Here is a 57,671-nt window from a genome sequence, read left to right as displayed (position 1 = left end):
GGCCTTTGCGCTTCAGATGCGGCACCGTGTAGTGCAGCGTCAGATAGGTGCCGCGCAGATTGGTGTCAAGCGTGTTGTCCCATTCGTCGGGCTGAAGCTCGTCGATGGGCGCCCACACACCGTTGATCCCCGCGTTCGCGACGACGACATCGAGCGCGCCGAAATGGCCGATACCCTTTTCGAGCGCTGCCTGATAGCCCTTGTCGTCGCGCAGATCGGCCGTGATGCCGAATGCGACGCCGCCGCCACGGCCGATTTCATCGACCGTCGCCTTCGTTTCCTGTTCCTTGTGCGCGTGCGCGATCACGCGCGCGCCTTCGGCCGCCATCTTGAGCGCGCACGCCTTGCCGATGCCTGAGCCAGCGCCCGTCACGAGCGCGACCCTGTCTTTCAGGTCCATCCGTTTCTCCCGTCCCAGAGGTCTCGTCTTGTCTAGCCGCCGCCGATTCCCTGGAGCACCTTTCCCGTGCCGTTGCAAACACTACAGCGCTGCCCTTCGACGGTGCCTGTTCCGCGGCATGCGATGCATATGTCTTCTCCAACACCGGGCGCGTCGGGCGGTCCTTCGTCTCCGGGGTTCAAGGGTGTATCGCCTGGTTGCATGTCGGCCTCCGTTTTCCGTGACCACAGCAGAGAGCGCAAGCGCTATGCCTGTCTCGCATCATTCGCGCATTGACGTACATTTCCGACGTGCATTCATGCTCGCTCTTGCGTCACGAACGGTTCCGTTTGCGAATGAGGCTGACCTCGCCGTTGCGTTCGAGAATGGCGGCCTGCACGTCGTCGAGATCGCGCGAGTGAAACGACTGGCGCGCGGCCTCGAAGATATCCGTCTTCGTGATGAGAGCCGCCGACATCTGGCGCGCGTCGAAGCGGCCTTCGCGATAGATCTCGCGTTCGCTTCCGACCGCGAGCGATTCGAGCCATCGCGACCGCACGCAAACCCATGCAAGCGCGCGATGGATCAGAACGATCACGAGCGACGCGGTCAGAGTCGGAACGACGGGCGACGCGCCGACGATCACGCGGCTCAACGTCGCGCCAAGCAGGATGGCCACGACATAGTCGAACGGAGAGCGCTGGCCGAACGAGCGTCGGCCGGAAATGCGGATAAAGAGCAGCGCTGCGAAGAATACGACTATCGCCCGCATCGCGGTCTGAAGCGCGTTCAGGTCTTTGCCCTCGCCGAATACTGCAATCAGCACATCCATTTTTCTTTCCCTTCCTGCATTGCGGCCGGACGATCGCCATCGCCAACGAGCGGCCACGTCGACGGCCAGCCAGCCTATGCGTGCCGTCCGATATATCCCGGCAGTCCCATAGCGGCTGTCGATCGCCAGATCGACGGCCTTTTCGACCAGCGCGTCGAATGCCTTATCGCTATCGGGATGAGGAAGCGCACCTCGAAACAGGTTGGCCCATCTGAATTCTTCGAGCGGTACGGATGTTTTTTCATAGCCGCCCGTATCGCGCACAGCAGCCGCGAGGCCGCGGAATTCGCCGTCCGTGGCTTCCCATACATGCACAGGCATTTCAGCGAAGGCGAACCGCCGGCCGTCCGGGTCATGGGGATAAGTCCACGCGTTGTTTTCCAGCGTCAGCCAGAACTCCGCTTGCGTCAGCGACGACAGATCACTGACGAGGACGAACGGAACCATGCGGATACCGGCGCGCCACAATGCAGCGGCGACATGATGGTGATCGATTGCGTACGGCGCGCTGCCTGGACCGTACACGACGGGTATGGGCTTTTCGGCGACCGCCATGTCCAGATCGTGACCGTTCAATGATTCATACATGGTGGATTTCTGGTTGATCTGCCGCTCGCCGTGCGTCATCTGCGTCGGACGCGGGCACTCGATTTCCAGTTTCTCCATGCTGTCCATCCCTCCCACCTTCGCGGCGCAGGATTTGTGCCCGTGCCGATGCTCTTTCGACGCGCGCGGCCCCGATGGGAACAACGAACCCTCGAAGAACAGCCGCGACGATTGACGGCTGACTGAAGGACCGATGGCCGACTGAGGGCCTGATTGAAGCGGGCTACCGCCGCAACCTGTCTGGAATCGTTTTTGCTGATTCAAACGCCAGGGTAGCAATCAGGGCGTGCGGAAACATACACCGCGATGAACAGCAGAATCGACGATCACCGTCACGCGAAAAAAGCTGCGCGTGCCGGGTCACACGGTCCGATGCATTGGATCAACGGACTTGCGGTCGCGCGCGGCCACGAGGCACGCTGGCTGCCGCACGACGTCGTGGCGGGCGTCACGCTGAGCGCGGTGCTCGTTCCCGCAGGAATGGCCTACGCCGAAGCCGCGGGATTGCCGGCCGCGAATGGACTGTATGCATCGTTTGCGGCGTCGCTCGCCTATGCGGTGTTCGGGCACAGACGCATCCTCGTGCTCGGTCCCGACTTGCGGGACTGCTCGGCATGCCGCGCCGCATCTATACGTACGCGCCGGATATGGGCTGGAGCACGGTGAACCTGATTACGTCGGTGGCCTCGCTCGTGCTCGCGCCCGGCATTCTGATCTTCCTGTGCAATCTGCTCTACAGCTTGCGGCGCGGCGCGGTTGCAGGCGACAACCCGTGGAACGCGGGCACGCTCGAATGGTCGACGACTTCGCCACCGCCGCCGTACAACTTCGCCGTCGCGCCGACGGTCGCGAGCCGGCATCCGCTATGGGAAGGACGCGTCGAAGAGGAGGAGCAGAACGGTTCGCGTTCGTCGCTTGAAGAGGGCTTCATTCTCGATCGCGGCCGCGAAGCGCGGCCGGACGTGATCCCCAAGTATCCACGGCTCGCGAGCAACCCTGCTGTATTGAGCGGGCACACGGATTCGCTCGTGCGCTCGCTGGTGGAAGGCGGCGAGGCGCCGCATACGCAATTGGGAGCCGACCCGAAGAAAATGCCGTCGTTCGCGGGCAAGCTGACCGATACCGAAATGGCGCGTGTGCTGCCCTTCGTACGCAATACATGGGGCAACGATGCCGCCCCTGTGACGACACGCGAGGTAGCGCCGCATCCGTCAAACATTAGGCAAGTAGCGCTGAAGCCCGAGGTCGAATGGTTGCATCGCGAGCTTCGAGCTGAAGCTGCGTAGGCTGTACGAAAGAGTCGATCTTCGGACATGACGACGGTCTTAATAAAGTAATCCGTAGCGACTAGTCTTTGGTAACGAGACGTGCGAGATGGCGAATGCCATACCGCGCGTCGATGCGGTCTGCTGGAGGCGACCATGCTTGACACCGCCGTTTTTCGCAACGGTTTTCGGTCCGCCTCCGCGCATACGACACAGCGTTCGTCGCGTGTGGCGCGCTCGCATTCCGGCGTCGTACCCTATGCGCTCGTGTACGTCGACACGGACAGTGTTGGCAGTCCCAACAGCACGAGCGTCGATCCGTTCGCCTATCTCCAACAGTCCATCACGCTCAACCGGAGCTTGCTCGCTGCCGGCTTGCCGCGATTGACCGTCGCGACCAACGTGGCGGACAGGGTCGAGCGCTATCTTGCGGATGTCGCCGGGGACTGGCGTCCCGATGTGTTGCAGCTAAAACCATCGACACTCGAGTTGCCGAAGGTCACGCGGTTCTATGGCACGCATTTCAAACTCGACTTGCTGGAGCAGGCAGCCGTTACGCTGCACGAAGGCCAGCTGCTGATGCTGCTCGATACCGACATGCTCGCGCTTCGGAGCGTGAGCGCGGAGCTGCTGCTGCGCTGCCGGGCGACGGGCGTCGGCGCGTACGACATCACCGATCAGGAGTTCTCCGCTTATGGCGAGAGCCGCGTCATCGCCGATCTGGAGATGGTCGCGGGCAAGCGGCTTGTCAATCCGCGATGGTTCGGCGGCGAGGCGCTGCTGGCATCGGCGGCGTTCATCGACAAGCTCGTGCCTCGCGCGCGCATATGTTTCGAACGGTACAGGTCCTCGATCGACCAGTTGAACCACCACGGCGACGAAGCGTTCGTCTCGGCGGCACTGAACTTGCTTGCTGAAGAAGGGCAACAGATCGTCGATATCGGCGCGCATCGACTGGTGGGACGACACTGGTCCGGCAATACGCATCGCGATCTGCGCTGGTTCAAGGGATGTGCGTTAGTGCATCTGCCCGGCAGCAAGCGGCTACTCGAACGTCAGGCACGCCGCGCGACGTTCAGCGCGGCGCGTATCTGGCGCAGGCTCGTGCTGGCGCACGCGTTCAACCGGATGCTATGGCCGCTCAGGCAGTGGCGTCGCGCACGCGCGCGTCTGCGCCGGATGCCAGCCAGTCGCGTTGCAAGGGTCGACGTGCTGATTCTCGATGCCGATGCGGGCCGGTTGTCGGCGCTGGCTTCCCGGCTGACCTCGCGTGGTGTCGTCGTCATGCCGACGCTCACGATGGAAGAAGCACGCGATGCCGTGCGGCGGCTCGATCCGCGCGTCATCGTCACGTCGAGTCCTTTTGTTGCCGTCAATGACGGCGATGTGTCGGACGCCGTCTTGCGCAGCACAGCCGGCGCGGGCCGTCCCGTGATGATCGCCTTTTCGGCCGACGATGCGCGCCTCGACTGGACACAGTGGGACGGGTGGTTTCCGCGCTCCGCCGATCCCGGCGAAGTGGTCGAAGCGGTGATGGAAGCACTCGGCCGACGGTAGCGTGCAGCGGCGCGCATCGTTGCCGGGCGTACGCAGAATTGCGAAAACGTCTGAAGAAGTTCGTCTTGTCTGTCGATACATGCCGACGCATGTCTCGGTGAATCATGCGGAGGAATCATGTTTGTGGCAGAGAACGGGCGTCAACGCGCCGATGGATACAGAGGCAGTGTTTCGAGCCTGCAACGGATCGCGTTCGTGCTGACGGATGCGTGCGACCTGTTAGGCGTAGCCGTCGTCGCCGAAGCGCTCGATTGCGCGAGCGAACTGGCGGGCGTTCAGCATGCGTGCAAGTACGGGATGCAGTTTCTGTCGGCGAATGGTGGCCCCGTGAAGTGCCATCGCTCGTTCGTCGTGTCGACGGGCAAACTCGCCGATACGATCGGGGCGCGATTCGCGTGCGTGTTCGTCGCCGCAGGGCCGAACGCAGACGAGGTGTGCAACGGGCTGTCGCATGCAGCGTGGCTGCAACGGATCAGAGCAGCCGGCACGCCCGTGCGGTTTCTTGCGGCCGATACTGTGAACGGATTCGCGCACGATGCCGCGCACCCATCGGAGCGCGATCGCATCGTGCAAGGGGCGCAGGCCAACGCGCGATTATCCGGCGCGATCAGAGCGGCCTTCGAAATCATCCGCGACGATATGGGCGAGCCGATTGCGCGCGAGGCCTTGCATCGCACGGTCAGCGGACACGTCGATACGATCCTGTCATCGATCGACACGGGCATGAGCACGGCCGACAAGGTGCACGCAGCGGGGCGGTGGCTCAAGAACAATTGCCACCGTCCCGTCAGCGTCGCCGATGCCGCGCATGCGTGCGCAATGAGCCAGCGTACGTTGCTGCGCTACTTTCAGGCATGCCTGGGGACTTCGCCATCGGAATACCTGCAACGCGCGAGGCTCGATCTGGCGTGCGCGCTGCTGGCCGAAACCTCGCTGCCCGCCGACAAGATCGCGCGACGCGTTGGTCTGACCGACGGCGGCCGGCTCGGCAAGCTGTTTCGCCGCTGCATCGGGAAGTCGCCGACCGAATATCGCGCGTGGCAGCGTGCCAGGACGGACGGTCTGCAGACTATCCATGCGAACGAGCAGCCGTGCGACGTTCAGGCGGACATGGAGGCAACGCAGTGCGCCGCCGCGTGATCTTCTTTCGTTCATCGACATACGATACGTAGCGTTGCGCACCCGATAATCGTCAGCGGAAAGCCTGTGCGGCTCGTCGAGCTTGCAATCCTTGCGCCGTAACATATGCTGGCGTTGAGGTTCGTTCGGCCAGGGCGCGGATCGCGCCCTGTATCGACGAACGGGCGCGACACCGTCATGCCTTTGACGCGGCGAATCGGGAGGAAGCATCGTGACCACCAATCCGGCATCAGGCGTAACCCCGAGCGCCGGATCGGCGCGCACCGGACTCGACGTCGATGCGCTGCGGCGCGGCGTGCTCGACAATCTGATCTGCCTGCAGGCCCGTCCTCCCAGCATCGCTACGCCGTACGACTGGTACATGGCGCTGTCGTACAGCGTGCGCGACCGCATGCTGGCACGCTGGGCCGCGACGATCCAGACCTACGTCGCGCGCGAGCTGCGGGTCGCGTGCTATCTCTCCGCTGAATTCCTGATCGGCCCGCAGCTCGGCAACAATCTCCTGAACCTCGGCATCGAGGACAACGCCCGCGCCGTCATGGAGTCGCTCGGCCAGGACCTCGATACGCTGCTCGCGCTGGAGGAAGAGCCGGGACTCGGCAACGGTGGGCTCGGCAGGCTCGCTGCCTGTTATCTGGACTCGCTGGCGACACTCGAAATACCGTCCGTGGGCTACGGCATCCGCTACGAGTTCGGCATCTTCGATCAGGAGATACGCGACGGCTGCCAGGTGGAAGTCACCGACAAGTGGCTGCAAAAGGGCAACCCGTGGGAGATCGTGCGCCCGAGCGTGTGTTACTACGCTGCCTTTGGCGGGCATACGGAACAGTGGACCGATGAGCAAGGCCACTTTCGCGTGCGCTGGATGCCGGCACGCATGGTCAAGGGCGTGGCCTGCGACACGCCGGTGCTCGGCTTTCGCGCGAACATGTGCAACACGCTGCGCCTGTGGAAAAGCGAGGCCATCGAGTCATTCGACCTGGAGGACTTCAACGCAGGCGATTACTACCAGGCCGTGCAGGAAAAGGTGATTTCGGAGACGCTGTCGAAGGTGCTCTATCCGAATGACGAGCCCGAAGCCGGCAAGCGGCTGCGTCTTGCGCAGCAGTACTTCTTCGTCTCCTGTTCGCTGCAGGATATGTTGCGCATTCTCGATCTGAAGGGCGTGCACGTCTCGCGTTTCGCCGACATGTTCGCGGTTCAGCTGAACGATACGCATCCGTCCATCGCCGTCGCCGAGCTGATGCGCCTGCTCGTCGACGTGCGGCTCCTTCACTGGGACGAAGCGTGGGACATCACATGCCGCACGCTTGCCTATACCAACCACACGCTGTTGCCCGAAGCACTCGAAACGTGGGGCTTGCGGCTCTTCGGCGGGTTGCTGCCGCGTCCGCTCGAAATCATCTACGAGATCAACCGCCGCTTCCTCGACGACCTGCGGCGTAAGTATCCGGGCGACGAGGCGCGCGTCGCGCGCATGTCGCTGATCGACGAGAGCGGCGAGAAGAAGATCCGCATGGCGTACCTGTCGACGATCGGCAGCCATGCAGTCAACGGCGTCGCGGCGCTGCATTCGACGCTGCTCAGGCAGACCGTGCTGCACGACTTCGCGGAGTTGTGGCCCGAGCGTTTTGACAACGTCACCAATGGCGTCACGCCGCGCCGCTTTCTGCTGCTGAGCAACCCGGGTCTTGCGCGGCTGCTCGACGCGACAGTCGGCGATGGCTGGGTCACTGATCTCACACGTCTTCGCAAGCTCGAAGCGTATGCCGACGATCACGCATTCCAGGAAAAATGGCGTGCCGTCAAGCATGCGAACAAGCAGATTCTCGCGGGACAGATTCGCCATGTGACGAATATCGACGTGGACCCCGATGCGTTGTTCGACATTCAGGTCAAGCGCATTCACGAGTACAAGCGACAGCATCTGAACGCGCTTTACATCGTCACGCTTTACCAGCGTCTGCGGCGCAACGTGGAGCAGGGCGCCGTGCCGCGCTGCTTCGTGTTCGGCGGAAAAGCGGCACCGGGTTATGCGATGGCGAAGCTGATGATCCGGCTGATTACGGGCATCGCCGAAGTCGTGAACAACGATCCCGCGATGCACGGCAAGTTGAAGGTCGTGTTCTTTCCGGATTTCAACGTGAAGAATGCGCAGTTCATCTATCCAGCCGCCGACCTGTCCGAGCAGATTTCGACGGCGGGCAAGGAAGCGTCGGGCACCGGCAACATGAAGTTCATGATGAACGGCGCGATCACGATAGGCACGCTGGACGGCGCGAATGTCGAGATCCGCGAAGAAGCTGGCGACGAGAACTTCTTCCTCTTCGGGCTGACTGCCACGCAAGTGGAGCGCGTCAGGCGCGAAGGCTATCGTCCTTCCGCGCATGTCGAAAGCAATGCGGAGTTGCGCGAGGTGCTGGACCTGATCGCGGGCGGACACTTCTCGCGCGGCGACCCGCAGGTATTCCGCCCGCTCGTCGACAACCTGCTTCACGCGGACCCGTTCCTCGTGCTCGCCGATTACACCGATTACGTCGCGTGCCAGGAGCGCGTGAGCGCCGCGTGGCTGGACCCGGCACGCTGGACTCGCATGTCGATACTCAACACGGCGCGCTCGGGGAAGTTCTCATCGGATCGCGCGATCGCCGAGTATTGCGAGCGGATCTGGAAGATTGCTCCCGTGAAGATTTCGCTGGATTGACTGTTGAACGCGGGTCATCGCGATTGCGAAGTTGCAATCGCAACACCTACCACTGCAATACCCATTGCCCACCACGCGGACGGCGGCAGCGTTTCGCCGAGGAACGCGTAGCTCATCAGCGCCGCAGCGGGCGGGACGAAGAAGAACAGCGCAGCCACCTTCGACACCTTGCCCGCGCGTGTCATCGCGAGCAGCAGACTGATGGCGATCAGTGAATTACAGAGCACGAGATACGCCATGACAGCCGTGAAGGTTCCCGTCCATTGCACGTGGCCATGCTCGAACAGCATGGCCATCGGCGCGCAACACACGAGGCCGACCGCGTACTGAACGAGATTCGCCATCAACGGATCGTTCGATGCGGCCGTGCGCTTTTCATAGAGCATCGCGCCCGTGATGCCGAGCAGCGCGCCGATTGCCAGCAGCACGGGGCCCAGCGAATCCACCTGGACGCGGCTGCGCGCAACGATGACGCCCGCCGCGCCCGCGAGACCGAGTATCAGCCCCGTCCAGCGGCGTGCGCCGACGCGCTCGCCGACCAGCTTCGGCGCCAGCACGCCGACGAGGATCGGCTGCAGTGAGACGATCAGCGCGAGCACCGACGTCTCGATGCCCGCCGTCATCGACAGATAGCTCAGCCCGAAGTACAGCACCTGCACGAGAAAGCCGACGACGATCAGATGCTTCCACGCATGCAGCCCACGAGGCCATGCAGGCCGGCGGACCGCGCATAGTACAACCAGCACGCTGACGCTCAACGCGAAGCGGATCGCAAGAAAGGTGAGGGGTGACGCGTAGCGCAGGCCGATCTTCGCAATCGGAAAACCGGCCGACCACAGCAGCAGAAAAATCACGGGACCCGCGACCGTCAACCAGCGTTGTCCGTCGGCTGATACCGCGTTCGACGCCTGTTCCATTTCCGTCCTTATTGGTTGCGATGTCACGGTGGGTGATTGCAACGCACAATCGCCGCGTTGACAAGCGCTGTTTCAGGCGACGACCCGAGCCGCACCAGGTATTACCCGTAAGCCATGTGAACGTTCGCATAAAGAGGTTTACTTCCGGAGATCGTCGCCTATAGTCAGGTCGTGTGAACGATCACATGGCAGTCGAAAATGAAATCGGACGAAAACGATCGCGCGCCGACGCTCAAGGATGTCGGCAAGCAGGCAGGCGTGTCGTATCAGACCGTGTCCCGCGTGATGAACGGCTCGGAACGAGTGAGCCCCGAAACGCGCGAACTGGTGATGGCGGCAGCGCAGCAACTCGGGTTTCGCGTGAATCGCGTGGCGGGTAGTTTGCGCACGAACCGTTCGCGCACCATCGGTCTCGTGATGTCGGACGTCGCGAATCTGTTCTTTGCCGAAGTGGTCGGCGGCGTCGAGGCGGAGGCCGCGCTCAACAACTATTCCGTGATTCTCGCGAACAGCAACGAAGATCTGGCGCGCGAACGCGAGGCCGTGATCGGGCTGATGGAACGGCGCGTGGATGGACTGATCGTCGCGCCCACTGAAGGCTACCACGGCTATCTGAGCCGCGATCTGCCCGAGCATTTTCCGCTCGTCGCGATCAACCGGAAGATCGATGAAATGCCTTGCGGCGCGGTGCTGAGCGACAACGAAGGCGGTGCGCGGATTGCCGTTCAATATCTGCTCGAGCGTGGACATACGCGCATTGGCGCGCTATCCGGCTCGGGCGGACTGATGACTTCGCGCGAGCGCATTGCCGGGTTCAAGGCGGCGCTCAAGGAAGCACGCGTGCCACTGAGGCGCGACTGGATACGCTATGCAGGCCTCAAATCGGACACCGCATGCGAATGCGCGCTCGAACTGCTCGCGAGCAAGGACCGGCCAACGGCACTGTTCGCGACGAGCAACACGATTGCCGAGGGCGTCCTGCTGGCGATGCGCGAACTTCGTTTGCGGCGCAACGAAGATGTCGAAGTCATCTGCTTCGACGACGTGCCCTGGGCGCGGCTCGTCGATCCGCCGATGCCCGTCGTTGCGCAGGATACCCATCAGATTGGACGGCTCGCGGTGCGCATGATGCTCGGCCTGATCGACAGAAGCGGCGCGGCATCCGATGTGGTGCGCCTGCCGACGCGCCTGCTGACGAACCAGATCGTCGTGCCGAGACGCCCCGCGCAACATCGCGCGCCGGCGAAGCGCGCGCGTGCGACGGCAAAAGAATCAGGGGCGGTGTGATGAGTACGCAATCCCATCAGCGTCGCTTCGCGTTGAGTCCCGTGACGATCGCGCAATGTTCGTTTGATGAAGCCTTCGAGCAGACCGCGCGTGCCGGATTTACGGGCATCGGCTTGCGCTACGACCAGTTCGAGCGCTATCTGGAGCAAGGCGGTTCGGTGGACGACGTGAAGCGCCTGCTCGCCGCAAACGGACTGCGCTTTGCCGAGGCGGCCTTTCTTGCCGAGTGGCAGTACCATGGCGGCTTGCCGCTCGTGAGCCGTCGTCGACGCAGCGGCGCCGATGACGAAACGTCTGCGCGTCTGACGAAGCGGCTGCACGCGTTTCTCGCGCATTGCGAGCAGTTCGAATGCGCGAACGTCACGGCGGTTCCCGCGCTCAGGGAAACGGGCGATCTCGACGTGGCGGCGGAAGAGTTCGCCACGCTGTGCGATATCGCGCAACCGTATGGCGTGCGCCTGTGCGTCGAATTCATGGGCACCGCGCCGCAGATCTGCGACCTGCAAAGCGGTGCCGATCTCGTGACGCGTGCCGGCCGCAAGAACGGTGGCTTGCTGATCGACACGTTTCTGTTTCATCAGGGCCATTCGCGCATCGAACACATCGCGCGGGTTCCCGTCGAGAAGATTTTCAACGTGCAACTGGCCGACGCGAAGTCCAGGCCGCGCGATCAGCTGGACATGCTCGCTGATCGCGTGTTTCCGGGCGAAGGCGCGGCCAATGTTCGGGCTGTCGTCGATGCGCTGGTTCAGCATGGCTATGACGGCTGGTGGACGGTCGAGCTGTTCAATCCCGAGTATGCAAAGACAGACGCGAAGTCGATTGCGTCGCATGCGTTCGCATCTGCCGTGGCGCTGTTCGATCGATCGTCGTTGCGTGTCGACACGGCAGGAGCAGCCGCATGAAGTTCACTCTGCAACAGGTGATGGTGACGGGCGCGGCGGGCGGCCTGGGACGCGCAGTCGCGCTAGGGCTGGCGTCGCACGGCGTGCCGACCGTATGCGTCGATGCGAAGCGCGACGGCCTCGCCGAGACGCAAGCCGAAGCGCGACGTCTGGGCGCATCGTGCATGTCGATCGTGGCCGATCTTGCGTCGGAAACGTCGATGAGCGAAACGTTCGCGCGGCTCGACAGCGATGCGATACGGCTCGATGGCGTCGTCACGTGCGGCGGAATCACCAGCAAGACGCGCGTGCTCGATATGACCATCGACGAATGGGACCGCGTGATGAACGTGAATCTGCGCGGCACGTTCCTGTGCGTGCAGCACGCATTGCGTTCGATGGTGCCGCGACGCAGCGGGCGCATCGTGACCATCGCGTCTGATACGGCGAAGCGTGGCGCGGGGCGTTTGTCGACATCGGCGTACGGCGCGTCGAAGGGCGGCGTCGTATCGCTCACGCGTTCGCTTGCGCGCGAGCTGGCGAGCTTTCGCGGCGCGATTCGCGTGAACTGCCTGTGTCCCGGTCCGATCTGGACGGAGATGCACAACGGCATGACGCCCGAAGAGCGCGCGACCGTCGAAAACTCGGTGCTCATGGGGCGCTTCGCGAAACCCGAAGAAATTGCAGCAGGCGTGCTCTTCCTGCTGTCGGACGAGGCCTCGTTCGTCTATGGCGAAACGTTGATGGTGGACGGCGGCGTCGTGCTCGACTAATGGCAGTGGTACACAGTGCACTCATCAAGTCAGGTTCAACAGGAGACACAGCAGATGGACACGTTTAGCGGAAAGGTCGCGGTGATCACAGGGGCGGGCCGCGGAATCGGCTCCGTCATTGCAAGCTATCTGATCGCTGAGGGCGCAATCGTCTATCTGCCGGACCTGGACGGAGAAAGATCGGCGCACACGGCCGAGCGCCTGGGCGCCGCGGCGAGGCACGCGACGCTCGACGTGACGTCGTCGAAGGAGGTGTCGGCGTTCTTCGCGCGCGTCGACGAAGAAGCGGGCGGCACCGATGTTCTCGTCAACTGTGCGGGCGGCTATGCGCCGCTCGTGCCGACGCTGAAGATCACCGAAGACGAATACGACATGGTGATGGACTCGAATCTGAAGGGCACGTTTCTGTGTTGTCAGGCCGCGATTCCGTCGATGCTGCGCAAGCAGTCCGGCGCGATTCTCAACTTCAGTTCGCTGGCTGGCCGGCAGACGAGTCCCGCGCTCGGTTCGCCCTATACGGCCGCGAAGGCGGGCGTGCTCGGATTGACGCGGCATCTCGCGAAGGAGTTCGGCTCGGGCGGCGTGCGCGTCAATGCGGTCGCGCCCGGGACGACGGAAGGCGAACGCGTCGCGGGGCTGCTCACGCCCGAAGACCGCGAGCGCCAGCTCGCGGGCATTCCGCTCGGCCGCTTCACGACAGCCGAAGATCTTGCCGACGTCGCGCTGTTTCTGCTGTCGGACCGCGCGCGTTACATCACGGGCGCGACCATCGACGTCAACGGTGGCGTGCTGACGATCTAGCATCCGCCCGTTCCGTTGTTCGACTGCGAGGACATCATGCAAACCGTGTATGTCGTCGGAACATGTGACACGAAAGGCGCCGAACTCGGCTTCGTGCGCCAGTGCCTGCGCGATCTCGGCATGCCCGCCTGTCTGGTCGACGTGGGCACAACGAGCGCGCCGCGCGATGGCGTGCAGCCCGACGTCAGCGCGGATACCGTCGCGGCCTGTCATCCCGATGGCGGCGCTGCGATCGGCGAACGGAGCGAACAAGGCGAGCGAGGCGCGGCCATAGCCGCGATGGAAGAAGCGCTCGCCGCGTTCATCGCGACGCGCGACGACGTCGGCGGCATGATCGGGCTCGGCGGTTCCGGCAACACGGCGCTCGTCACACATGCGATGCGCGCATTGCCCGTCGGCGTGCCGAAGCTGATGGTGTCCACCGTCGCGTCGGGCAATGTCGCGCCGTATGTCGGCGCGAGCGATATCGCGCTGATGTACTCCGTCGTCGATATTGCCGGGCTCAATCGCATCAGCCGCGTGGTGCTCTCAAATGCCGCGCATGCGATGGCGGGCATGGTCAAGGACGTGGACGCGTCACTGATCGGCGCACGTACGGAAGCGGAGAAGCCGACCGTCGGCATCACGATGTTCGGCGTGACGACGAAATGCGTCGACATGCTGCGTCAACGGCTCGATGCGCAATACGAGTGCCTCGTGTTTCATGCGACGGGTACGGGCGGGCAGTCGATGGAGAAGCTCGTCGACAGCAAGATGATCGACGCCGTGATCGACCTCACGACCACGGAAGTCGCGGATTTCATCGCGGGCGGCGTGTTTCCCTGCACGGAAGACCGCTTCGGCGCGATTGCGCGCACGAAGGTTCCGTATGTCGGATCGTGTGGCGCGCTCGACATGGTGAATTTCGGCGCGCGCGAAACCGTGCCGCCGAAATACGCGAACCGGCTGCTCTATTGCCACAATCCGCAAGTCACTCTGATGCGCACGACCGCGGACGAATGCCGTGCAATCGGCGCATGGATCGCTGGGCGCCTCAACCGTTGCGACGGGCCGGTGCGCTTTCTGATCCCCGAGCGCGGCGTGTCGGCGATCGACGCCGAAGGCTTGCCGTTCGACGATCCCGAAGCGGACCGCGTGCTCTTCGACACGATCGAAGCGACCCTTGTGCACACGCGCAATCGCCGGCTGCTGCGCGTGCCGCTTCATATCAACGATGCCGCGTTTGCCGATGCAGTCGTCGATGCGTACCGCGACGCGCTCGGCACGCACGCGAACGGGAGGTGACTGCGCGATGCCGCGATTCGATAGAACCGAACTGCTGGCCCGCTACCGGGACATGATCGCGCGGCGCGAACCGATCGTCGGCGGGGGCGCGGGGACGGGGCTGTCCGCGAAATGCGAAGAGGCGGGCGGCATCGATCTGATCGTCATCTACAACTCCGGGCGTTACCGGATGGCGGGGCGCGGCTCGCTCGCGGGATTGCTCGCGTATGGCAACGCCAATGAGATCGTCAAGGACATGGCGCGCGAAGTGTTGCCCGTCGTGCGGCATACGCCCGTGCTGGCGGGCGTGAACGGCACCGATCCGTTCGCCGATATGGACGTGCTGCTCGACGACCTGTCGCGCATCGGCTTTTCCGGCGTGCAGAACTTCCCGACGGTCGGGCTGATCGACGGCGTGTTCCGGCAGAACCTCGAAGAAACGGGGATGAGCTACGCGCTCGAAGTCGACATGATCCGGCTCGCGCATCGCAAGAACCTGCTGACCACGCCGTACGTGTTCAACGCGGACGAAGCGGTCGCTATGACGGAAGCGGGCGCGGACATCATCGTCGCGCACATGGGATTGACGACGGGCGGCGCAATCGGCGCGCAAACAGCGCTGACGCTCGCCGACTGTCCGGCGCGGATCGAAGCATTTGCGCAAGCGGCGATGCGCGTGCGCGGCGACGTGATCGTGCTGTGCCACGGCGGCCCGATTGCGACGCCCGAAGATGCTGCGTACGTGCTGCGAAATGCGCCGTCGTGCCACGGCTTTTACGGCGCAAGCTCGATGGAGCGGCTGCCGACGGAAATCGCATTGACGAATCAGACGCGCGCGTTCAAGGCGATCACGCGCTAGGCCCATTGCATTCCACATCGACCAGGGAGACTCGCATGGCGCACTCACACGACGGACACGGGCGGTCAGGCATCGCGATCATCGGCTGTGGGCGCATTTCGCGCTCGCATCTGGCGGCCGTCGCGGCGCAGCCGGATCTGGCGACGCTGGTGGCGACCGTCGACAGCGACCTGACGCTCGCGACGCAAGCCGCGCAGCGCTACGGCGCGCGTCATGCATTCGACGATATCGACGAAGCGCTGTCGCGTGATGATATCGACGCCGTCGTGCTGTGCCTGCCGAATCATCTGCATGCGAGCGTCGCGATCAAGGCGGCACAGGCTGGCAAGCATGTGCTGGTCGAAAAGCCGATGGCCGACACGGCGGCCGACGCGATCGCAATGGCCGAAGCCGCCGAAGCGAATCGTATCGTGCTGGCGATTGCGCAATGCCGCCGGCATTTTCGCGCGATCCGTTATCTCGCGGATCATCAGGCGGATTTCGGCAAGCTGATTTCCGTGCAAGTGAGCCTGGGTGTCTATTGGCCCGATGCACAGGCGCCGTGGTGGCGCGAAGCGGACAAGGCGAGCGGACTGGTCGTCGCGCTCAACGGTCCGCATGTGCTCGATTTCGTGCAGATGGTGATGCAGGCCGATCCCGTGCGCGTGCATGCTGAAGCCGTGCGTCGCAATCACTTCTGGGCCGGCGAGGACGAAGCGATGATGCTGCTCGCTTACCCCGGGCGGCGGCTCGCGTCGGTGCATCTGTCGTTCAACCAGCAGCCCGTCGAGAACCGCAAGGTGCTCGTCTACGAACGCGGCACGGCCGTCGTCGAGCACGACACGCATCTGACGTTCAATGGCGAGACGCTGGTCGCGCGAAGCGACGACGAGCATCGCCATTATCTCGACGAAGCGGTCGAGTTCCAGCGCCAGTTCCGCGAGTTCGCGCTCGCGATCGACGGGCAGCCGAACCGCTCTGTCAGCGCGCAAGAAGGCATTCGTTTGATGCGCACGCTCGATGCCGTCCACCGGTCGTTCCGAAGCGGCGATACGGTCGTGCTCGACGATGTGACGCATCGAACGGACACAGTCGACGCGACGCCGTAACGTCGAACTCGTACACCAACGGCGAATCGACAGCAGCACACAGCGATACAACGACAAGATAGTGGAGACAGGCAGTAACACCGGCGATGCCGGTATCGAGGAGGAGACGGATCATGGAAAAGCCAGCTCGTCGTCTGGTACTGAAAAGCGGTGCGGCGCTGCTCGCGGCGCCGTTCGTCGCGCGCTTTGCGCATGCAGCGGAGTATCGGATCAAGATCGGCAGCGATACACCGCCTGCCTATGCAATGAACGTCCGCATCAAGGAGGCCACCGAGCGGATCAAGACGCGCACGAACGGGCGCGTCGAGATCAGCGTGTTTCCGAACAGCCAGTTGGGCAGCGACATGCTGAACCAGGTGCACAGCGGCTCGCTCGATTTCTTTCTGTCGTCGTCGCAACTGGCCGTGCCGCTCGTGCCCGCCTGCGCGCTTCCGGGGCTCGCCTACGGGCTGAAGGACACGCCTGCTGCATTCAAGGCGATGGACGGGGACGTGGGCGCGTATCTGCGCGGGCAGATGGAGAAAGTGGGGCTGTTCGCGATTCCGACGATGATGCAGGGCGGCTGGCGGCAGATCATCAGCAACAAGCCGATCAGGTCGCCGGACGATCTCGTCGGCTTCAAGATCCGCGTGCCGATCAGCCCGATGTGGGTCTCGCAGTTCAATGCGCTCGGCGCGAGCCCGACACCGATCAGCATCAACGAGCTCTATACCGCGTTGCAGACCAAAGTGGTGGACGGCGCCGAGAACTATCCGTCGCTGCTCTACGCGATGCGGCTCTATGAGATCGAGAAGTACATGAGCACGACCAACCACATGTGGGACGGCTACTGGATTCTCGGCAACACGCGCATGTGGGGCGCGATTCCGAAGGACCTGCAACAGGTGATCGCTGAAGAGTTCACGAAGTCGGCCCTTCAGCAACGCGACGACATGGTGAAAGTGGATGCCCAGGTCCCCGATCAGATGACGAAGGCGGGCATCACGTTCATCAACCCTGACCGCGAGCAGTTTCGCAACAAGCTGAAGCAGGCCGGCTACTACAACGAATGGCGCGGGAAGTTCGGACCGCAGGCGTGGGCGCTGCTCGAAAAGTACACGGGTTCGCTGGGGTAAATCATGCGCATCGCTCTTGTCGAAAATCATCCGCGAATCCAGTCTGTATTTGCCGGACTCGAACGGGCGCTGGTGCTGCTGACAGAAGCGGTCGCGGGCCTGCTGGTCGCCGCGGAAATCGTGCTGCTGCTGATCGGCGTGATTTCGCGCTACGTGTTCCGGCATTCGCTAGTGTGGTCGGATTCGCTCGCGTCGCTGCTGTTCCTGTGGCTCGCGATGATGGGCGCCGTGATCGCGTTCCAGCGCAACGAGCACATGCGCATGGGCACGTTCGTGCGCGCCGCGTCCGCGCGCTGGCAGCCGTACTGGCAGGCGCTGTCGATCGTGGCTCCGCTCGCTTTCCTGCTGCTCGTGTGCGGCGCGACGATCGACTATATCGTCGACGAGTCGAATCTCACCGATCCCGCACTCAACATTTCGAACGCGTGGCGTGCCGCGGCGATGCCGGCGGGCGTGTGCCTGATGATCGCGAGTTCGCTGTTTCAGCTCGCGCGTCTCGAACATTGGCGGCCGCTGCTGGCCGCGCTGGTGCTGACGTTCGCGGTCGGGGTCGGCCTGTATGCGCTGCAGCCGGTGCTCGGCGAGATCGGGCACTGGAACCTCGTGGTGTTCTTCGTCGGCGTGGTTGCGCTATGCGTGTTCTCCGGCGTGCCGATCGCGTTTTCGTTCGCGCTCGCGTCGTTCGGCTATCTGTCCATCGCGACGAAGTTGCCGTTGCTCGTGATGGCGAGCCGGATGGACCAGGGCATGTCGCAGATCGTGCTGCTGGCCGTGCCCCTCTTCGTGATTCTCGGCATGCTGATGGAGATGACGGGCATGGCGAAGGCGCTCGTCGCGTTTCTTGCAAATGTGCTCGGCCACGTGCCGGGCGGACTCTCGTATGTGCTGGTGGGCGCGATGTACCTCGTGTCGGGTATCTCCGGCTCCAAGTCCGCCGATATGGCGGCGCTCGCTCCCGTGCTGTATCCCGAGATGAGGGCGCGTGGCACGAAGCCCGGCGAGTTCGTCGCGCTGCTGTCGGCGACGGCCGCGCAGACGGAGACGATACCGCCGAGTCTCGTGCTGATCATTCTCGGCTCCGTGACGAGCGTATCGATTGGCGCGCTGTTTACGGGCGGGTTGCTGCCGGGGCTCGTCGTCGGGCTGATGCTGTGCGTGCTGGTGTGGTGGCGGCATCGGCATATTGACGACAGCGCAGCCGAAGCGCGCCCTCGCGCGCGCGAAGTGCTGCGCAGTTTCTGGATCGCGTTGCCCGCGCTCGCGTTGCCGTTCGTCATCCGGCTTGCCGTTGTCGAAGGCGTCGCGACGGCGACCGAGGTATCGACGATCGGCATCGTCTACGCGATCCTTGCGGGGCTGGTGATTTATCGCCGCTTCGACGTGCGGCGTATCTGGCCGATTCTGGTCGGGACGGCGGCGTTGTCGGGCGCGATCCTGCTGATCATCGGCGCGGCGACCAGCATGGCGTGGTGCCTCACGCAGTCCGGTTTCTCGGATGCGCTGGCCGACATCTTCGCGCAACTGCCGGGCGGCAAGATCACGTTCGTCGTCGCGTCGATCGTGCTGTTCGTCGTGCTCGGCAGTCTGCTCGAAGGCATTCCCGCCATCGTCCTGTTTGGGCCGTTGCTGTTTCCGATCGCGGAGACGGTGGGCGTGCATCCCGTGCATTACGCGATGATCGCGATCCTCGCGATGGGCATGGGGCTGTTCGCGCCGCCATTCGGCGTCGGGTACTACACAGCTTGCGCAATCAACCGCATCAACCCCGAAGAGGGGATGCGGCCGATCGTGGCGTATATGGTCGCGCTCGGCGTTGGGCTGGTGCTCGTTGCCGCGATCCCCTGGATCTCGATCGGCTTTCTGTAGGCGCTGCGTCTTCATCTGGCGCGAGTTCGGCACCGCTTCGACTATCGGCGCAAAGGCCTCGGGCCATTGCGTCGTAAGGTCCCCCAGGCGACGCTTGCCGATGAATCAAGCCCGGTTCGTTCACGAGCCGCCTCATCAAAGCATCCCTCCACAAGCACCTTTTAGGTGCGTAGCGCGACGGCGCCCGTGCGTTCATCTGCAACGGGGCGACCGTCCGTGTACTTCCCGTGACACAGGGACGTGCAGCACATCCCGCCTCTCATCGATCTGACCGCCAGTGTCGGACAGTCACGCCGCCTGCTTGAAAAGGCGGCTTTTTTGTGTTCGAGCGGGTGCTGTCTGATGAAAAGTGCCACCATCGCATCAGAGTCGGCTTCGATTCTGACAGCACGCGCTACACCCACTATCCAGGTGGATGCCAGTCCCCGTCGTACTGCGAAGTGAATTTGAAGGACCGCCTCTTGGCTGCCGCTGTCGTTCTGGACCCGCTCCGGACATATGGAACGCCAGCGGATGTCTGTTCTACGACCAATAAAAGGGATGAAAAATGGAAATTCTCGAGCTCAACCACGAAGTGATTCGTACGGCACGCGACAGCGAAGCAAACCAGAAAGTTGCGAACATCGGCCTTCAGGAGCCGGAACGTCTGCCGTTTACTGTACGTATAGCCGTCACCCGCGAGGACATCGCGAAAGCCGTGGCCGTCAGGCGCAGCGCCTATGGGCGTCATCTGCCCGAGTTTGCGCGAACGATGACCATCGAGGACATCGATCTTGCGCCGGGCACGACGATCCTGCTCGCGGAATCGAGGCTCGATCGCGCGCCAATTGGCACAATGCGGATTCAGACCAACGAATTCGCGGAGTTGCCCGTCGAGCATTCGGTCGAGCTGCCGTCCTGGTGCGCGTCGGGCCGGCTGGCGGAAGCGACGCGCCTGGCGGTGACAGGTCCGTCGAGCGGCCGGATGGTCAAGATGATGCTGTTCAAGGCGCTGTTCCTGCTGTGCGAGCAGCGGGGCATCGACTGGCTGCTCATTACGGCGCGCTCGCCGATCGACCGTGAGTACGAGGCGATGCTGTTTCGCGACATCTTTGCCGATCACCGGTATGTTCCAATGACGCATGTCGGCGGGCTGCCGCACCGGGTGATGGCGGGCGAGGTATCGGCGGCGCGCCGGCGCTGGTCGGAGGCGAAGCACCCGCTGTACAGGTTCGTGTTCGAAACGCCTCATCCGGACCTGGACCTGACGCAGCCTGCGCAAGGGGCGGTCTGCCTCGAAGCGGCGGCGTAAAAATTGCCGGGCAGCCACCGGCGCCGCGTTATTTGCAGGGATAATGCGGTAGCAGGTGGCTGATCGAATGACGGAAAGAGCACGGCTGTGCGCAAGTGAATTGCGCAGCCGTCATAAAACAGGCTTTGCTGGATTGGGGGTGCCGCAGACATGATGCGGTCGCGATGGTTGTCACGAATAGTACGTAGCGCTGGCTCGTCGATTGACGCGTGGCTGGACGCGTTCTCCATTTACGGTGTGCCGGCCGCGGTTGCGATCGGCACGGTCGTCGTGCTGGTGTGCCTGCCGCATGCCTTCCAGCCGAAAGCCGCGCAGCCATTGCAGTTCAAGGTACTCGACGACAAGACCGCGTCGATGGGGCCCGTGGAGGCACGCGCAGCGCTGTCCGGCGCGCGCGAAACGACTCGCTACGGCACGAAGCTTTCGGAAACCCCAATCTGGATCGAATTCCTTGCACTCGCATCCGGTTCGGCGGACCGCATTCTCGACTTTCCGTCGCGCCACGCCACGTCGATGCAATGCTGGCTCGCTTCGACTCTGGCGCCGCTCGGCCAGGCGGACCGCGAGCGTCAAATGGCGCCGATGCGCGCAGCCAAGGCCGGATTTGCCATTCCGCTCGACGCAAACGATAGCGCAAACGTGATCCTGTGCCGCGCGACGTATTCCGGGCCGGCCCAGGTATCGGTGCTGTCGTGGGGCATCGACGAATTTCACGCCTCAGAACTCGACTTCCAGGAAGGTGCCGCGCTGATCGCCGGCGGCCTGCTGACCCTCGCGTGCTTCGTGTTCGTCACCGCGCTGATCAATCGCGAATGGACCTACGTGTTGTTCTCGATGTGGCTGGTCGGCAATCTGCGCATGTGCGCGAACGCAATGGGCTGGGACACGCAGTGGGTCGACCGGACGATTCCTTCGACGTCGATCGCGTTCTTGCGCGAACTGAGTTTTGCCGCGTACTACATCGTGACGGGCGCGCTGTTCAGCCGGCTGTTCCGCCGGGAACTGCGCCGCACCGGGTTCATCCGGCTCTATCGAACGGCGCAATGGACGGGCGTGCTGCTGCTCGTCGCCGCGCTGGTGCTGCCGTATTCGCGCTTCATTCTGGCGCTGTGGTCGCTGGGCGGCTTCGGCATCTGTGTGCTGATCCTTCATCTCGCGCAGTTCGTCAGGAAAGCGCGCTCGCGGACGGTGATGTGGTACGTCGGCTCGCTCGCGGTCGTGCTCGGCTCGACGTTTTCGGAGCTGATCGGCGCGGTGTTCGGCTTTCCCGCGCTCGCGGCCGGGGTGAGCCCCGTGCTGGCCGCGCTGACTTCGAGCATGATGGCCGCGTTCGCGATCGCCGAGCAGATGCGCGCCGAACGGCAGCACCGCCAGCAGGCCGAAATCGACTTGCGCAACACGTATGACGTGGCGCCTGTCGGGCTTTTCACGCTCGATGCAATGGGCCGCTTCGTTCGCGCGAACCCGGCGTTGCTGCAGATGCTCGGCCTCGACAGGGCGTCGTACCGGATGCATCACTGGAACGATTTCTTCGAAGCGGGCGCGTGGGGCAAGCTGGAGTCGTTCCTGACGGGCGGCTCGGTCGGCTCGGGCGGCTTGGGCAGCGAACCCGGTATCAACGGCATGACGCTGCTCGGCAACGCCGACCGGCGCTTTCACATTTCGGCGATCCGCTCCGGCCAGTTCATCGAGGGATCGCTGCAGGACGTGACAGAGCGCTCGAAGGCTGTCGAGCGTCTGCGTTTCCTCGCCGAGCACGATTCGCTGACGGGCCTGCTGAACCGGCGCGGCGTGGAGAGCGCGATCGCCGCGCAGTCCGAGACGCTTTCCCGCTGGGTGCTGGTCTATATCGATCTGGACCGCTTCAAGCTGATCAACGATCTGTTCGGCCATCAGGCCGGCGACGAGGTGTTGAGGCTGGTCGCGAAACGCATCGTCGGCATGCTCGACGAGCGCTGCGCGCTTGGGCGTATCGGCGGAGACGAGTTTGTTTGCATTATGAAGGACGTGTCGATCGACGAAGCGCTGGAGCATTGGACCAACGTCGTGAACGCGATCAACGATGTGCCCTATCAGGTCGGCAACCGGGCGTTCATGGTCAAGGCGTCGATCGGCCTCACCGAATGCGAGCACGGCATGCGCGTGCAGGATGCGCTCGCGCATACGGACCGTGCGTGCCGCGAGGCGAAGCACAAATCGGGCAACAGCATCGTTGCGTACCGGCGCGGCGCCGCGGCGTTCGAACATCGCGCGGCCGAATTGCGGCTCGTCGAATCGTTCCGCGGCACCAGTTTGCCGCCGGGGCTGTTCCTGCTGATGCAGCCCATCATGTCGCTGTCCGCGCCGTACGAATCGCTGAATTTCGAAGTGCTGCTGCGCATGCGCTCGCCGGAAGGGCAGCTCATCACGCCGGACCGCATCCTGAGCGCGGCCGAAGAATCGGGCGCGATTGCCGCCATCGATATGTGGGTCGTCAAGACCACGCTCGAATGGATTTCCGGGCATCAGGCGCATCTTGCGAATACGCAGTTCATCTGCGTGAATCTGAACGGCGCGTCGCTCAACGACGAGCGCTTCACGCGCGAGATTTTCGATCTGCTGGTGGAGCATCGCCCCGTCTTGCAGTACCTGTGCCTCGAAATCACCGAAAGCGTCGCGCTGCACGATCTGGAGAACACGCAGCGCTTTATCGCGCGCATTCATGATCTCGGCGCGAAAATCGCGCTCGACGATTTCGGCGCGGGCTATACGTCGTTCCGTTATCTCAAGCGTTTGTCTGCCGATGCGTTGAAGATCGACGGCGAATTCGTGCGTTCGATGCGCGAGCATCCAAAGGACGTGGCGATCGTCGAGGCGCTGGTCTCGCTGGCGGGTGCGCTGGGCATGCGCAGCGTCGCCGAGTGGGTGGAGGACGCCGATACGCTCACGATGCTCAGGGAACTCGGCGTCGACTACGTGCAGGGCTACGCGATCGCGCGGCCCTTGGAGCCTGAGCTGATTCTCGCAGCGAAGTCGTCGGCGGACTTCGTGACGGATTCCGCCGTGGCGAGCGCGATCAGCGCGAAAGCGCGTTCGAATGATCCGTTCGAGATTTACTAGGCCCGTGTACTGATCTGGCGCGCGGTCTCTGAATCGGGGACTTGCGCGCGGACGCGCTTCGTCCTTTCGCCGCTTCATCCCTTCATCCAATAGCGCGCCGCTGATGGAAGGCATTGGTGCTAACGCACCAATGCCCATTCACGTCCTCTCGCCGCGGCTATAACTCCTCGCTCCGCTCAATTCATCGACGCTGCCGCTTCTCCCTGCAAGCGTCGCGCCTGCTTTCCTCCTTCTCTGACATTTTCCCGAAAAGCGTTATCGCCATTGCTTGCCAGGGAATGTACTTATTAGAGTACGTTTGTATACCGAAGTACTCTGAGCTGAAGCGAAACGAAGTGCCACGAAAGTGCCGCTCAGGCAGCATCGCGCCAGAACACGTCTGATAACGGTTGAACAACGGGAGCTTCAGAATGGCTGACTATGATGTGATCGTCGTAGGCGCGGGCAATGCCGCGCTGGCAGCAGCAGTATCCGCGCGCGAGAACGGCGCCGAACGCGTCGTCGTACTGGAGAAGGCGCCTCGCGCGATGCGCGGCGGCAATACGCACTGGAGCGGTGGCGTGCTGCGATTTGCATTCGACGATCCACACGAAATCGGGCCGTTGCTGCCCGGCGTCGAGAAAGAGTTCGAAGACTTCTATGCGGGCATCCAGCCTTATACGCGCGCCGATTTCCACGGCGACCTGATGCGTGTCACGAGCGGGCAGACCGATCCCGTGCTGTCGCGCGTGCTGGTCGACAACTCGAAAGACACCGTGTTCTGGATGCACGAAACCGGCCAGATCAAGATGGAGCCCGCCGTCAGCCTGACGGGTGTGCGCAAGGGTAATCAGATCATCTGGGCGCGCGGGCTCGTCGTGCGTGCGGAGCATGAAGGCGTGGGCCTGTCGCGCAGCTGGTTCGCGGCCGTGGAGCGGCTTGGCATCGCAGTGCGCTACGGCGCGGCCGTCACGGCGCTGTTGCAGGACGAAAGCGGTCGCGTGAGCGGCGTTCGTGTCCGCGACGACGAAGGCATCCACGAACTGCGGAGCCGTTCGGTGATTCTCGGTTGCGGCGGTTTCGAAGCGAACGTGCAGATGCGCACGCAGCATATCGGCCCGCTAGTCGGCGGCGCGAAGGTGCGCGGCACGCCGCACAATCAGGGCGACGGCCTGCGCATGGCGATGGCCATCGGCGCGATGCCGTGGGGGCAATGGAGCGGCTGTCACGCGACGCCTATCAGCGCCGACTGGGGCAACTTCGCGCCGCGCGAAATGACGGATCGCAGCAATCGACTGAGCTACCCGTATGGCGTGATGATCAACCGCAAGGGCAACCGCTTTGTCGACGAAGGCGAAGACGGCGCAATGTTCACTTACGCCAAATACGGGCGCGCGATTCTCGCCGAACCCGGCGCGAAGGTCTACCAGCTGTTCGATTCGAAAACGGTGCACCTGCTCGAACCGCGCTACTCGACAAGCGATCCGCTGCAAGCCGATACGCTCGAGGCTTTGATCGAGCAACTCGATATCGACGACAAGCCGCGCGCGCTCAGGACGCTGCAGGAGTACAACGCCGCTGCGCACGATAGCCAAGACGGCTTCGATCCGACGGGCAAAGACGGTCTCTCGACACACGGCCTCACGCCGGGGAAATCCAATTGGGCGCTCAAGCTGGACAAGCCGCCGTTCTACGCGTATTCGGCGACGGGCGGCATCACGTTTACGTTCGGCGGCGTGAAGGTCGACGAAGAGGCGCGCGTGATCGGCACGGACTGGCGTCCGATTCCAGGCCTTACGGCGTGTGGCGAAATGGTCGGCGGCCTGTTCTACGACAACTATCCGGCGGGCACGGGACTGGTTTCGGGCGCAACGTTCGGGCGCATTGCGGGCCGGACGTCAGCGCGCGGATGAAGAGGAGGGGATATGAGCCAGCCTCAACTGGATGACGAACGCGAATGGCCGATCACGAAGCGGCTTGCGCAGCGCATTGCCGCATTCGACGCGAACGATCTGACGCCGCGTGCGCTCGCCGCGGCACGCATGGCGATCATCGACACGATCGGCGTGACGCTCGCAGGCTCCGCCGAGCCCTGTGTGCAGATTCTGCTCGATACGCCGGGTATCGCCGATGCGCCCGGCAAGTGCACGGTCCTGGGTACGAATGTGAGAACGTCCGCGCTCGATGCCGCGCTGCTCAACGGCACGGCCTCGCATGCGCTCGACTACGACGACTTCAGTCAGCCCATGGGCGGACATCAATCAGTGCCGCTCGTTGCGCCGCTGCTTGCGCTCGCCGAAGAACGCAAGCTGTCCGGCAACGCGTTGATCGCCGCGTATGTGATCGGTATCGAAACGGAGATACGGCTTGCGCGCGCGGTGAATTTTCATCACTACGACAAGGGCTGGCATCCGACCGCGACGCTCGGCATCTTCGGCACCGTCGCGGCCGCGAGCCATCTGCTGAAACTCGATAGCGAACGCATCGCAATGGCGCTTGCGATTGCGGCATCGCTCGCGGCAGGGCTGAAGGCGAACTTCGGAACGATGGTCAAGCCATTGCATGTCGGGCACATCGGCCGCAGCGGCCTCTTTGCGGTACTGATCGCGGAACGCGGCTTTACTGCAAATACAGCAGCTATCGAACACAGGCAGGGTTTTTTCAACGCGTTCAATGGCCCCGGCCATTACGACGCGCAACGCATCTTCGAGAACTGGGGCGTGCCGCCGGAGATCGAAAGCGAGACGCTGGGCCTCAAGCAGTTCCCCTGTTGCGGAAGCACGCATCCCGCGATCGCGATGGCGCTCGCGCTCGTGCATGAAGAGCACGTGAACCCGGAGCAGATCGAGTCGATTCATATTCAGGCACACCGGCGGCGGCTTCCGCATACCGACAACCCCGATCCGCGCACGCCGCTCGGCGCGAAGTTCAGCGTGCAATATGCGGTCGCGCGCGCGCTCGTCGATGGTGTCGTGCGGCTCGAGCATTTCGAGGGCGACGCGCATCTCGATCCGCGCGTTCGTCGGCTGCTCGCGATCACGCGCACCGATCCGCATCCGGACATGCCGGAAGACGCGGAGCACCAGTTCGGCGCTGAAGTGACGCTGACGCTGCGTGACGGACGCGTGCGGTCGCGCCGCATCGATAACCTGATTGGGCGCGGTCTCGCGAATCCGATGTCGACGGATGAGCTGTGGGAGAAGTTCTACGATTGCAGCAAGCGGGCGATCGGTTCATCGGAGGCACTCGCGCTTTACGAGCGGCTCGAAGCGCTCGAAGAAGTGAGCGACATCAGCACGCTTGCGCGTCTCTTTGCAAAGCGTGTGCTGCCCGGCGGTAACGTTGCGCAGCAGAAGCTCGAAGTGTCGGCGGCGCCTGAACGCAAATCCGAGGAAACCGCCTGGGTGCCGTGAGCACGCAGGCGAACAGGCGGCCGGTAGCGAGACAAGAAACTACGGATGGAGACAGACATGCTGAATGTTTTCGGATCATCTGGAAGTCGGAGCGTAGTTCGTCATGATCGCGCTGCGTTCGCGGGACGGGAGGCATCCCATGAATGACGAGCTGATTGCCGCGCGAGTCGACCGGTTGCCTGTCTCGCGCTTTCACAAGCGATTGCTGCTGCTGGTGAGCCTGCCGTTCTTCTTCGATATCAGCGACATCTTCACGTTTTCGTATGCGGCGCCCGCGCTCGTCAAGGAGTGGGGGCTGCCGATCTCGAGCATCGCGTTGCTCACGTCGGCGGGCTTCTTCGGCATGTTCGTCGGCGCGACGCTCGGCGGCATGCTCTCCGACAAGATCGGACGAAAGCGCGCGCTCGTGGTGTACGTCATCGCGTATTCGACGTTCTCGCTCGCCAATGCGCTCGCCCCCGATATTCCGATGCTGATCATCACGCGCGTCTTGACGGGCGTGGGCATCTCGTCGGCGACGGCCGTCGTGATGGCGTACATCGCCGAGATGTTCCCGGCGAAGACACGCGGCACATGGCAAGGCTGGGCGATGGTCATCGCGTTGTGCGGCATCCCCATCACGAGCTGGGTCCCGCGGCTCGTCGTGCCTTCGGGGCCCGACGGCTGGCGATGGATTTTCGTGTGGGGCTCGCTGGGCATTCTCTTTTTGCTGTTTCTGCGCCACTTTCCGGAGTCACCGCGTTGGCTCGCACGTCAAGGGCGCACGGAAGAGGCCGACCGCGTGCTACGCGGGATCGAAACCGAAGTCGAGAAGACAACGGGTCCGCTGCCGGAAGCCGTCGCCGTCAACAGACCGGTCGAAGCGCGCGCACATTGGACGTCGATGTTCAAAGGCCAGTACATCGGACGCACGATGACGCTATGGGCGATCTGGATCTTCCAGACGCTCGGCTTCTACGGCTTCCAGGCGTGGGTGCCGACACTGCTCGTCAAGCACGGCATCACGATCGTGCATAGCCTGACGTACATCACGCTGATCAACATCGGTGCCGTGCCGGGCGCGCTCATCGCCGTGTTTCTCGCCGACCGTATGGAGCGCAAGTTCAGCATTGCCGCGGCGGCCGCGTTGATCGCCGTGTTCGGCCTGCTGTATGGTCTGAGCTTCGAGCCGGTGCTGATCGTGTCGTTCGGTTTTCTCGTCGGCATGTTGATCCAGACTTTCGCCGCGCTGTGCTACGCGTACACGCCCGAGCAATATCCGACCGACATCCGCAATACAGGCGCAGGCTTCGCGTACGGCATGGGTCGGCTGGCGAACGTCGGCAACTCGTTCATTGTCGCGGCGATCTTCACGAACTTCGGCTATGTGTGGGTGTTCGTGTACATCGCGGGCGCGTGGCTCGCGACTTCGGCTGTCACGCTGATCTTCGGTGCAAGAACGACGGGACGCCGGCTCGAGACGATCAACCCTGTTCATGAAGAAAGCGTCGACCAGCGCCTCGATGCGCACGTGCTTCGTCCCGGCGACCATTGAGAGGACATTCGATGATCGATATCGATCAGCCCAGCCAGGCCAACCAGCCCGTCATCGCGCGCAGGTTTGCAGAGTTTGCATGCGCGCTTCAACCATCTGCGCTTCCCGCTGAGTTGCGCCGCAAGGCGACGCATCACATCATCGATGCGATCGGACTCGCGTTCGCGTCGCAGCGCTTTGCGTTCGCAGCACCCGCGTTGCGCGGCTTTGCAGCGGCGGGATCGGCGGGCGATGCGACGGTGATCGGCAGCACGTCGCCGCTTGCGCCTCGCGATGCCGCGTTGTCGAATGGCTTTCTGATGCACGGCCTCGATTTCGACGACACGCATCCGCTTGCGATCGTGCATCCGACCGTCGCCTGTCTGCCAGCGGCGCTCGCGGTGGGCGAAGCAATCGACGCCGACTGGGACGACATGCTCGCGGCTTACGTTGCGGGCATGGAGGTGGCGATACGTCTTGGCGTTGCCGTAAAGGGCGGCTTCCATCACGTGGGCTTTCACGCAACGGGGATCGTTGCGCACTTCAGCTCGGCGATCGTCGCGGGCAAGCTGATGAAGCTCGATACCTCTCAACTCGTCGCGGCGCAGGGCATTGCGGCGAGCACGGCGGCGGGCGTTCAGGTGTTCCTCGAAGAGGGCGCATGGACCAAGCGAATGCATCCGGGCTGGGGCGCGCTGGCCGGGATCACGGCAGCGCAACTTGCTGTGAACGGTTTTGCAGGGCCGTCGCGTCCGTGCGAAGGCCGCTTCGGACTGTTCGAATCGCATCTGCAAGAGCATGCGGGCGCGATCGACCTGGAGTCGATCGGCAAGGGACTCGGCGATGAGTGGACGATGTTCGGCACCGCGATCAAGCCGTATCCTGTGTGTCATTTCATTCACGGATGCGCGGAAGCGGCACTGCGTCTGCACGATGCGCAGATGAAGATGGACGACATCGAGGAGATCATCTGCCTGTTGCCCGCGCCGACGATGCCAATCGTCGCCGAACCGGCCGTCGCGAAGATGACGCCGAAGACGGACTATGACGCGAAGTTCAGCACGCATTTCGTCGTGGCGGTGTGCCTGTTGCGCGGACGCTTCGGCCTTGCCGAACTCGAAGATGACGTGTTGCGCGACCCGGGCGTCCTGAAACTCGCGGCCAAAGTGTGATGTGCGGTCGATCCCGACGCGGATTTCCCGCGTTATTTCTCGGGCCGCGTCGCAATCAAAATGCGAGATGACTCGCAACGAAGCGAACATGTGCCGATCAATCTGGGAAGCGGAGCGCGCGCACTGGGCGAGCGTGAGATCGCGCAGAAGTTTCGCGGCACGGCGGGCCTGATGTTGTCGCCCGACCGCGTGGACGCGTTGCTGGATGCGTTGCTTTCGCCCGGAAAACACAAGGTGCGCGCGATGTTGCAGTTGCTTCGTGCAGCGTAGCCGCAAAAGAACGGTGTCACGCGGACTCTCTCGACGACGCATTATCGAGCGATTCTGCTACGCACCGCCTTTCGTGTTCTCATTACCGAACAGCATTTTCAGGCGCAATTCGGTTGCAGCCGCAACGTGCGCCTGAGCGGCTTTCTCCGCGCCGTCCGCATCATGGCGTGCGATGCAGGCGACGATCTCCTTGTTCTCTTTCAGTCCGCTCTTGATGCGGCCCGGCATCGAATAAGTGGTCGTGCCGAGCAGGCCGAGCGCATCGATGAGTACATTCGACGTCTTGTACAAGTACTCGTTATGCGCAGCGGCGACAATGATTTCGTGCAGGCGTCGATTGAGTGCGGCGACCTCGTCGGGCGCTTTCGCGCGCTCGAGTTGCGCAAGGACCTGCTGCATCGAGAGGATCTCGATGGCGGAGGCCTGCTCGGCGGCGAACCGTGCGGCCGCGCCGACCAGCACCTTGCGCATCGCGTAGAGCTCCATCACCTGTTTCGGCGACAGCTGTACGACCACAAAACCGCGTGGCGGCGCAAAGCGGACCATGCCTTCCGCTTCGAGACGCTTCAGCGCTTCGCGGACAGGCGTGCGGCTCACGGCGAGGCGCTGCGCAATGTCGGCCTCGCGCAGGCGCTCGTTCGATTCGAGCTGCCGGCTGCGAATCTCTTGCCGCAACTGGGCGTAGACATATTGGGCGAGCGACCCTTGCCCGAAATCGGCCGTCGTGTCGGCTTCATCGATCGTCGCGTTGAGCTTTGCAGTCACCGGCTAGTCCCTCGTCTTTGTAATCTGTGATGCAAGTATAGAACGGCGCATGTACGGCAAGCAGGCCATCAGGTCGCGCACCGCAAGCGGTATGTCTTTCCGTTCCGCAAGATAGATGACCTGATCCGCGCGGCTCTCGCCGACGGCATCCACCAGCAGTCCGCGTGCCTTTGCTCTGACGATGTCATTGCCGACGGGACGATTCCAGCTGCCCAATGGCGCGTCGCAGCGTGCGTATAACCGCGTTCCGTTCTTCATGTGCACGCTCAGATCGACGTACATGCTGTCGAGCGCGCCGCTGATGGATGGATCGGTGTTCAGCTTGAAACGCGCGAGCATCGCCTCGACATCGGGCGCGAAGCGGCGCGTATCGCTGAACGAGTCGGGATCGACGTGACCGTCCAGCAGCGCGACGCACGTCGTGTATTGCCACGAAAACTTGCCGTCCAGACCTGTCTGCGGCTGCGGACGGTCGATGTATGACATCGATGGAGCGTGCAGTTCGATGCTTTCGACGTCGTCAGCGCGGAATGCATCCGTTTGTGCGCGCGCATCGAGCGCGGCCGTGATCGCGTAGTGTGTCGCGAACTGCGAAGGAAACAGCTTCCACGACAGACCTGGTTCGAGCGCGCGTCCGACGGCAATCGGGGCAAGCAGACAGTCGCTGTCGAAGCGCGCGCCGAAATAGGCGTTGCCCCAGCCGCGTGGTCCGGCGAGTGCGTCGGTACTCGCCGTGAAGCCGCGCGCGGCCAGCAGAGCCGCTTCGAGCCCATGTGCAGCAGCATCGCCGCAATGGAGCGCCTTCGTTTGCGAGCCGATGTTGGCGAGCACGCCGCCGCTGCGCGAGGCCGCGATGCCCAGCGCCGCTGTGGCATGCGCCGTGTCGAGGCCGAGCAGATCCGAGCATGCGAGCGCTGCAGCAAGCGGCCCCACGACGCCAGGCGGATGCAGCGTGAGCTGCGCCGGCTCGATTTGCCCCGACGACATGCGCAGCCGGCCTTGAGCTTCGATGCCTTTGGCGAGCGCACGGAGCAGCGCGTTCCCGTGTGGCGCGCCGCTCTCTCGCTCGCGCAGTTCGGCCAGCGCGAGCAGCGCGGGCAGCAGCGTCGATACCGCGTGATTCGGCGGATTCCACATGGGTTCGAAATCGAGCACATGCATCGACATGCCATTGATCCGCGCCGCGACGGCGGCAGGCGCGCAGTATCCATGCCCGATGACAGTCGAAGGTCCGTGAGCTTGCTGATGCTCTTTCGAGAATTCCGCCATGTGCATCGGCCCCGGTTGCGCAGCACCCGCTGCGGCAACCGCCAGACCATCGAGCAGGATCAGCCGGCAACGGTCGACAAGTTTCGCGTCGTCGGCTTGCCAGCCGAGAATCCGCTCGGTGAACTCGTATGAGAGAGTGGTCATGTCTGCGGTGTCGGAGAAGTGGTACGAAGTTCTGGCCTTGCACAGTTCGGGGTATGGGCGCTGCTGCGTCGTGATACACGTCCGCACATCAGTTTTCTGCTTTTCGAACACTCGAGTACCATTGTATACTAACGTACGCGCATTTCTATAGTGGCGATTACCGGTGAAACGCGGAGGCGACATGAAGGCAATTCGTATCGAACGTTATGGCGGTCCTGAAGTACTGCTGCGTCAGGACGTGCCGGCGCCAAAGCCACAGGCCGAGGAAGTACTGATCGAGGTCGCGTTTGCCGGCATCAATTTCATGGATGTGCATACGCGGCAGGGCAAGTATGCGTCGTCGAGGAGTTATCCCGTGCGCTTGCCCGTGACGCTGGGCATGGAAGGTGCTGGCACGGTCGTGGAAACGGGTGCGCGAGTCGATCGCTTCAAGCAGGGTGATCGCGTGGCGTGGTGCATCGCATGGGGCAGCTACGCGGAATACGCAGCCGTGCCCGCGTCGCGCGTTGCGCACATCCCCGACGGCATCGCTTTCGATCTGGCTGCGGCCGCGCTATTTCAGGGCTTGACGGCGCATTACCTTTGCTACAGCGTGGGGCAACTTGCGCCGGGCGTCACGTGTGTCATTCATGCGGCGTCGGGGAGCATCGGCCAATTGCTGGTGCAGATGGCGAAGCGCGCTGGCGCCACCGTGTTTGCAACGGCGAGCACGCACGAGAAGACAGCCATCGCGGCGCGCCTCGGCGCGGACCATGTGATGCTGTATGAAGGCGGACGATTCGCAGACCATATTCGCGAAGCGACGAACGGTGCTGGCGTCGACGTCGTGTTCGATGCGGTGGGAAGGGTGACACTGCGAGACAGTTTTCGCGCGGCGCGCACGCGCGGTTTAATCGTGAACTATGGATCGGTATCCGGATCGTTGAGTGATCTCGATCCGATCGACTTGGGTGAAGCGGGTTCGTTGTATCTGACACGTCCTCGGCTTACGGATTATCTACAAGATGCAGAGACGGTGCAGCGACACGCGGACGAGATGTTTGCGGGCCTGCTCGATGAGACGCTGCATGTGAAGCTCGACAGGCGATATACGTTTGACGATGTTGAAGAGGCGCATGCGGCGTTGGAAGAACGTCGGCAAATCGGAAAGGCTGTGCTAGAGATCAGTCGTTAGCGCTAGTGCATTCGCGTAACGAACTTACATTGAACATTCCTTGACGATGTTCTCGATCTGCAACTAATACAGTGCAAAGGGAAGTTCTAGATTCCCATTATCCATTTTTCATGAGGGTGTCACATGAAATTGAAAGCGATTGCGTCACTCGTTATGGTTTCGATGCTCGGCATGTCATCGGCGGTTTTCGCTCAACCCCACGGACAAGGACAGGATCATCATGGTCATGGCTCACACCGGCCGCCGCCCCCTCACGATGCATATGCAGGCCGGCCCGGCGGCCCGATTCCGCATAATGACTGGTACAAGGGCGACCGCTTGCCGGCCGAGTAGCGCGATCGCAACTATGAGGTCGATGACTGGCACTCGCACGGCCTGTCTGCTCCGCCGCGTGGCTATCATTGGATTGGCGTGAACGGCGACTATGTGCTCGCAGCAGTCGCAACGGGTGTGATTGCCAGTGTGCTGATCTCTGGTCACGAGCGCTTTTTCCATTGCGTGTGGAAATGCCGGACGGGCCGACGCGACGACACGTGAACATAAAAAAAGTCCCGCGCATGGGGGCGCGGGACAAACGTCGATTACTACGAGCTCCATGTCAGGATATAAAAACCCGTGTCCTGACAATTGAACTATCGATGCCGGGGATATTTAAAAGCAACAGTAAAGTTCATGAGCTCTCGCGAGGATGCGTAGACGTTCGAGACGCTTACTGAAAGCCCATCACATCATGCGGTACATTCGGCGCTTCCAGCGATGCGAGTTTGTCCGCCGTGAGCTTCACATCGATTGCCGCAATGGCATCGTCCAGATAATGCGGCTTCGATGCGCCAACGATCGGCGCGCTCACGCCTGCCTTGCCGGTAACGTAACCCACGCGAGTGTGACCTGTGCACGCGGAATGCCGCGCGCCGCCGCAACTTTTGCGACCGCTTCGATTACGCGAACATCGACGACGCGCCGATAAAGCGTGCCTTGCCCGCTTTCACCACATCGTGCAGCGCCTCCAGCGTCTCTTCGATCGACGTCGCATAGTCCCAGCGGTGGATCTGGTACAGGTCGAGGTAGTCTGTGCCGAGGTGCGAGAGGCTCGCATCGATCGACGGGAAAATTGCCTTGCGCGACAGGCCGGAACCGTTGGGTTTCTTCGGGTCTACGCGATTGCTCATTGGAAAGTACACTTTCGTCGCGAGCACAATTTCATCGCGCTTGGCGAACTCCTTCAACGCGCGGCCGACGGTTTCTTCGGGTGTGCCGTCTGAATAAGCGTTCGCGGTGCCAAGCAATCTGTTGCTGCATCGTGTCGGCGCGCGCCGCTGGATTGCGCGCATTCTGCTTACATGGGGTGCCCTCGCAGCCGCAACGGCATTCGTCTTCAACGACACCAGCTTCTATGTGCTTCGCTTCCTGCTGGGCGTGATGGAAGCGGGCTTCCTGCCTGGGGTCGCCGTCTATCTGACCAAGTGGTTTCCCGAACGCTACCGCGCGCGTGCCGTGGGCGGCTACATCATTGCCGGTTCCTTTTCGGCGGTGCTCGGCGGCCCGATCTCGACGACGCTGATGACTCACGCGAACGGCGTGCCCGGACTGCACGGATGGCAATCGATGTTCATCCTCGAAGGCGTGCCGGCGATGTTGCTGGGCCTCTTGACGCTGCGCATCATGACCGAGCGGCCCGCCGATGCCGCATGGCTCTCCGACGACGAAAAGCACTGGCTCGAATCGACGCTCGCCGCGGAACGCGAGGCGCTCGGCGGCCACACGCATGTTTCTCTGCTGCGCGTCGCAGGCGATATCCGCGTGTGGAGCCTTGCATGCCTGTTCGGTTGCGCGCTGGTCGGCATCTATGGGCTCTTTCTGTGGCTGCCGCAGATCGTCAAGAGCCTCGGTCATTTGAACAATATCGAAGTCGGTTTTCTGTCCGCCGCGCCGCCGCTGCTCGGTGTGCTCGGCACGTTCCTGATCAGCCGCAGCTCGGACCGTTCGGGCGATCGCAAGAAGCACCTCGCGTTCGTCTATGGAGCAAGCGCGATCGCTATCGCGGGCAGTGCGTATGCGCCGAATCCGCTGCTGGCTTACGCGCTGCTCTGCATCACCGGGCTCTTCATCTACGCAGGCAATCCGCTCTTCTGGAGCCTCGCGTCCTCATTTCGCAACGGCGCGGCGGGCACGGCGACCATCGCGCTGATCAACACCATCGCGCAGTTCGGCGGATTGGTCGGACCGTGGAGCATCGGACTGGTGCGCCGCGCGACAGGCAACTTCTCGCTGGCGTTGCTGACGATCGCGGCGTTTCTCGTGATCGCGACGATCATCGCGCTCGTCATGCGCGTCGCGCCGCCGGACGAAGACTCATCGTCGGCGCTGGCGCGTGGAGACGCCGCCACGGGCAGTTAAATCACGATTCGATTCATCGCACAGACTCAAAGGGTTCGCTTCATGATCATCGATTGCCACGGCCATTACACGACGTCGCCGCCGCAACACGAAGCCTGGCGCGCAAAGCAGGTCGCCGCGCTCCAAGACGGCACGACCGTGCCGCCGCGTCCCGTCATCGCCGACGACGAAATCCGCGAAAGCATCGAAACGGGCCAGCGGCGCATCCAGCTTGAGCGCGGCACAGACCTCACGATCTTCTCACCGCGCGCGGCAGGCATGGGCCATCATCTCGCCGGTGCCGAAGCGAATGCCGTCTGGTCCAGCGAATGCAACGATCTCGTGCATCGCGTTTGCACGTTATTTCCGCGCCATTTCATCGGCGTATGCCAGTTGCCGCAAGCACCCGGCGTAACGCCCGCGAACAGCATTGCGGAACTGCGTCGCTGCGTGCAGGAGCTGGGGTTTGTCGGCTGCAATCTGAATCCGGACTCGTCGGGCGGTCGCTGGTCGGGCCCGCCGCTGACCGACCGCTCGTGGTATCCGCTGTACGAAGCGATGGTGGAACTCGATGTGCCAGCGATGATTCACGTATCATCATCGTGTAACCCGAACTTCCATGCGACGGGCGCGCACTACATCAACGGCGATACGTCGGTGTTCATGCAGCTGTTCACGGCCGATCTGTTCGCTGACTTCCCGACCTTGCGCTTCATCATTCCTCATGGCGGCGGCGCCGTGCCTTACCACTGGGGACGTTATCGCGGACTCGCGCAGGACATGAAGCGGCCACTGCTGCGTGACTATCTGCTAAAGAACGTGTTCTTCGACACCTGTGTCTATCATCAGCCAGGCGCCGAGCTGCTCGCGAAAGTGATTCCCGTCGAGAACATTCTTTTCGCGTCGCAAACCATAGGCGCAGTTCAGGGTATGGATCCCGAGACCGGGCACTACTACGACGACACGCGGCGCTATATCGATGCAATCGAATGGCTGAGCGACGCGGACCGGCAACACATCTACGAAGACAACGCGCGGGCGGTGTACGGACGCCTGACCGCGCAACTGGTCAAACAATTGGCTACGGAAGGGGAGACGATATGAATCCGATCGGCTGGCGTGAATATGAATCGGCTCCGCAGGTGAGCACGGCGACGCTCGACGCGTTGCGCGAGCTTGTCGTGTCGCTGCTCAGCGACAACATGGCCCGCGCGAGCGGAATAATGGGCCTTCAGCCGTATCACGGCCCGAAGGCGATGGCAGGCACAGCCGTCACCGTGCGCACGCGTGCGGGCGACAACCTCGCGATCCATCGGCACAGACGCAGACCTATGGCGGCGTCGTCACATCCAGCGCCTATGTTCCGGGCAGCGCGACGGGCAACCCGACCATCAAGGCGGGCTACTACACCGGCGCTACCGTGTTCGTCGACACGAACGGCAATGGCAAGCTCGACTCGGGCGAGCCGTCGGCCAAGACGGATAGCAACGGTCATTTCACGCTGCGAGGCAGCGGCAGTGGACAGTTCGTCGCCGACATTCCGACGTCGGCGAAGAACACGGCAAGCGGCGCGGCTGTTACGAGCCATATGATTCTTCGCGCGTCGGTTGCGCAGATCGCCGATCAGGGTGCATCCAACGTCGTGATCAGCCCGATGTCGAGCGAAGTGCAGCGCCTTGTCGAGGCGAACGGCAGCACCTACGCAACCGAGAAGACGAATATCGCGAACCGCCTGACGGGGCCGGCGTTCGGCACGTCGGCGTCGGCCATGACGGTGAGCGGTGCGGATGCCCTCGGCGATGTGAACAAGCTCTCGGGCGCCGGGCAGCAAGTCGTGCTGTTCGAAGAGAACCAGCTCGCGAACCGCTACACGTATGCGACGACCAAGCTCGATCGCGCCGATCTGTATCCGGACAATCTCGCGGTGGTCGGGGGTGATCCGGCACTGCCGCCGCTCGTCGCGTCGGGGCACGTGACGGCCGGTACCGCGATGACGCCGGCCCAGACGCAGGCACCCATCACGTTTGCACAGGCGCAGCAGGCTGCGTTCAACGTCGAAGGCATTCCGCGCTACGACAAAATCTTCATCATCATGATGGAGAACAAGAGCACGAACTCGATCCTTGGCTCGCAATACGCGCCGAACATCAACAACCTGTTGACGTCGGGCAGCCAGTTCACGACGTACTACGCGACGGGCAACCCGAGCGAGCCGAACTACACGGCGCTTGGCGGCGCGGACGACTGGGGCATCACCGACGACAACTGGTGGGGTTGCGGTGCCGGCGCGCCTGGCTCGGGCGCGAACAATGCGCCGACGGACGCAGCATTTGCTGGCGGCAAGGCATCGGACGGCCAGCCGCTGGTGGCGACCCAGACGACGCCGCCGCTCGACAGCGCGCATCTGTCGAGCTACGGCAGCGCGTCGTGCAACGTCGGTTCCGTGGCGAACCACAACGTCTCGGCTCCGAGCCTCTTCACGTTGATCTCGCAAGCGGGCATGACGTGGCGTACCTATAGCGAGTCGATGAACCCGGGCCAGGACCCGCGTGCCGACAGCATTGCGGATACCGCCGTGACGGGCAGGTTCGCGGGCGCGGGCGGCCCGGGTACGGCCAACTACGCGGTACCGGGTGGTCTGTACAAGACCAAGCACCATCCGGGCATGGCTTACCAGAGCACGCGCAATCTGCCGGAGTTCTTCGCCGACAATCGCACGGTTGCCGGCACGCAGTGGGATGCGACCGCGTGGTCGAAGTCGACGGCCTATCCGATTCCGGCGGGCTACGACTATGACCAGCTGGGAACCGACCTCACGACGGGCGACGTGGGCAATCTGAACTTCATCATGCCGGACCAGTGCGATGACATGCACAGCGTCGGCTCGGACACGTCGTGTAAGGGCAACCCGATCATCCAGCGCGGCGACGCATACATACAGCAGCTTGTCACCAGGATCGAGAGCTCGCCGCTGTGGGCGAACCGTCAGCGCAAGGTCGCGATCGTCGTGATGTTCGACGAAGGCGGCGGTACCAGCACGTCGTGCTGCGGCTGGAACACGTCGAAGACGAGTGGCGATCAACCGCTGCAGCAGGATTCGACGGGCAAGTGGATCAAGAACGCCACGCCGCTGCTCAACTACAGCAACGGCAATTTAGGCCACGGCAACTCGATCTTCGGCGTGCTGACGAACCAGCAGAACGGTACGGGCGTCGTCGACAGCGATGCATACAGCCACTTCTCGTTCGTGCGTACGCTGCAGGACATGTTCCAGATTGGCGATCCGGGCAACGATGCGTCGTACCTGAGCCGTGCGAAGTACACGGAGCGGTTCATTGCGCAGAACATCGCGAATCTGCCGGAGTTTCAGGGCAGTGCCGATACGCACTTCGACTCGGTGCGTCCGATGAACCACGCGTACGTGATTCCGTCGTCGTATACGCAGAAGCTCAATCCGGGCGACGTGTCGGGTACGTCCCTCGCGACGGCGCAAGTCGGTCCGGACAAGACGCAGGCCAACGTCTGGGCAGTCAGCAAGTAAGCGGCCCGGGAGGCGGCTTGCCGCCTCCCGCCATTTCCTCTCGCATCGTCAGAGGGTGGTCCGCTCTCGAGCGGGCCACCTGTTTCGGCTAGCGGTTTCATTTGACCGCCTCATTCTTTTATCGCGCACGGGGCTGAAGGCCACACGCAACCAGACAAAACAAAGAACAGGAAACGACATGCGCAAACTCTATGCTGGCGCCCTATGCGCGTTCTCGCTGATCCTGGCCGCCTGCGGAGGCGGTGGAAGCAACGACGCGTCGTCGGCTTCATCGGGTGGCGGTTCGTCCACATCGACATCCACGCCCGCATCCACGCCCGCGGTCACGCTCAGTGTTGCCGCGCAGGTCGGCCGGCAACTGTTCTTCGATCAGAACCTGTCCGGCAACAAGAACATGTCGTGTGCGAGCTGTCACAACCCGGCGTATGCATATGGTCCGCCGAACAGTCTCGCCGTGCAGCTCGGGTCCGATCCGTTGCAGGCCGGCGCGCGCCGTGCCGTCGCTGCGCTACAAGGACATGACGCCTGCTTATGCCGACAACGCGGAGAATCCGGATGGCGTGTCGCAGAATGCGCCCGGTGGCGGCTTCATGTGGGACGGCCGTACCGATTCGCTCGCCGATCAGCCGGCTCTTCCGCTGCTCAATCCGATCGAGATGAACAACACGTCGAAGGCGAGCGTGGTTCAGGCCGTGCAGAATGCGTCGTACGCGGGGTTGTTCCAGCAGGCGTTCGGCGCAGGCGTATTCGCCAGTACGGATACGGCGTTCGCGAGTATCGGCAAGGCACTGCAGGCATTCCAGAGCGAAGAGCCGACCTTTCATCCTTATTCGAGCAAGTTCGACCTGTACCTGAGCAACAAGATCGGCGGCACGCTGACAGCGGCCGAATTGCGTGGCCTCATCGTCTTCAACGACACCGCGAACTGCTCGGCGTGTCACTACGCTGGCGCAAACTTCAACGGCAGCGTGGGCCTGATGACCGACTTCACGTATCAGTCGCTCGGTCTGCCGCGCAACGATACGCAGATCCCGAACAATCCCAGCCCGATTCCGGCGAACGCCGATGCGTCGTACTACGACATGGGCCTGTGCGGTCCGTATCGTACGGATCATGCGCCGAGCGCGCCGGGTGCGGCCGATCCGTATTGTGGATTGTTCAAGGTGCCGACGCTGCGTAACGTCGCGACGCGCACTGCGTTCTTCCACAACGGCGTGTTCCACTCGCTCACGCAGGTCGTCCACTTCTACAACACGCGCGATACGAATCCGGAGTACTGGTATCCGAGCAAGGGCGGCGATACGGCCAACCTGGCGCAGAACCCGACCTACGCGCTCTTCCCGACGTATGCATCGGGCGCGGCCGTGTCGACCTTCAACGACCTGCCCGCGGCATACCAGGGCAACATCGACGAGGAAGTGCCGATGGGTACGGGCGACGGCGGCAGCAACGCGCTCGGCAGCGGCACGCAGCCGCGTGCGTTCCATTCCGCGCCGGTGATGAGCGAGCAGAACATTCAGGATGTGATCTGCTTCCTGAACACGCTGACGGATGGCTACCAGCCGCCTGCTACGCCGCCGACGAGCGGGACCTGTGTCAACTGATCACGATGCGCGGACCGCTGCCGTGGCGGTCCGCGCTGCAGGTACTTTCGCAACACCTAACCAGAGCAACAACACCATGAAGCGACGTTCCACTGCCGCGCGCCATGCATGCGTCTCGGCTTCCCTGATTGCCGTTGCGCTGTCCAGCGGCTGCCATGATAAGACGCAGGACGCGAGCATCGACAATTTCACCACGACCATCAACGACTTCCTCGCGAAACGCGGCCATCTGTGCGTTGCGAAATACGACTGGCCGATCTACGTGACGACCGACGATCAGGCCGCTAACAGCCGCGACGCAGTGCAGATGCCGGTGCTCGAGAAGGTCGGGCTCGTCACGGGCAAGAACGTCGTCGTCGAACGCAAGGATGAGAACGGCAAGAAGATCACCGCGAACGCGCGCGCATACGATCTCACGGCGGAAGGTCAGAGGTACTACCTGCACGTTCCTGTCGTCATCGCAACGGGGACGTCGCGTGTCACGCATCCGGCCGACCTCTGTGTGGCGACGCTCAAGCTCGACAAGGTCGTCGGATGGGAGCCGCCCGTCACGCAAAATGGGCAGACGGCCACGTCGGTGGTGTACACGTACAAGATCGAGCCGGCGCCGTGGACGCAGAACGACGACGTGCGCCGTGTTTTCCCGATGCTCGCGCGCGTGATCGAAGGCGAGGGCAAGATGCAGTTGCGCGAAGGCGTGCATCTCACGTCGAATGGCTGGGTCGCCGACGAGATATTCCAGCGTTGAACATGCACGAGCCGGGCGTGTGCATCGCACAGGTCCGGCTAGCCAGAGCTACGTTATTGCGAAGCGGGCAGGATGCATACGCCCGCTAGCTTCGGCGCAGGCTTTGCCGCTCGGCGAAGCACTGAACTGACTAGCCTCGCGGCACGAACTGCCGCGAGCGTATCCACTTTGTCGCCACCCATTTTTCACCCGCGCGTAACGGCGCGCTCGCGTGTAGCGATGCCGGATCGCACCGGCCAGAACGGTTGCCGTACTCGAAATAGAATCCTTGGCCACGTTGCGGCACGACCGACCAGCCGACCTGCGGAAAGACCGTTTCGCCGCCGGACTCGACGTCATTCAGATACATGAGCAGCGTGCCCACGCGCTGACCGCTGCGCTCGATCGACTCCTGATTCGCGTCGTTGCCCGGCACCAGGTAGTCGACATGGGGCGTCGATTCCGCGCCGGCCTCGTAGCGAAGCATCTGAAGGCCCTCGCCGTTTTCGACAGGGAATCCGGTCAGTCCGGCGATGCGCTCCTCGATGTGGGCAATCAACGGTGTCTCGCGGAGACGAAAGAACATGCCGTCGCTGCTGCGATGTCCGGCCACGATGTTGCGGCCCGTGACGGGGTCGATGACGGTCGAGCGGACGAGGCGAGGGCGGGCAAGCGCGATGAGTTCCTCGCATTCGTCTGCGCCGAGCAAGTCGCCAAACAGGACGGCAGCGGGCCGTTGCGTGCGCAATAGCACGCGCACTTCCCGTTCGCCGAGGCGGATCAGCGGGCCTTCGGGCACACGCAGCGGCTCGGGTTCATAGCTGACGGGGGCGCTGCCTATCTCCAGCCGCTCGCCTGGCAGCGATGTGCCGTACAGCAGGGCTGCGGCGACGGCATCGACCATTGCGGCCGCCACTTCGACAGCCGTCTTGTGGCTGACGAGTTCATTGACCACGGACCGCGCTTCGACGCCGCGCGTGAGATTGTGCAAGATCCAGTCGCGCACCGGCGCGGGAAAATCAACGGTAGTCGACATCGTGGAGGAAGCGCCGTGGCAACGAGGGGAAACCTATTATTCTTAGGCGCGTTCTTGTCGTAGGTATGACAAGAGCCGAGCAGTAGTCGAACAATAGCCCCGACGCATCTTCACGTTCGCGGCTAATGATCCGAATCCTTGTACCCGTCGACGTTTGCTTTGGCGTGGGCGACCGATTTCTCGACGCCGCCGCCGCGATGCCGTCTGCCCGCGTGCTCGGCGAGCTGGAGACAGGCATCGGCGATACGAAGTAAGTCATCTTCTGAGGCGCCCTCGATGCCGATCAGCTTGTTGTTCGCGCCACTATGCGAGGCAAGCAGTTCATTCAGCTTCAAATGGACTGCCACACTGTCCTTCTTCTGGCTTTGCTGGATCTTGAAAGATGGGCCCCGAGATGAGCCAGACCGCGATGACGATGACGGCAACGCCGAACGCGACGGGAGAACCTGCCCATCGCGTGACCGTCGACGCAAACCGGTCGAACGCGCGGGTTACGGGATGTCGCGTCGCATAGGCTGGGCTGGAGGTATCGGGCACGCACTGCAGACGGTCGATGGGGTGTCGGTCAATCGATTGAGTCGAGCGCGTGAAGCCTCCGTGAGCGACGTTGCGTCATTCGGCCGTGCGGGGCATGGTTGGTCGGTTCGCTATCGTTCGGGCAATGCGCGTTCCGCGCGGCACGAGTACACCGCCTTGGGCCCTTGGGATACGGAAAATGATGTGGCGGTGGCTAGTAGGAAGCGCGAGGTTCGGCATCGACTGACTTGACGAACCATGAGAGAAAAGTCCGCGTCGTTCCATCGCTACGAGATCGTCGCAGCGATGACGCCTCATAGCGAACATCAGTCTATTTGTGCTGTTTCCTCATCATGTCGAGTGCGATCGTCGAATGAGCAAAGGCAGCGCCCGCGCGCATCTCGGCCGCGACCCAGATCGCCTCCATGATCTCGTTGTCGGTCGCTCCCGCTTTCATAGCCGCTCTTGTGTGTCCGCGTATGCAATAGGGACACTGTGTGACATGCGCGACCGCAATCGCGATCAGCTCCTTTGTCTTTGCCGGTAACGCTCCGTCTGCAAAGACGCTTTCAGTGAACGCCTTGAATGCGGCGAGCGGCGCGGGTGCAAGTTCGCGACGCCGGGCAGCAATCTCGGCGTCCGGCAGCGGATACATCGAATCGTCCATCATTGGTCTCCCAGGAAAGGCGCTACATGAGAAGTGCACTGTTAGCAGTTCAATTCGATCACATATCGCGCGTTGTAGACGACTTTCTGTTGCGCTAGTCGTTACAAGGGAGATAGAGGGTGACGAGCACCGACGCGTTTTCCAATGCTTCGAGCCAATGCGGCTCGCCGGCGAGGAGAAACAGCATGTCTCCGGCGCGCATCGACTGCGTTCCGGCGCTCGTGCCGAACTTGACGGCTCCCTCGATGCACTGCACGGTAATTTCGCCGGGCGCGCGATGCTCGGGGATGTGCTTGCCCATCGGGAGCACCAGTCGCACAACCTCCAGGTGATCCGAGCGCATGAGGGTTCTGGATTTGGAGTCCGGCAACGCATCGCCGAGAGGGCGAACGTCGATCAGTTCTCCCGCCGCCGCACGAGGTGAGGCCATCGCAGTTCTCGCTGTCAATCGGTGATCGTCACGCGGATCGCCCGCTGCTCGACGGCGCGACGTCTACGGCTTTCCCGAAGCGGATTCGCGTGATGGCGCGCCCGCGAACGCGCATCGGCGAAAGCGGGGCGAAATGGTTTGACGTCGATGCTGTTCGATGACGTTGCATCGACAGCGTCATTGTTTTCACCGAGGTACGCATATCGGCCGTGATCCTGTCCGCCAATAAGCAGTTGTTCGGGAACACGCGTCGCCAGCAATACGGTCGCCCAAGCCCCTAAACCCAATGCCATTCCTCCGGCAATGATCAGTTCCATCATGAGTTCACCTCTTATGCAATGCGGTCCCGCGTCATGCGGGTACGGACAGTTCAGCTTCAGCTTTGATCGACTTCATGACCATTCTCCGGTTGCTCTTGTCAGTAGGCAAATGCATTATTATTGCAATTGAGTGCAAAAACTTTGCTGTCAAACGATGGACATCACCTTGGCGCGTACCTTCCTGGAAGTGTCGGCGAGCGGCAGCTTCATTTCGGCCGCCGAGCGCCTGCACCTCACGCAGACGGCGGTAAGCGCGCGAATCCGCACGCTGGAGGAACAGCTTGGGCGTCGGCTTTTCGTGCGCAACAAGGCGGGCGCGCGCCTGACGACGGCAGGCGAGCGCTTCGTCCAGCACGCAACGACCCTGGTTCAGGTGTGGGAGCAGGCCCGCCAGCATGTGGCGCTGCCGCCCGGACGGGAGGAGGGCGTGAGTCTCGGCGGTGAACTCAGCTTGTGGCATCCGCTGCTCACCGACTGGCTCATCTGGATGCATCGCGAGTGCCCGGAGATCGCGTTGCGGGCGGAGGTCGACAGTCCGATGCGATTGCTCGATCGCGTGCACGAGGGCTCGCTCGACATTGCCGTTCTCTACAACCCGCCGCAACGTCCGGATCTGATTTCGGAGTTGCTGGTCGAGGAAAGGCTGGTCATGGTGACGACCGCACCGGACGGCGCGATGGATCCCGCGGAGTATGTGTTCGTCGATTGGGGGCCCAGCTTCGCGGCGAATCACCACGCAGCCTTTCCCGAATTGAGCAATCCGCCCGTGTCCATTTCGCTCGGCCCATTGGCGCTTACTTATTTGTTGTCAGTGGGAGGGGCGGGCTATTTTCGTATCGGCACCGCTCAACCATTTCTGGCGGACGGCCGCCTGCGCCTCGTCAAGGGCGCGCCGGAGTTTTCATGGTCGGCGTATGCCGTCTACGCGAGACGACAGGAGGGGCACGTCATCGATCGGGTCCGCCACGGCCTGCGCGCGGTCGCTACCTCATATGACGAACCGCCGCATCGCCACGATATCGGTTCGCGGCCCACTGTGCGGGGCGGCAAGCAACGAAAAGGCACGACCAGGCGTGGCTGACTGGTTCGGCACGGCTCGCGTTAAAAGCCACACGTTGCTGCACGCTAGCCTCGCAGTTCCGCTGTCAACGAGAACCCGGATACGGCGCATTTCGCTGAGCGCCGAAGGAATGCGAGAGCGCACTGCCATTTTCCACGGCGAGTGACAGGAGCGGCAGCGTCGATGCGCGACGGAGTCCAATGTAGCCTTCGAACACAAAAAGCTGTATCGTCGCATATGACAACTTTATGGTCATTTACGCCATGCGTATCGCCGTACTCGCTCTCGATGGAGTTTTCGATACGGGGCTCGCTGTAACGCTCGACGCGCTCGGAGCCGCGAACAAACTCGCTTCACGCGCGATGGGCGGGACACCGCGCTTCGACGTGACAGTCGTGGGCGTGCGCAAGAGAGTGCGCTCGGGGCACGGCTTCTCGATCCCCGTGCAAGCGATCACGCCGGCGCTGAAGCCGGATTGGGTCGTTGTTCCCGCACTCGGCGCACCGACTCCGGACTTGCTGATTCCCGCGCTGGAACGCGCGGATGTGAAGCAGGCCACCGCGCAATTGCAGAAGTGGCGGGACCAGGGCGCGTTCATCGCCGCGTCGTGTATCGGAACGTTTCTGCTCGCCGAAGCAGGCCTGCTCGATCATCGGGAAGCGACGACGACCTGGTCGCTCGCGCCTCTCTTCAGGCAACGCTATCCGAATGTCTCGCTCGACGAATCGCGCATGCTCGTGGCGACCGACATCGGCGTGACGGCGGGCGCAGCGATGGGGCACCTCGATCTCGCGCTCTGGCTGATCCGCAAGGCGAGCCCGGAACTGGCCTCGCTCGTCTCGCGTTACCTGCTCGCCGATATCCGCTCGCTACAGGCGCCGTACATCATCCCCAATCATCTGGCGCTGGCGGACCCTTTGATCGAGCGTTTCGAGCGATGGTCACGCGATCATCTGAGGGAAGGCTTCTCGCTGCAGGAAGCCGCCGCCGCGCTCGCGACCAGCCCGCGCACGTTGCAGCGCCGTTGTCAGGAGGTGCTCGGGAAATCGCCGCTCGCCTACTTTCAGGACTTGCGTGTCGAGCGCGCGCAATCGCTTCTGCACGGCAGCGGCCTCGACCTCGAAGCGATCGCCACCGAAGTCGGTTACGTCGACGGCGCGACGCTGCGAACGCTGCTGCGTCAGCGCCTGGGGCGGGGCGTGCGCGAGTTGCGCGCTGATCTGCGCTAGCAGTGAGTGCCACTGAACTCGTTTGCTTCGTTCCGCAGCGTCGCACATCGCGCTTCAATCACGGCATCGTGAATCGGGATTACGTCATGGCTTGCTCAGACGATCGAAGTCAATGCGTAGTCCCCATGGCGCAATCTGCTGGATGTTGCCTTCCAGCACGGCGTCCTCCGTACGATGTTGTCCGTCACTTTCCTCGATCGTCGCTCCGACGGGTTCCCATTTGATCAAAAGCGCCGCGACGAGCCCGAGCGCGGGAGCGAGCATCAGAAAATGCGGCTCCATGTTGTAGAAGCCTCCCGACGCAACGGCTTGCGCATCCAGGAACCGAAACACCGAATCGCATTCTTATCACCGGAAGCTTTGAGCAATGAACTGAAAACCGGCGAGAAACGAATGACACATATGTTCCGACGATGGCTAGGCGTTCTGGTGATTGCATCTGCTGTGAACTGCCCCGATGTGGCGCACGCGACAACCGCAATGGGCGTTCCGTCATGCGGCCAGTGGATAGCCCGAAAGAACTCTACCGCTGACAAGGCCACGAGCGAGTCCTGGTTACTCGGATATTTGAGCGGGCTCGCGACGGGAAGCCGGGTCGATATTTTGCGCGACACCGACTACGACTCGCTGATGGCGTGGATGGACAACTACTGCAACGCTCATCCGCTCGAGCGTGTGAGCGGTGGAGCGGCGCAGCTTTATCTCGACTTGCAGGGTCGCATGCCGAAATAGCCTGGTTCGTGGCGCGCAAGTGCGCTTAACGCCAGGGTCGATTCCGAAAAAAATTTCTCCGCGCGATTAATTTTTCAGCGGTATTTGACCGCAGTGTTACCGGTAATTATGTCTTGCCGGATAAAGGCGCGACACCCATTATCGCTGATTGTGCCGATCGTCGATCGAAGGCACCGCGTACTTGCGGGCGAATAACGTCCAATAATTACCTCATCGGACGAATTAGTCATCAGAGCCGCGCGCAGAATCTTTGCTCGCGCGGATCAGAAAGGCGGAATTTCCTTTCCGAAAATGAACATAGAAAGAATCGAGCTAATTAGACGAATGTACCTGCTTACATATGCAAATTGAGCCGCGATGCGCGTATTATTTACCCCGGTCGAACGGGCACGCGCGAATAACTTGCAGAATCGGTTATCCGCGAATGCCAATGTCTGCGTAATGCATCGGCGCAACGCATCGACGCAATGCGTCGGGATAGGCGGCAGTAGTGGCAGGATAAAAACGGAGAATCGTCGAAACCCGCTGCGCAACGGTCGGCCGGGTTCGAAAGGGTGCGCCTGCCAGTGTGGTGACACCCGCGCTTTAGCATCACCGCCTCCATAGTCGTAGAGGCGGTTCACGCAGTTCTCCATTTCCCCGCATCGAGCAGGCGAAGAATTGTTGTTACCAGTAAGGACTACTGCGTAATGCGGATTCGCTCGCGCCGTCTCTCCAGTTCAAGCGATCCACTGGTTGTGTTTGTTCTGAAAACTTTCTCGATAGGGACGAATTAAAAAATGATTAAACGACGTCAATTTCTCGGCGGCCTCACGGCTCTCGGCGGTGCGTATCTACTGAACGCGTATGGTCAAACTTCGGGGCTCGCAGCAGGAGCGTCGCCTGACGGGACGGCGATCCCTTCGGCTTCGTCCATCATCGACAAGGTGGGCTCGAAATGGACGGTGAGCAACGGTGTCATTTATCGCAATGGCAGTACCGTGGGCAACACGTACAACGTGTCGTTGCTGCTCTGGTACGGCGGAAAGATGTGGCACATCGGCACGGATGGACAGTTCTATGTGCATACCGACCTCGACAAATGGCTGCCGTGTAGTGATCCTCGCGTCGCTGTCGGCGCTCCTCCGGGATCGTTTTACGGCATCAACGGGCATTTCGACTATACGTACACGCCGGCGCAGCTTGTCTCGATCCTGAAGGGCATGGGCTGCACAAATTATCGTGTCGGATGTTCCGACGACCCGAAACAGGTGAATGCAGTCGTCAAACTGGCACAAGCGTTCCAGCCGGCCGGCATTTCACTGCTCGTGCTGATCAACCAGGGCATCTTCGATTCGAATGGCATTCTGTTTACCAGCGAATCGGCCGCATATAACCGCGGATTGCAGGCTGCGATGACCGTTGCCAATGCACTCAAGCCGTACGGTGTCACGGTCTATGAATGCGGGAACGAACTGACGCGGCAGGTTCCGACCGTCCTCGATTTCACCAGCGCAGGCACCAAAGCGATCGACTTCAACAACCTGAACTGGCCCGTCATGCGCGGTGTGATGCGCGGGATGATCGACGGCGTAAAGGCTGTTCAATCCGATGCGAAATGCGGCATCAACTTCTGTGTCGCGGATATTGGCGCAGCGGACGCGCTGTGGGACGGCATGCAACCGGATGGCTCCGGCGGCTATCCGAAGGTGCGCTGGGACGTCACGACGTGGCACAACTACGAGGTGTACGGCGACATCTTCAATATCGGCATTGACGGTGCAGGCCCCGGATTCGACTTGCCTACGTATTGCAAGGCCCGATATGGTGTGCCGTTCGTCATCACCGAATGGAACACGGGCCCAGAGAAATCCCAGGACTATCGCGCGAGTTACATCACGAGCACGCTCGGCAACTTCTATCCGGCGCGCAAGACGCACAACATTCAGTCCGTGATGTACTACATCCTCGACAGCGGAGACAACACCTTTGGCGTTATGACCAACGGAGTCGCACTCAATCCGCCGTACAGCGCATTCACGAGTTTCGTGTCGGCCAACCCGGACAGCTGACCTCAACGCAGGCATCGCGTCTGTGTCACCCGTTTCCACTCGCGTCGCGCGTGGAAACGGACGGGATCAGCCCGAGTCAATGCCGTACAGGCGCTTGACACGTTTCGCAAATCGTCCGACTATGTGTCCACAATACGAAGTTAATGTCCGTAATATGGACAATACATAGGAGGCGAGATGACAACCCTACCAGGTGGCGTCGATGCGATGACGCCCTATCAGCTTCCCAATCCGCCCGAAGCGTTGCGCGAAATCGTCGTCGAGTCCGCGATTCCGCAAGACGAACGCCTATGGGTTCCGCAGGCCGAAAACGTATGGTTCCGGCCACTGTGCCTGAACGTATCGAGTGGCTACTGGATGAACCTGCTGCGTGTGCGCAAGTCAGGCGTGCTGAGCCGGCATCGTCATCCGCAGGCCGTGCATGGGATGGTGCTCAAGGGGCGATGGCGCTATCTCGAACACGACTGGATGGCCACCGAAGGCAGCTATGTGTTCGAGCCGCCGGGCGAAACGCACACGCTGTACGTGCCTGAAGACGTCGAGGAGATGATCACGTACTTCCAGGTCAACGGCGTGATGTACTACTGCGATCCGTACGGCAAGCACACCGGTTATGAAGACGTGTTCACGAAGCTCGACATGTGCCGCGCGCACTACGAGCAAGTCGGGCTCGGCGCGAACTACGTCGATCAGTTCGTGAGGTGAGCGGTGAGCGCACCTTTCGAATTGCGCCGCGCATCGTATGACTTTTCCGGTGCCGTGGCCGTCGTCACGGGCGGCGCGCGCGGCATCGGCGCCGCGATTGCGCGGCGGCTCGCGGATCGCGGCGCGTCGGTGGCCGTATGGGATCGCGATGCCGAGTCGGCCGACGTCAGTTCCCACGATTCGCGCATCGCGCGCTTCGCCGTCGACATCACGGATCTCGCGTCCGTCGAGCGCGCCGCAAACGCGACGCTCGAACGCTTCGGCGGCATCGCGCTGCTCGTCAACAACGCCGGCTATGCGGGGCCGACGATGCCGCTCGAACAATACGATCCTGCCGAATGGTCGCGCATCGTCGACGTCAATCTGACCGGCACCTTCAATGTTTGTCGTCAGCTGGTGCCCGCACTGCGCGGTCGGGGACACGCACGCATCGTCAACATCGCATCGCTTGCGGGCAAGGAAGGCACGCCGAATGCGTCGGCGTACAGCGCCGCCAAGGCTGGCGTGCTCGCGTTGACGAAGTCGCTCGGCAAGGAGCTCGCGCAAACGGGCGTGCTCGTCAATGCGATTGCGCCTGCGGCCGTGCGCACGTCGCTGCTCGAACAGATGTCGCCGTCGCACGTGCAGACGATGATCGACAAGAGCCCGATGAAGCGTTTCGGCGAGCCCGATGAAGTCGTCGAACTCGCGCTGTGGCTCTGTTCGTCGTCGTGTTCGTTCAACACGGGCGCGGTGTTCGATTTGTCCGGGGGCCGCGCCACTTACTGATTCGTCGTCGTCAAACACCCTTCCACATAGACTCAAAAGAGCATTCGGAGGAGACAACACATGCAACCGAAGACCCCGCGCCTGCGGCGCATTCAATGGATCGCGCTGACGTTCCTGACGCTGGCGGGCATCGTCAATTATCTGGATCGCAGCACGCTGTCCATCGCCAATCATTCGGTGAGCACCGAACTGGGCCTCTCCGCTTCGCAGATGGGCCTGCTGTTGTCGGCATTCTCGTTCGCGTACGCGTTTTCGCAGCTTCCCGTGGGCGCGATGCTCGACCGCTTCGGCGCGCGCGTGATGCTCGGCCTCGGCATGTTCGTGTGGTCGTGCGCGCAGTTGTGCGGCGGCCTCGTTCATACGTTGCCGCAGTTTCTGGCAGCGCGCATCGCACTTGGCATCGGCGAGGCGCCGCAATTCCCTGCGGGCGCGAAGGTCGTCAGCGAATGGTACGCGCTGCGCGAACGCGGCAGGCCAACGGGCATCTTCACGACCTCGTCGACGATCGGACCCGCGCTTGCGCCGCCGATTCTCACGGTGCTGCTGCTCGCGTTCGGCTGGCGCTGGATGTTCGTCGTGATGGGCGTGCTCGGCATCGCAGTGGCGATCGGCTGGTACCTGATCTATCGCAATCGCGGCGACGTGACGCTCGAGCCGAACGAGGTCCGGCATCTGACGGAAGAAGAACCGCTCGCGCGCGCCGAACGCAAGATGACGTTCGCGGAATGGCGCGGCCTGTTCACGTCCGCAACGACGTGGGGCATGATCTTCGGCTTCATGGGCGTCATCTACATGGTGTGGCTGTATCTGACGTGGCTGCCCGCGTATCTCGAACACGAGCGCCATCTGACGATCGCGAAGACGGGTTGGGTCGTGTCGATTCCGTACATTTTCGGCACGCTCGGCATGCTGTCGAGCGGCTTTATCGCCGACGGCCTGATGGCGCGCGGCATGGCGCCGATGCGCAGCCGCAAGTGGCCGATCTGTTGCGGGCTGATCGGCGCGGCCGTGTTCACGGTGCCCGCCGCTTACACGCCGACGCTGACGCTCGCGATCGTCTATCTGTCGCTTGCGATGTACTTCGTCAATCTCGCGAGCGGCGCGGCGTGGGCGCTCGTCAGTGTCGCGACGCCGCGTCATCTGGTGGCGTCGCTTGGCAGCATCCAGAACTTCGGCGGCTATTTCGGCGGATCGTTTGCACCGTTCATCACGGGCATGGTCGTCGATCAGACTCACTCGTTCGTCAACGCGTTTCTGATCAGCGCGGGTGTGTCGTTCGCAGCGGCGCTCGTGTACATGTTCGTCGTGCGCGTGCCGATCGTGGACAAGGGCGAGCACGGCACCGCCGCGCAAGCACGCGTGACACAATCTTGAACTCGCACATCGACATGACGTTTCAACACGATCTGTTTGCTGGCAAGACAGCCGTCGTCACAGGCGGCACGCAGGGCATCGGCGCGGGCGTCGCGCGCTATCTTGCCGCGCTCGGCGCGCGCGTGATCGCGGCGGCGCTTGCGCCGACTGACGCGCAACGCAGCGCGCTTGCCGCCGAAGGCATCGAGACCGCGTCGCTCGATGTCGCGTCGAAAGACGATGTCGATGCGCTGTTCGCGTCGCTGACGTCGCTCGACATGCTGGTGAATTGCGCGGGCGTGATACGTCGCGGCGACGAACTCGATCCCGATGTATTCGCTCAAGTGCTCGACGTGAACCTGACGGGCACGATGCGCGCGTGCGCAGCGGCGCGGCCGCTGTTGCGCGAGCGCGGCGGGGCGATCGTCAATACCGCTTCGATGCTGAGCTTTTTCGGCGGCGGGCTCGTGCCCGGCTATAGCGCGAGCAAGGGCGGCGTCGCGCAGTTGACGAAGTCGCTCGCGATTGCCTACGCGACCGATCGCATCCGCGTGAATGCCGTGGCGCCCGGCTGGATCGCGACGCCTCTTACGCAGGCGCTGCATGACAACGATGAACGCTCGCGCGCGATTCTCGAACGCACGCCGCTCGGACGCTGGGGATCGCCCGACGATATCGGTCCCGCAGTCGCGTTTCTCTGTTCGCCGGGCGCGTCGTTCATCACGGGCACGGTGCTGCCTGTCGATGGCGGATACCTGGTCGCGTGACGCCGCAGCCGTCCGTCGATGCGGAAACGGCGCGGCGTGGCGGCTCGTTATAATCGCATCGCCTTGTTCCGTTTCTGAAGCGATCATGTCCAATCCCGCCACCGACGCCATCGAAGCCGCACGCGCCACGGGCACTGCTGCCTTCTCGAAGTTCATGTCGGTCCTGCAATTGATCGCCGATGCAAAGGATGCGCCGAGCGTGCCGCAACTGGCTGCGTCGAGCGGCTATCCGCGTCCGACCGTTTATCGGATCGTCGGTGCGCTGATCGCGGAAGGGCTCGTCGTCGAGAGTCTGCGCGGTGGAACATTCGAACTGGGGCCGCGACTGATGATGCTCGCGAGCCGCAGTTGGGAGCGCTCCGACGTGCGAGTCGCCGCAGCGGACGCGTTGCAGGCATTGCGCGACGCCACACAGGAAACCGTGCATCTCGCCGTGCGCAGCGGCAGCGAGATGGTCTACATCGAGAAGCTGGAGAGCCCGCACGCGGTGCGCATGGCATCGCGGATCGGCACGCGCGTGACGCTCTATTCGAGTTCGGTCGGCAAGGCGTATCTCGCTGCACTGGATCGCGCGTCGCGCGACGCATTGCTCGAAGGCCTGACGCTCACGCGCTTCACGCCCAACACGATCATCGAGCCCGCAGCGCTGCGCGCCGAACTGGATGCCACGCGCGAGCGCGGCTATGCGGAAGACCGCGAAGAAAACGAAGCGCAGATCTTCTGCTACGGATGCGCGATTCGCAGCGCGGACAGACTGCCGATTGCGTGTATCAGCGTCAGCATTCCGCTATTCAGGCGCAGCGAGACGCCGCTCGAAACCTACGTTGCGCCCTTGCGTGCCGCGTGCGCGGCCGTTGCAGAAAGGCTGGGGCCGGCGCCGCGTTCGGCAGGCTGACGCGGTGGTCCGGATTCACGCCGGTCATAAGATTGCCCCGGCACGACGCGACACTTAGCCAGGCTCAGCGCCAAACGTCCGCGTCACTCCGTTTTCGTCTTCTCTGGTTCGGGCTGCTGCTTCGGCTCGGCTCCGCGTTGCGTCGGCGCTCTCGTGCACGCATCCGGAGGTGTGACATACGGTACGTCATTGCAGCAGCATGCATAGACCGGAAATCCGTACTGGTTGGTGCGGATGATAGTCGTTGGCCCGTGCAGCGGGCACACCGCTTTCATGGCGCCTCCTGAAACTCGTTGGTCAACTGTTTCTATCGTACTCGTGGCTCGTCAGTCCGGCACGTTCCGTTGCCATCAGATGTCGTGTCGTAGTGGAGAATTGCTCGAAACGTCGTTACCATCGGACAGCCGCAGATCTGCTTACGGCGTTATCAAATGATCTACGCCACCACAACGGTAGGCGGATACAGTCTCTATCGCCATGTCCCTGCTGCCATCGTCTCCGTTGATCGACCAGGTGTTGCGGACCGTCGCTCGTCGCTATCGTTTGCCGGCGTTCGCCGACACGCCTGATCAGACACAAAACGCCAGTCCGTCGACGGCGCTCGCGATTGCGATCGAGCAGGCCCGCAGGGCAGTGGCGCGCGACGAAGTGCCGGCCGCACCCGTGAAGCGCCTCTTCGTCGAAGCACTCGCGCGTCTGATCCATGACGCGATGCGCACGCAATCCGGGGACCCTGTTTTTCAGGCGATGGTACTTCGGCACCGGGCGGCGCAGGTGCGTGAGTATGCATCGCTGTCCGCTCGCGCGGATCAGGACCGCCGTCTGATTCATGCGACCGTCAATGCGATCGCGCATCCGGCGAAACAGCAACGACTCCTGCCAGGTCCGCAGCGTGAGGCGCTGGCTCAATTGCACGCGTGCGCGTCCTCAGCATCCTGGTCAGAACTCCATGATGCCGCGCGACGCCTGCTCCGCATGCCGGAGATTGCGAACGAATCGTCAGTCGAGCGCGGCTTGACTCGACTACTCGACAGTCCCGAGCTGGAACGCTTGCATCGTCTCGATGCATTGGCGTCGGATGATCTCGTGCGTCAGTACCGATCGCTGTGGGATCGGCACGGTCTCCGCTCGGGAAGCTCTGACGCCGCTGCGCAAGGCGTCGCGTCGCAGCAGCGTGGCGCTGCCGTCGAAGCATCGGCCGCACAGGCGCTCGAAGCGCTGGCTCAACGACTCAACGCGGTGCAGAGCGATCGCGCGTCATATCGCGTCGTGACTTCGATGCGCGTGCCGCCTTCATTGCCCGCCAGCCCCGAGCGCGCCAAAACCGAATGGGACGTGGTCCTGTTGAGACGTGCGAACGCGGATGATGGAACAATCGTCTGGGACGTTTGCCTGCTCGTCGAGGTCAAGGCCTCGGTCGATGCCGCAACGACCGATCTCTCGCGGCTGCTGCGTGGATTGCGCCTGCTCGCACATGCCGAAGAAAACGCCGTTTATTCATTCGAGACGCGGCAAGGGACGGTGCGTCTGCGCGGCGCGTCGCTACGCGCGCTGACAACCGACGAAGCTGCTCTGACCAAAGCGGTTCTCTATTGCTGCGATGCGCCCGCGGAAACGACGCCGCGCCTGCTTGGCGCCGCCAGCCGGATGCAACTTTTGTCCGCGCAGGCGAGCCTCGAATTTGCCAGCGCCACGGCGGAAGGGCGACATGCAGATTCGCAAGACCTTGAGCCTGTGTGGCATCAGTTGCTGGAATCGCCTCGATGGCGTGCTGTGCTTCACCAATATCCGATGCTGCGCCAGGTGCGTGATCTGATGGTTCATACTGAAGATCTGCTGGCCGCGATCGACGGCACGGCTGATAACAGCTGATCAATCGTTGGGGGCGCCCATGACATCCACCTTCAATGTTCAGGCGGCGGCCGGCTATGAACAGCTGATGGGCCGCTGGAGCAAACGGCTCGCTCCGCTGTTCGTCGACTTCGCCGGACTTCGTGACGGCGCTAGCGTTCTCGATGTCGGCTGCGGCACCGGCAGCCTGGCCTTCGAGCTGGCGAAGATCGCCAGCCTCGAGGAAATCGCCGCAATCGATTACTCGAATGTCTTCGTCGAGGAGGCGATTCGGCGCAACGCCGACCCGCGCATCAAGATCCAGCAGGCCGACGCCTGCGCATTGCCCTTCGATGACGCAAGCTTCGACGGGGCGCTGGCCCTGCTCGTGCTGCATTTCGTGCCGGACAGCGGCAAGGCGGTGGCGGAGATGCGCCGCGTCGTGCGGCCGGGCGGCGTGGTTGCTGCCGTCGTGTGGGACCATCTCGGCGGCATGCCCGGCATGCGCATGATGGTGGACACGGTGGCCGCCATCAGCGAATCCGGTCGCCAGTTGCGCAGCCGCTATTGCTTCCAGCCGATGATGCAGCCGGGCGAGATGACGCGGACATTCATCGAGCAAGGACTCGCCGACGTCGAGCAAACGGATCTGATGATCCGCATGGACTATCGGAACTTCGACGATTACTGGGCGCCCATTGCCGCGGGCGAGGGGCCGCTCGGCCAGTACATGACGACGCTCGACGCCGCCGAACGCGCGCGCACGGATGCCGCCGTGCGGGACGCCTACGAAGCCGGGCGGCCCGATGGCCCGCGCTCGTTTGCCAATGTCGCCTGGGCGGTCCGCGGTATCGTGCCTTGAACCTGCGGTCCGTGGCGATCCCATCGAGAAACTGCGCGACCCGATTGACCGTCAGCAAACCGACGACCGTTTCGATTCGCAACGTCAAGAATCTTTCCGGTTCGGTTTCACGTTGGGTACAGCGCGAGCGTGTGTTTCTTTTTTCCTCATGAGCGGCCACTGCTCACTCACGGGTATTGGACCAAAGACCAATATCAAAACCGGTACTCGGTTATTAAGCTGATACCGTGGAAAAATATCGCCGGACGCGAACTCCAACAGCGCTTGACTGGAGGCCTTCACTGGAGGTTTCGCATGACAGCATTCGTCGATCATCCGGCCGTCCTGTTCATCGTGCTTTTAGTGCTACTGGTCGCGGCAATCGCCTTTGGCGCATTCGTCCTCAGACGCATACCGATGCTTTCAGGCGAGCACCCGGAAGATTTCAACATAGTGCAGACGTCAACGCTGACATTGCTCGCGCTGCTCATCGGATTCAGTCTCTCGATGGCAGTCAACCGCTATGATCAGCGCAAGAATCTGGAGGAAAGCGAGGCAAATGCGATAGGCACCGAATACGCGCGTGCCGATCTGGCGGGTCCCGCCGTCACCGCGCAGATGAAGGCTGCGCTGGTTCGCTATACGCGGCTTAGACGGGCCCACTATCTGACGAGAGACGCACAGGAGATCGCGCGCAACGAGCGCGAGACGGCCGACCTTCAGTCCGAGCTATGGCGTCTCGCGGCGCAGGTGGCCAATGAAAACCCGACACCTGTTGCGGCCGTGATCGTCACGGGC

Annotated in this window: 47 protein-coding genes and 7 pseudogenes (2 of these 54 cut by a window edge); 41 read left to right on the top strand and 13 right to left on the bottom strand. The window is 62.6% G+C overall.

All coding sequences use genetic code 11. From position 1 onward, the window contains the following. The 3 genes and pseudogenes from GCT13_RS22745 to GCT13_RS22735 all read right to left on the bottom strand — a co-directional run. Nucleotides 1-400: the 5' portion of an SDR family oxidoreductase gene (locus tag GCT13_RS22745; RefSeq protein WP_152761844.1), read on the bottom strand. It extends 386 nt beyond the left edge of the window; only the first 400 of its 786 coding nucleotides appear in the window; its start codon is at nucleotides 398-400; its stop codon lies off the left edge, out of view. A gap of 313 nt (nucleotides 401-713) precedes the next feature. Beyond that, nucleotides 714-1,211 carry a DUF421 domain-containing protein gene (locus GCT13_RS22740; RefSeq protein ID WP_152761842.1) on the bottom strand — a complete coding sequence of 166 codons (498 nt, stop codon included), beginning with the start codon at nucleotides 1,209-1,211 and terminating at the stop codon, nucleotides 714-716. Between the two features lie 74 nt (nucleotides 1,212-1,285). Then, nucleotides 1,286-1,877 (bottom strand): annotated as a pseudogene (locus tag GCT13_RS22735) (ParB-like protein). 246 nt (nucleotides 1,878-2,123) lie between these two features. Here GCT13_RS22735 and GCT13_RS22730 point away from each other — a divergent pair. From GCT13_RS22730 to GCT13_RS22710, 5 genes and pseudogenes are all read left to right on the top strand, one after another. Then, on the top strand, nucleotides 2,124-2,483 hold the full coding sequence (locus GCT13_RS22730; protein ID WP_152761874.1) for a SulP family inorganic anion transporter: 360 nt from the start codon (nucleotides 2,124-2,126) through the stop codon (nucleotides 2,481-2,483). Beyond that, nucleotides 2,414-2,797 (top strand): annotated as a pseudogene (locus GCT13_RS22725) (cytochrome ubiquinol oxidase subunit I); the annotation flags it as partial. The gene GCT13_RS22730 and the pseudogene GCT13_RS22725, both read left to right, overlap by 70 nt. Before the next feature lie 441 nt (nucleotides 2,798-3,238). After that, complete coding sequence (locus GCT13_RS22720) at nucleotides 3,239-4,639, top strand: response regulator receiver protein (protein ID WP_193727733.1); 1,401 nt, start codon at nucleotides 3,239-3,241, stop codon at nucleotides 4,637-4,639. Between the two features lie 117 nt (nucleotides 4,640-4,756). Beyond that, complete coding sequence (locus tag GCT13_RS22715) at nucleotides 4,757-5,779, top strand: helix-turn-helix domain-containing protein (protein ID WP_152761840.1); 1,023 nt, start codon at nucleotides 4,757-4,759, stop codon at nucleotides 5,777-5,779. A 211-nt stretch (nucleotides 5,780-5,990) separates the two neighbouring features. After that, nucleotides 5,991-8,483 (top strand): glycogen/starch/alpha-glucan phosphorylase, encoded by a 2,493-nt coding sequence (locus GCT13_RS22710; protein WP_321574548.1) that lies wholly within the window; start codon nucleotides 5,991-5,993, stop codon nucleotides 8,481-8,483. A gap of 14 nt (nucleotides 8,484-8,497) precedes the next feature. Here the strand turns inward: GCT13_RS22710 and GCT13_RS22705 are convergent, their stop codons facing one another. After that, complete coding sequence (locus tag GCT13_RS22705; RefSeq protein WP_152761838.1) at nucleotides 8,498-9,400, bottom strand: DMT family transporter; 903 nt, start codon at nucleotides 9,398-9,400, stop codon at nucleotides 8,498-8,500. A gap of 198 nt (nucleotides 9,401-9,598) precedes the next feature. Between GCT13_RS22705 and GCT13_RS22700 the strand changes: the two genes are divergently transcribed. From GCT13_RS22700 to GCT13_RS49420, 16 genes are all read left to right on the top strand, one after another. Further along, nucleotides 9,599-10,687, top strand: a complete 1,089-nt coding sequence (locus tag GCT13_RS22700; RefSeq protein WP_152761836.1) for a LacI family DNA-binding transcriptional regulator — start codon at nucleotides 9,599-9,601, stop codon at nucleotides 10,685-10,687. After that, entirely contained in the window at nucleotides 10,687-11,592 is a 906-nt protein-coding gene (locus GCT13_RS22695; RefSeq protein ID WP_152761834.1) for a sugar phosphate isomerase/epimerase family protein, read from the top strand. Before GCT13_RS22700 ends, GCT13_RS22695 begins: the two co-directional genes overlap by 1 nt. After that, nucleotides 11,589-12,344: an SDR family NAD(P)-dependent oxidoreductase gene (locus GCT13_RS22690; protein WP_152761832.1), complete on the top strand. Its 756-nt coding sequence runs from the start codon at nucleotides 11,589-11,591 to the stop codon at nucleotides 12,342-12,344. Before GCT13_RS22695 ends, GCT13_RS22690 begins: the two co-directional genes overlap by 4 nt. 54 nt (nucleotides 12,345-12,398) lie before the next feature. After that, nucleotides 12,399-13,145, top strand: coding sequence for an SDR family NAD(P)-dependent oxidoreductase (locus tag GCT13_RS22685; protein ID WP_152761830.1), 747 nt, complete (start codon nucleotides 12,399-12,401; stop codon nucleotides 13,143-13,145). A gap of 36 nt (nucleotides 13,146-13,181) precedes the next feature. Next, nucleotides 13,182-14,429 (top strand): Tm-1-like ATP-binding domain-containing protein, encoded by a 1,248-nt coding sequence (locus tag GCT13_RS22680; protein WP_152761828.1) that lies wholly within the window; start codon nucleotides 13,182-13,184, stop codon nucleotides 14,427-14,429. Between the two features lie 7 nt (nucleotides 14,430-14,436). After that, nucleotides 14,437-15,267: a phosphoenolpyruvate hydrolase family protein gene (locus GCT13_RS22675; protein ID WP_152761826.1), complete on the top strand. Its 831-nt coding sequence runs from the start codon at nucleotides 14,437-14,439 to the stop codon at nucleotides 15,265-15,267. A gap of 35 nt (nucleotides 15,268-15,302) precedes the next feature. Beyond that, complete coding sequence (locus tag GCT13_RS22670; protein ID WP_152761824.1) at nucleotides 15,303-16,355, top strand: Gfo/Idh/MocA family protein; 1,053 nt, start codon at nucleotides 15,303-15,305, stop codon at nucleotides 16,353-16,355. Between the two features lie 113 nt (nucleotides 16,356-16,468). Continuing rightward, nucleotides 16,469-17,470 carry a TRAP transporter substrate-binding protein gene (locus GCT13_RS22665; protein WP_193727732.1) on the top strand — a complete coding sequence of 334 codons (1,002 nt, stop codon included), beginning with the start codon at nucleotides 16,469-16,471 and terminating at the stop codon, nucleotides 17,468-17,470. A gap of 3 nt (nucleotides 17,471-17,473) precedes the next feature. Beyond that, on the top strand, nucleotides 17,474-19,336 hold the full coding sequence (locus tag GCT13_RS22660) for a TRAP transporter large permease (RefSeq protein ID WP_152761820.1): 1,863 nt from the start codon (nucleotides 17,474-17,476) through the stop codon (nucleotides 19,334-19,336). Between the two features lie 547 nt (nucleotides 19,337-19,883). Next, the gene (locus tag GCT13_RS22655; protein WP_152761818.1) at nucleotides 19,884-20,627 is read left to right on the top strand and encodes an N-acyl amino acid synthase FeeM domain-containing protein; all 744 of its coding nucleotides are present in this window, start codon (nucleotides 19,884-19,886) and stop codon (nucleotides 20,625-20,627) included. A 168-nt stretch (nucleotides 20,628-20,795) separates the two neighbouring features. After that, complete coding sequence (locus GCT13_RS22650) at nucleotides 20,796-23,726, top strand: putative bifunctional diguanylate cyclase/phosphodiesterase (RefSeq protein ID WP_227746947.1); 2,931 nt, start codon at nucleotides 20,796-20,798, stop codon at nucleotides 23,724-23,726. A gap of 410 nt (nucleotides 23,727-24,136) precedes the next feature. After that, the gene (gene tcuA, locus GCT13_RS22645) at nucleotides 24,137-25,618 is read left to right on the top strand and encodes an FAD-dependent tricarballylate dehydrogenase TcuA (protein ID WP_152761814.1); all 1,482 of its coding nucleotides are present in this window, start codon (nucleotides 24,137-24,139) and stop codon (nucleotides 25,616-25,618) included. 12 nt (nucleotides 25,619-25,630) lie between these two features. Further along, entirely contained in the window at nucleotides 25,631-27,118 is a 1,488-nt protein-coding gene (locus tag GCT13_RS22640) for an MmgE/PrpD family protein (protein WP_152761812.1), read from the top strand. A 139-nt stretch (nucleotides 27,119-27,257) separates the two neighbouring features. Continuing rightward, nucleotides 27,258-28,652 (top strand): MFS transporter, encoded by a 1,395-nt coding sequence (locus GCT13_RS22635; protein ID WP_152761810.1) that lies wholly within the window; start codon nucleotides 27,258-27,260, stop codon nucleotides 28,650-28,652. 11 nt (nucleotides 28,653-28,663) lie between these two features. Beyond that, on the top strand, nucleotides 28,664-29,803 hold the full coding sequence (locus tag GCT13_RS22630; protein WP_227746946.1) for an MmgE/PrpD family protein: 1,140 nt from the start codon (nucleotides 28,664-28,666) through the stop codon (nucleotides 29,801-29,803). Between the two features lie 90 nt (nucleotides 29,804-29,893). Beyond that, nucleotides 29,894-30,073, top strand: a complete 180-nt coding sequence (locus tag GCT13_RS49420; RefSeq protein ID WP_227746945.1) for a hypothetical protein — start codon at nucleotides 29,894-29,896, stop codon at nucleotides 30,071-30,073. Between the two features lie 57 nt (nucleotides 30,074-30,130). Here GCT13_RS49420 and GCT13_RS50905 read toward each other — a convergent pair whose 3' ends face one another. Both GCT13_RS50905 and GCT13_RS22620 read right to left on the bottom strand, forming a co-directional pair. Continuing rightward, a complete protein-coding gene (locus GCT13_RS50905) occupies nucleotides 30,131-30,838 on the bottom strand; it encodes a GntR family transcriptional regulator (RefSeq protein ID WP_321574547.1) in 708 nt (235 codons plus the stop codon). A gap of 3 nt (nucleotides 30,839-30,841) precedes the next feature. Further along, the gene (locus GCT13_RS22620) at nucleotides 30,842-32,251 is read right to left on the bottom strand and encodes an MmgE/PrpD family protein (protein ID WP_152761808.1); all 1,410 of its coding nucleotides are present in this window, start codon (nucleotides 32,249-32,251) and stop codon (nucleotides 30,842-30,844) included. A 181-nt stretch (nucleotides 32,252-32,432) separates the two neighbouring features. Here GCT13_RS22620 and GCT13_RS22615 point away from each other — a divergent pair, with 181 nt between their 5' ends. Together GCT13_RS22615 and GCT13_RS50900 are read left to right on the top strand one after the other, a co-directional pair. Beyond that, a complete protein-coding gene (locus GCT13_RS22615; RefSeq protein WP_152761806.1) occupies nucleotides 32,433-33,425 on the top strand; it encodes a quinone oxidoreductase family protein in 993 nt (330 codons plus the stop codon). 345 nt (nucleotides 33,426-33,770) lie between these two features. Then, a pseudogene (locus tag GCT13_RS50900) lies at nucleotides 33,771-33,962 on the top strand (RcnB family protein); the annotation flags it as partial. Between the two features lie 172 nt (nucleotides 33,963-34,134). Here the strand turns inward: GCT13_RS50900 and GCT13_RS22605 are convergent. Next, nucleotides 34,135-34,756 (bottom strand): annotated as a pseudogene (locus tag GCT13_RS22605) (aldo/keto reductase). Between GCT13_RS22605 and GCT13_RS22600 the strand changes: the two are divergent. The 6 genes and pseudogenes from GCT13_RS22600 to GCT13_RS22575 all read left to right on the top strand — a co-directional run bounded on the left by GCT13_RS22600 (nucleotide 34,701) and on the right by GCT13_RS22575 (nucleotide 41,694). After that, a complete protein-coding gene (locus GCT13_RS22600) occupies nucleotides 34,701-35,822 on the top strand; it encodes an MFS transporter (RefSeq protein ID WP_321574546.1) in 1,122 nt (373 codons plus the stop codon). The pseudogene GCT13_RS22605 and the gene GCT13_RS22600 overlap by 56 nt on opposite strands. Nucleotides 35,823-35,864: 42 nt before the next feature. After that, complete coding sequence (locus GCT13_RS22595; protein ID WP_152761804.1) at nucleotides 35,865-36,905, top strand: amidohydrolase family protein; 1,041 nt, start codon at nucleotides 35,865-35,867, stop codon at nucleotides 36,903-36,905. Next, a pseudogene (locus GCT13_RS49415) lies at nucleotides 36,902-37,117 on the top strand (RraA family protein); the annotation flags it as partial. The gene GCT13_RS22595 and the pseudogene GCT13_RS49415, both read left to right, overlap by 4 nt. Nucleotides 37,118-37,221: 104 nt before the next feature. After that, nucleotides 37,222-39,342, top strand: coding sequence for an alkaline phosphatase family protein (locus GCT13_RS22585; RefSeq protein WP_321574545.1), 2,121 nt, complete (start codon nucleotides 37,222-37,224; stop codon nucleotides 39,340-39,342). A gap of 178 nt (nucleotides 39,343-39,520) precedes the next feature. Next, a pseudogene (locus tag GCT13_RS22580) lies at nucleotides 39,521-40,946 on the top strand (cytochrome-c peroxidase). 76 nt (nucleotides 40,947-41,022) lie between these two features. After that, a complete protein-coding gene (locus GCT13_RS22575) occupies nucleotides 41,023-41,694 on the top strand; it encodes a hypothetical protein (protein WP_152761802.1) in 672 nt (223 codons plus the stop codon). A gap of 130 nt (nucleotides 41,695-41,824) precedes the next feature. On the opposite strand, the gene GCT13_RS22570 is transcribed toward GCT13_RS22575, so the two are convergent. The 5 genes and pseudogenes from GCT13_RS22570 to GCT13_RS22550 form a co-directional block, all read right to left on the bottom strand. Continuing rightward, nucleotides 41,825-42,709: a 2OG-Fe(II) oxygenase gene (locus tag GCT13_RS22570; RefSeq protein WP_152761800.1), complete on the bottom strand. Its 885-nt coding sequence runs from the start codon at nucleotides 42,707-42,709 to the stop codon at nucleotides 41,825-41,827. 122 nt (nucleotides 42,710-42,831) lie between these two features. Then, nucleotides 42,832-43,279, bottom strand: a pseudogene (locus GCT13_RS22565) (low affinity iron permease family protein). 277 nt (nucleotides 43,280-43,556) lie between these two features. After that, nucleotides 43,557-43,880 carry a carboxymuconolactone decarboxylase family protein gene (locus GCT13_RS22560; protein ID WP_227746944.1) on the bottom strand — a complete coding sequence of 108 codons (324 nt, stop codon included), beginning with the start codon at nucleotides 43,878-43,880 and terminating at the stop codon, nucleotides 43,557-43,559. A gap of 106 nt (nucleotides 43,881-43,986) precedes the next feature. Beyond that, complete coding sequence (locus tag GCT13_RS22555; protein WP_152761798.1) at nucleotides 43,987-44,322, bottom strand: cupin domain-containing protein; 336 nt, start codon at nucleotides 44,320-44,322, stop codon at nucleotides 43,987-43,989. Nucleotides 44,323-44,336: 14 nt separating this feature from the next. Beyond that, entirely contained in the window at nucleotides 44,337-44,642 is a 306-nt protein-coding gene (locus GCT13_RS22550; protein WP_152761796.1) for a hypothetical protein, read from the bottom strand. A 166-nt stretch (nucleotides 44,643-44,808) separates the two neighbouring features. Here GCT13_RS22550 and GCT13_RS22545 point away from each other — a divergent pair, with 166 nt between their 5' ends. Together GCT13_RS22545 and GCT13_RS22540 are read left to right on the top strand one after the other, a co-directional pair. After that, entirely contained in the window at nucleotides 44,809-45,723 is a 915-nt protein-coding gene (locus GCT13_RS22545; RefSeq protein WP_321574543.1) for a LysR family transcriptional regulator, read from the top strand. 242 nt (nucleotides 45,724-45,965) lie between these two features. Further along, nucleotides 45,966-46,931, top strand: a complete 966-nt coding sequence (locus GCT13_RS22540; RefSeq protein ID WP_152761870.1) for a GlxA family transcriptional regulator — start codon at nucleotides 45,966-45,968, stop codon at nucleotides 46,929-46,931. An 84-nt stretch (nucleotides 46,932-47,015) separates the two neighbouring features. Here the strand turns inward: GCT13_RS22540 and GCT13_RS22535 are convergent, their stop codons facing one another. Further along, the gene (locus GCT13_RS22535) at nucleotides 47,016-47,264 is read right to left on the bottom strand and encodes a hypothetical protein (protein ID WP_152761791.1); all 249 of its coding nucleotides are present in this window, start codon (nucleotides 47,262-47,264) and stop codon (nucleotides 47,016-47,018) included. Between the two features lie 27 nt (nucleotides 47,265-47,291). Here GCT13_RS22535 and GCT13_RS22530 point away from each other — a divergent pair, with 27 nt between their 5' ends. The 10 genes from GCT13_RS22530 to GCT13_RS22480 form a co-directional block, all read left to right on the top strand. Next, on the top strand, nucleotides 47,292-47,663 hold the full coding sequence (locus GCT13_RS22530) for a hypothetical protein (protein ID WP_152761789.1): 372 nt from the start codon (nucleotides 47,292-47,294) through the stop codon (nucleotides 47,661-47,663). Nucleotides 47,664-48,442: 779 nt separating this feature from the next. After that, on the top strand, nucleotides 48,443-49,714 hold the full coding sequence (locus tag GCT13_RS22525) for a hypothetical protein (RefSeq protein WP_152761787.1): 1,272 nt from the start codon (nucleotides 48,443-48,445) through the stop codon (nucleotides 49,712-49,714). A 177-nt stretch (nucleotides 49,715-49,891) separates the two neighbouring features. Then, nucleotides 49,892-50,419 carry a 2,4'-dihydroxyacetophenone dioxygenase family protein gene (locus tag GCT13_RS22520; protein ID WP_152761785.1) on the top strand — a complete coding sequence of 176 codons (528 nt, stop codon included), beginning with the start codon at nucleotides 49,892-49,894 and terminating at the stop codon, nucleotides 50,417-50,419. Between the two features lie 3 nt (nucleotides 50,420-50,422). Then, a complete protein-coding gene (locus GCT13_RS22515) occupies nucleotides 50,423-51,187 on the top strand; it encodes an SDR family NAD(P)-dependent oxidoreductase (RefSeq protein ID WP_321574542.1) in 765 nt (254 codons plus the stop codon). A 60-nt stretch (nucleotides 51,188-51,247) separates the two neighbouring features. Beyond that, entirely contained in the window at nucleotides 51,248-52,561 is a 1,314-nt protein-coding gene (locus GCT13_RS22510; RefSeq protein ID WP_152761783.1) for an MFS transporter, read from the top strand. 14 nt (nucleotides 52,562-52,575) lie between these two features. After that, nucleotides 52,576-53,307 carry an SDR family NAD(P)-dependent oxidoreductase gene (locus GCT13_RS22505; protein ID WP_152761781.1) on the top strand — a complete coding sequence of 244 codons (732 nt, stop codon included), beginning with the start codon at nucleotides 52,576-52,578 and terminating at the stop codon, nucleotides 53,305-53,307. An 85-nt stretch (nucleotides 53,308-53,392) separates the two neighbouring features. Further along, entirely contained in the window at nucleotides 53,393-54,202 is an 810-nt protein-coding gene (locus tag GCT13_RS22500; RefSeq protein WP_152761779.1) for an IclR family transcriptional regulator, read from the top strand. Between the two features lie 477 nt (nucleotides 54,203-54,679). Further along, nucleotides 54,680-56,074, top strand: a complete 1,395-nt coding sequence (locus tag GCT13_RS22490) for a 3-deoxy-D-arabino-heptulosonate 7-phosphate synthase (protein WP_152761775.1) — start codon at nucleotides 54,680-54,682, stop codon at nucleotides 56,072-56,074. Nucleotides 56,075-56,093: 19 nt separating this feature from the next. Beyond that, nucleotides 56,094-56,894: a class I SAM-dependent methyltransferase gene (locus GCT13_RS22485; protein ID WP_152761773.1), complete on the top strand. Its 801-nt coding sequence runs from the start codon at nucleotides 56,094-56,096 to the stop codon at nucleotides 56,892-56,894. Nucleotides 56,895-57,188: 294 nt separating this feature from the next. Next, nucleotides 57,189-57,671: the 5' portion of a bestrophin-like domain gene (locus tag GCT13_RS22480; RefSeq protein ID WP_152761866.1), read on the top strand. It continues 282 nt past the right edge of the window; the window shows 483 of its 765 coding nt (coding positions 1-483); it begins with the start codon at nucleotides 57,189-57,191; its stop codon lies beyond the right edge, outside the window.

This window comes from Paraburkholderia franconis (assembly GCF_009362735.1).
GTDB classification, from domain to species: domain Bacteria; phylum Pseudomonadota; class Gammaproteobacteria; order Burkholderiales; family Burkholderiaceae; genus Paraburkholderia; species Paraburkholderia franconis.
Note: the sequence above shows the minus strand (reverse complement) of the source record. Positions and strands in the feature narration are given on the sequence as shown.

Coding starts and splice junctions, on each gene's coding strand:
- GCT13_RS22740 (WP_152761842.1), bottom strand. CDS start 1,211: ATGGATGTGCTGATTGCAGTATTCGGCGAGGGCAAAGACCTGAACGCG.
- GCT13_RS22730 (WP_152761874.1), top strand. CDS start 2,124: ATGAACAGCAGAATCGACGATCACCGTCACGCGAAAAAAGCTGCGCGT.
- GCT13_RS22720 (WP_193727733.1), top strand. CDS start 3,239: ATGCTTGACACCGCCGTTTTTCGCAACGGTTTTCGGTCCGCCTCCGCG.
- GCT13_RS22715 (WP_152761840.1), top strand. CDS start 4,757: ATGTTTGTGGCAGAGAACGGGCGTCAACGCGCCGATGGATACAGAGGC.
- GCT13_RS22705 (WP_152761838.1), bottom strand. CDS start 9,400: ATGGAACAGGCGTCGAACGCGGTATCAGCCGACGGACAACGCTGGTTG.
- GCT13_RS22700 (WP_152761836.1), top strand. CDS start 9,599: ATGAAATCGGACGAAAACGATCGCGCGCCGACGCTCAAGGATGTCGGC.
- GCT13_RS22695 (WP_152761834.1), top strand. CDS start 10,687: ATGAGTACGCAATCCCATCAGCGTCGCTTCGCGTTGAGTCCCGTGACG.
- GCT13_RS22690 (WP_152761832.1), top strand. CDS start 11,589: ATGAAGTTCACTCTGCAACAGGTGATGGTGACGGGCGCGGCGGGCGGC.
- GCT13_RS22685 (WP_152761830.1), top strand. CDS start 12,399: ATGGACACGTTTAGCGGAAAGGTCGCGGTGATCACAGGGGCGGGCCGC.
- GCT13_RS22680 (WP_152761828.1), top strand. CDS start 13,182: ATGCAAACCGTGTATGTCGTCGGAACATGTGACACGAAAGGCGCCGAA.
- GCT13_RS22675 (WP_152761826.1), top strand. CDS start 14,437: ATGCCGCGATTCGATAGAACCGAACTGCTGGCCCGCTACCGGGACATG.
- GCT13_RS22670 (WP_152761824.1), top strand. CDS start 15,303: ATGGCGCACTCACACGACGGACACGGGCGGTCAGGCATCGCGATCATC.
- GCT13_RS22665 (WP_193727732.1), top strand. CDS start 16,469: ATGGAAAAGCCAGCTCGTCGTCTGGTACTGAAAAGCGGTGCGGCGCTG.
- GCT13_RS22660 (WP_152761820.1), top strand. CDS start 17,474: ATGCGCATCGCTCTTGTCGAAAATCATCCGCGAATCCAGTCTGTATTT.
- GCT13_RS22655 (WP_152761818.1), top strand. CDS start 19,884: ATGGAAATTCTCGAGCTCAACCACGAAGTGATTCGTACGGCACGCGAC.
- tcuA (WP_152761814.1), top strand. CDS start 24,137: ATGGCTGACTATGATGTGATCGTCGTAGGCGCGGGCAATGCCGCGCTG.
- GCT13_RS22640 (WP_152761812.1), top strand. CDS start 25,631: ATGAGCCAGCCTCAACTGGATGACGAACGCGAATGGCCGATCACGAAG.
- GCT13_RS22635 (WP_152761810.1), top strand. CDS start 27,258: ATGAATGACGAGCTGATTGCCGCGCGAGTCGACCGGTTGCCTGTCTCG.
- GCT13_RS22630 (WP_227746946.1), top strand. CDS start 28,664: ATGATCGATATCGATCAGCCCAGCCAGGCCAACCAGCCCGTCATCGCG.
- GCT13_RS22620 (WP_152761808.1), bottom strand. CDS start 32,251: ATGACCACTCTCTCATACGAGTTCACCGAGCGGATTCTCGGCTGGCAA.
- GCT13_RS22615 (WP_152761806.1), top strand. CDS start 32,433: ATGAAGGCAATTCGTATCGAACGTTATGGCGGTCCTGAAGTACTGCTG.
- GCT13_RS22595 (WP_152761804.1), top strand. CDS start 35,865: ATGATCATCGATTGCCACGGCCATTACACGACGTCGCCGCCGCAACAC.
- GCT13_RS22575 (WP_152761802.1), top strand. CDS start 41,023: ATGAAGCGACGTTCCACTGCCGCGCGCCATGCATGCGTCTCGGCTTCC.
- GCT13_RS22570 (WP_152761800.1), bottom strand. CDS start 42,709: ATGTCGACTACCGTTGATTTTCCCGCGCCGGTGCGCGACTGGATCTTG.
- GCT13_RS22560 (WP_227746944.1), bottom strand. CDS start 43,880: ATGTATCCGCTGCCGGACGCCGAGATTGCTGCCCGGCGTCGCGAACTT.
- GCT13_RS22555 (WP_152761798.1), bottom strand. CDS start 44,322: ATGGCCTCACCTCGTGCGGCGGCGGGAGAACTGATCGACGTTCGCCCT.
- GCT13_RS22550 (WP_152761796.1), bottom strand. CDS start 44,642: ATGATGGAACTGATCATTGCCGGAGGAATGGCATTGGGTTTAGGGGCT.
- GCT13_RS22540 (WP_152761870.1), top strand. CDS start 45,966: ATGCGTATCGCCGTACTCGCTCTCGATGGAGTTTTCGATACGGGGCTC.
- GCT13_RS22525 (WP_152761787.1), top strand. CDS start 48,443: ATGATTAAACGACGTCAATTTCTCGGCGGCCTCACGGCTCTCGGCGGT.
- GCT13_RS22520 (WP_152761785.1), top strand. CDS start 49,892: ATGACAACCCTACCAGGTGGCGTCGATGCGATGACGCCCTATCAGCTT.
- GCT13_RS22510 (WP_152761783.1), top strand. CDS start 51,248: ATGCAACCGAAGACCCCGCGCCTGCGGCGCATTCAATGGATCGCGCTG.
- GCT13_RS22505 (WP_152761781.1), top strand. CDS start 52,576: ATGACGTTTCAACACGATCTGTTTGCTGGCAAGACAGCCGTCGTCACA.
- GCT13_RS22500 (WP_152761779.1), top strand. CDS start 53,393: ATGTCCAATCCCGCCACCGACGCCATCGAAGCCGCACGCGCCACGGGC.
- GCT13_RS22490 (WP_152761775.1), top strand. CDS start 54,680: ATGTCCCTGCTGCCATCGTCTCCGTTGATCGACCAGGTGTTGCGGACC.
- GCT13_RS22485 (WP_152761773.1), top strand. CDS start 56,094: ATGACATCCACCTTCAATGTTCAGGCGGCGGCCGGCTATGAACAGCTG.